Below are 57,671 nucleotides of genomic sequence, written 5' to 3' on the forward strand. Positions count from 1 at the left end.
CACAGCTCAAATGATCCGTACATTAGAAAAATTCGCAAGCATGCTTAAATAATTAATTTAAGTGTGAAAATCGAAAGATTTTTATAGAGGCGGGTGGAGGTATAGCCTCTATCCGCCTTTATTTTATAGTGAAATTGGCTTCAAAAACCGATTTAACTACCAAATTTATATTTATGGAGGTTAGGCACTATGACTAAACTTATGGTATCTGATTTAAAAGATGACCTTAAAGGTAAAAAAGTTTTAGTTCGTGTTGACTTTAATGTTCCGATTAAAGACGGCGTTATTGGTGACGACAACCGGATGACAGCTGCTTTACCAACAATCAACTACATTATCGACAACGGTGGAAAGGCAATCTTGTTCTCACACCTTGGTCGTGTAAAGACTGAAGAAGACAAGAAGGCTTTGACATTGAAGCCAGTTGCTAAGCACTTAGCAGAACTATTGAACAAGCCAGTTACATTTGTTCCTGTAACTCGCGGTGCTCAATTAGAAGATGCAATCAACAACATGAAAGACGGCGACGTTTTACTTGTTGAAAATACACGTTTCGAAGACTTAGATGGTAAGAAAGAATCAGGCAACGATCCTGAATTAGGCAAGTACTGGGCATCACTTGGCGATGTTTACGTAAACGACGCCTTTGGTACAGCTCACCGTAAACACGCTTCAAACGTTGGGATTGCTTCAAACATGAAGGCTGCCGGCAAGAAAGCTGCTGCTGGTTTCTTACTTGAAAAGGAAATCAAGTTCTTAGGTAATGCTGTTGACAATCCAAAACACCCATTTGTTGCTATCTTAGGTGGTGCAAAGGTTTCAGATAAGATCGGTGTTATCAACCACTTGATCGACAAGGCTGACAAGATCATCGTTGGCGGTGGAATGGCATACACATTCTACGCAGCTAAGGGTATCAAGATCGGTAACTCATTAGTTGAAAAAGACAAGATCGAATTAGCTAAGGAAATCATGGAAAAAGCTGGCGACAAGTTAGTTCTTCCAATCGACAACGTATGTGCTGAAAAATTTGATAACGATGCTCCAAGCAAGGTTATCGAAGGCGATATTCCTGATGGTTACATGGCATTAGATATCGGACCAAAATCAGTTGAAGAATTCGAAAACGTTTTGAAAGACGCTAAGACAGTTGTATGGAATGGCCCAATGGGTGTATTCGAAATGCCTAACTTCGCAAAGGGTACACTTGAAATTGGTAAGTTCTTAGGTACATTGAAAGATGCTACAACAATTGTCGGTGGTGGTGACTCAACAGCTGCTGTTAAGAAGTTAGGTGTAGCTGACAAGTTAACTCACATCTCAACTGGTGGTGGCGCATCACTTGAATATCTTGAAGGTAAGACATTACCAGGTATTGCCGCTGTATCAGACAAATAATTAATTTGATTCAGATAGGGAGGGCAAACCTCCCTATTTTTATTGAAAGAAAGGATGAAGATTATGCGTACTCCAATTATTGCAGGTAACTGGAAATTAAACAAAAACCCACAAGAAACAACTGAATTTGTAAATGCTGTTAAGAATGAATTACCAAAGAACACGGATGTTGAAACATTGATCTGTGCTCCAGCAGTTGATTTACCAGCATTGATCGAAGCAGCTAAGGGTTCAGAATTACATGTTGGTGCTGAAAACTGCTACTTTGAAGACGAAGGTGCTTACACAGGTGAAACATCACCAAAAGTATTAAACGAAATGGGCATCGACTATGTCATCATCGGCCACTCAGAACGGCGCGGCTACTTCCACGAAACAGATAAAGACATCAACAAGAAGGCAAAGGCAATCTTTGCAAACAACATGAAGCCAATTCTTTGCTGCGGTGAATCACTTGAAACTCGTGAAGCTGGCAAAGCAGAAGAATTCGTTGAAGGCCAAATCAAGGCTGACTTAGAAGGTTTATCAGCAGACCAAGTTTCAAACATGGTAATTGCTTATGAACCAATCTGGGCAATCGGTACAGGTAAGACAGCTACAGCTGACCAAGCTGAAGAAATGTGCGCTGCAATCCGCAAGACAGTTGCTGACTTATACGATGAAACGGTTGCTGACAAAGTTCGCATCCAATACGGTGGTTCAGTAAAGCCTGCCAACGTTAAGGAAATCATGTCAAAGGAAAACATTGACGGTGGTTTAATCGGCGGTGCTGCTTTACAACCAGACTCATTCTTACAATTAGCTCACTACAAAGACTAATTTTTGAATGGATTTACGTTGAAAGTTTAAAGTAAAACCAGTAAAATAGTACATGAAGACAATTTCTAAGATTGTTTATCAAAGTTAAAGGAGATTATAACATATGTCTGCAATTACAGAAATTTATGCTCGCGAAGTCTTAGACTCACGTGGTAACCCAACAGTTGAAGCTGAAGTTTACACAGAAGCAGGTGCTTTTGGTCGTGGAATCGTTCCTTCAGGTGCTTCAACAGGTGAACACGAAGCTGTTGAATTACGTGATGGTGACAAGTCACGTTACATGGGCAAGGGTGTTTCAAAAGCCGTTGCTAACGTAAACGACGTTATCGCAAAAGAAATCGTTGGTTACGAAGTTACAGATCAAGTTGCTATCGATAAAGCAATGATCGCTTTAGACGGTACACCAAACAAAGGTAAGTTAGGTGCTAACGCAATCTTAGCTGTATCAATCGCTGTTGCACATGCTGCTGCAGATGAATTAGAAGTTCCTTTGTACAACTACATCGGCGGATTCAACGCTCACGTTATGCCAACACCAATGATGAACGTTATCAACGGTGGTGCTCACTCAACAAACAAGGTTGACTTCCAAGAATTCATGATCATGCCTGTAGGTGCTCCTTCAATGAAGGAAGCTGTTCGCATGGGTTCAGAAACATTCCACCACTTACAAGCAATCTTAAAGGATGCTGGCAAGGCAACTGCTGTTGGTGATGAAGGTGGCTTCGCTCCTGACTTTGCTAACAACGAAGAACCATTACAATACCTTGTACGTGCCATTGAAGATGCCGGCTATAAGCCAGGCAAGGACGTTGCAATTGCAATGGACGTTGCTGCATCAGAATTATGGGATGACGAAAAGAAAGTTTACAAGTTACGTTGGTCAACAGGTGAAGAATTCACAACACCAGAATTCATCAAGTACATCGAAAACTTAGTAGACAAGTACCCAATCGTATCTGTTGAAGACCCAATCGACGAAAACAACTGGGATGACTGGGCAACAATCACAAGCGAACTTGGTAAGAAAGTTCAATTGGTTGGTGACGACTTCTTCGTTACAAACACAGAATACTTACGTAAGGGTATCAAGATGGGTTGCGCAAACTCAATCTTAATCAAGGTTAACCAAATCGGTACATTGACAGAAACAATGGAAGCTATCGAAATGGCTAAGGAAGCTGGTTACACAGCTATCGTTTCACACCGTTCAGGTGAAACAGAAGATACAACAATCGCTGACTTGGTTGTTGCTACAAACGCAGGTCAAATCAAGACTGGTTCAATGAGCCGGACAGATCGGATCGCTAAGTACAACCAATTAATGCGGATCGAAGATCAATTAACAAGCAACGTTGCAGAATACAAGGGTATCCACTCATTCTACAACTTGAGCGAACAAGCTCGTCAAGACATTATGAACAAATAATGCTTGATTTCAAGCTTGAAGAGGAAGACCGAATTTCGGTTTTCCTCTTTTTTTTAGTTGCGGATAATGTTATATTTTTCTAAGTAACACTTTTACGTGAAGAGGGATTATCGTGTCAAAAAATAAAGATCAACGGATTGATTTAACCCGCTTCAAGTTTATTGTTAAAGGCCTTGGCGTGGGATTGATCGTTGGGTTTGTCGTAAGCTTGTTTCGGTTTTTCATTGAGATTGGATTGCATTATGCTTTAATTGCTTATCATTATATGCGAAGTCACCCAATATACATTATTCCGTGGGCTTTATTGATGCTTGTGATCGCATTGATCAACGCACGGTTGATTAAAAAGGATCCGGATATTATGGGATCTGGGATTCCACAAGTTGAAGGACAGTTAGCCGGTGAAATGGAAATGAACTGGTGGAGCGTTCTTTGGCGGAAATGGGTCGGCGGCGTTCTCGCAATCGCTTCTGGGTTATTTCTTGGACGGGAAGGTCCTTCAATTCAACTCGGCGCTGCGGTTGGTCAAGGTTTTGCTGAAAAGACGAACCACAAAGGCGTTGGCCGGCGCGTTTTGATTGCTGGTGGCGCGGCTGCTGGTCTTTCAGCAGCCTTCAACGCCCCGATTGCTTCGTCGTTGTTTGTTCTGGAAGAAGTTTACCATAACTTTTCGCCGTTGATTTGGACGACGGCATTGAGTTCAGCGATTGCATCCGATTTTATTTCAATGAATTTCTTTGGCTTGACGCCGGTTTTGCATTTGCACTACTTTGAATCATTCCCAATCAAATACTATTTCTTGTTGATTTTCTTAGGAATTTTCTTGGGCTTTTTGGGAAAGCTTTATTCATACATGACATTGAATATTGATAAGGTGTATGCCAAAATCAAATGGCTGCCGCGGAATTGGGATTCTGTTGTCCCGCTGTTGATGGTTATTCCGCTGGGGTTAATTTGGCCGCAGGTTCTTGGAGGCGGGAATTCGGTTGTTTTAGGGATCAGTCATTTTTGGTCAAGCATTGCGATTTTAATTGCACTGTTTGCGGTTCGGTTGATTTTCTCAACGATTTCATACGGTTCCGGCCTTCCTGGTGGAATTTTCCTGCCGATTTTAACCCTTGGGGCCATTGTGGGGGCGCTTTTTGGAAAAGTATGCGTCGCAATGGGCTTAATGCCGGAAAAATTAGTGATCAACTGTGTGATCTATTCAATGGCAGGCTACTTTGCCTGCATCGGGAAAGCGCCGTTTACGGCGATTCTGTTGATTACTGAAATGGTTGGCTCATTAAGCCACTTAATGCCGTTAGCGGTTGTTTCATTGATTGCTTACACCGTTACAGATATTATGCGGGAACGGCCAATTTACGAAGCAATGCTGGATGCTTTGCTTCCAGAAAAGGAAGAAGAAGCCGAAACGTCAACTTTCCAAGACCGAATCGAAATTCCAGTATTTGCCGGTTCGTTCTTGCAGGATAAATCAGTGCGTGATTTCCAATGGCCGAAGGAATGCTTATTGATGGCAATTCGGCGGGGCGAACGCGAATTGATCCCGCATGGTGATACGGTCATTCGAAGCGGCGATACGTTGATCATTTTGACCTCGCATGAAAACCGGGCATGGATCCGCCATCGAATCGATCAGCTTGCCCAGGCGGTCCATGAAAAGAAACAGTTGGCAAAATAATTCAATAAATGATAAAATATAAATTGGTTTTATAACGGAAGAGTGAGGAGGATAAGTGAATTGTATAATACGCTCTTAACGTTACTTGTAATTATCGCGGTCTTAATTATTATTTCAGTAATGATGCAACCCGCAAAGACTGATAATGCTTCAACTGCTTTATCAGGTGGTGCAGCTGATCTTTTCAGTAAGCAAAAGCCAAGAGGATTTGAAGCCTTTATGCAGAAGGTAACTGTTGTTTTAGGTATTTTATTCTTTGCGATTGCTTTAGGCTTAGTATATATTTCTTCACATTAGTCAAAAAGAAGGTGGGCTGTGACGTTTGTCGCGGCCCTTTTTTACATAAAAAAGCAAATAGTTAATCTTTAATAAACGAGGAAACGAATGGAAAAACAAGAAATCATTAATGCATTGTATAAAAAGTTTAATGAAGAATCCGACCGGCACTTCACGGTGCAGGAATTGGCAGATTATCTTGACATGAACCATGGAGCCCAATTTAAATTCGTTGTTCAAGCATTGACGCAAATGGAACATGACGATCAACTTGGGTTCGACGATGATAACCGGTTCTATTTGAAAAAGCCAATGCCGCATTATGAAGGGGTCTTTCACGCTAACGACCGTGGTTTTGGGTTTGTAACGATCGATCCGGACGAACCGGATTTCTTCATTAACCCGTTAAACACTTTGTCAGCCTTGAACGGTGATGAAGTTGAAATTGAAATGGTTACGCCGGGCGATCCCGAACATGAAGTCCGCCCGGAAGGAAAAGTCGTTGCAGTCAAAGACCATGCTTTAACGCAGGTTGTTGGCGAATTCCGCAGCGATGAAGACCAAAACTTACCGCAAGGAATTTTAGGAACAATTCATTTAACCGATAAGAAAATGACGAACCTGCAAGTCTTTGTTGAAGATAAAGGCTTGCATCCGGTCCCAGGCCAAGTTGTGCTGGCTGATATTACGGCTTACCCAAGTACGGCCCTTCCAGGAATGTTAAAGGTTGTTCCAATTAAGGTAATTGGGAACGTTAACGATCCCGGGGTCGACATTTTACAGGTTGTTTATAAGCATGACATTCCAACTGAATTCCCAGATGATGTGCTTGAAGAAATCAGCCATATTCCAGATTATGTTACGGAAGAAGAAAAAGAAGGCCGCGTTGATTTAACTGATCAAAAGCTGGTCACGATCGATAGTATCGAATCAAAGGACCTTGATGATGCGGTCAATGCGTGGAAGCTTCCAAACGGCAACTTCCACTTAGGGGTTCACATTGCCGACGTTTCGCACTACGTTACTCCCGGCAGTCCGCTTGATAAGGAAGCATATGAACGCGGAACGTCAGTTTACTTGACTGACCGGGTAATTCCAATGCTGCCGCACAAGCTGTCAAACGGAATTTGTTCGCTTAATCCGCACGTTGAACGGTTGGCGATGACGTGTGAAATGGAAATTAATCCGGAAGGGAAAGTCGTTAACCACAAGATTTTCCCAAGTGTGATCAAGTCAACGGAACGGATGACGTACGTTGCGGTCAACAAGATTCTGGAAGCCCACGATGAACAAACCATGGAACGTTACAAGGAATTAGTTCCAATGTTTGAAGACATGGCTGAATTGCATAAGATTTTGCTGAAGATGCGGAAACGGCGCGGCGCAATTGAATTTGAAGATGATGAAGCTAAGATCATTTTGGATGATGACGGTCACCCAATCGACATTCAATTGCGGAACCGGGGAACCAGTGAACGGATGGTTGAATCGTTTATGTTAGCTGCTAACGAAACGGTGGCAGCGCACTATAACAATCTTAACGTTCCGTTTGTGTACCGGATCCATGAAAAGCCGAAGGAAGAAAAAATCACGGCATTCTTTGAATTCTTATCAGCTTTAGGCGTTGAAGTGACGGGAACGAAAAAGGACATTCAACCGAAGATGCTGCAGGGAATCTTGAAGAAGGTTGCCGGTAAGCCTGAAGAAGCGATGGTTTCAACCATGCTTTTGCGGTCAATGCAACAGGCGAAGTATGATGATCATCCAATCGGCCACTTTGGCTTAGCCGCAAGCGACTACACGCACTTTACTTCACCAATTCGGCGGTACCCAGACTTGACCGTGCACCGCTTGATTCGCTACTATGCGGAAAACGGAACAAGTGAAGCTGCCCAAGCCAAATATAAGGATAAACTGCCTGAATTAACGAAGCACAGTTCAGAAATGGAACGGCGGGCAATTGATGCTGAACGGGAAACGGATGATTTGAAGAAGGCTGAATACATGGCTGATCACATCGGTGAAGAATTCGATGCGGTTGTCAGCTCAGTAACGAAGTTTGGAATGTTTATTGCCTTACCGAATACCGTTGAAGGATTGATTCACATCAGCGAAATGAAGGACGACTACTATGTTTACGTTGAAAAACAAATGGCATTGGTTGGTCGGCGCTACAAGCGGACATATCGGATCGGACAACCGTTACGCGTGAAGTTGATGGACGTTAACGTCGAATTGCACGAAGTCAACTTTAAGCTGCTTAACCCGAAGGATGCACCGAAGACGGATTTATTGGACGGGGTTGATTTGCCTGAACTGAAAAAGCCGTTCAGCCGCAACCGACGGGATGGTAAAGGTAAGAATGACCACCGTAATAACGGCAACCGAAATGACCGCCACAAGGATAACCGCAAGAACGGCTATCGCGGCAACCGGAACAATCATCGGCGCCGGAATAATCAGCACAAACGCAATCAGGACAATCGATACCGCCATTAATTTATTGATGTGAAAGGGTGGTTAGCGATGAAAAAACCAAAAACAAAGGATGCACCGTTAGCTCAAAATAAAAAAGCGCGGCATGACTACCAGATTCTGGAAACGATTGAAGCCGGACTGGTGTTGACCGGAACGGAAATCAAATCAGTGCGGGAGCGGCGCATTAACCTGAAAGACGGTTTTGCCCAAATTCATAACGGCGAAGCATGGTTAATGAACGTTCATATTTCTGAGTATACGCAAGGGAACCGGTTCAATCACGATCCGTTGCGGGCCCGGAAATTGCTTTTGCACAAAAAAGAAATCCAAAAGTTAACGGGGCAAACAAGTGAAAAGGGAATCACGATCGTTCCGTTGAAGGTTTATTTGAAGCATGGTTTTGCAAAGGTTCTTTTAGGAATTGCCAAAGGGAAGCATGATTATGATAAACGCGAAACGATCAAGAAGCGTGATCAGGAACGTGAAATTCGCCGAACACTGAAAAATTATCGATAAGAAAAACGCTGTGACGAAAAGGTCACAGCGTTTTTTTATGCTAATTCATTTTGATGATTTTGCCGAAACAACTTTGTTAGATCTGGATTCAACAGTTGTTCATCAAGCAAGGCCCAATAATTTAACAGGGCGATGATTCCGCAAACGATCGGTTCGTCTGCTTGGCGGTTAACCTTGATTTCAAGCAGTTTCGGAACCGTTGGTGTAATTTGCGTTTTCATTACCGGACGATGAAGTTCAAATGCACGGTATTTTAATTGCCGTTGATTTCCCCAGATCAGCCAGTGAAGTTTTTTAAGATACAGTGGATGATCATAATTATTGAGAACGCGCCTGAAAGTGCTGATTTGATGATGATCGCAAGTGATCTCAAAACGTTGGATCTTGCCGGCTGTCAGTTGATTGATTGCAAGCAGTTCATCGCCGTAAAGGGAATTGACAGTGATTTTGTCTAACTGGTTTCCCCACCGGCCATTGACGAGATATTTAACCTGATGATTACAGTTGCGAACGATCAGCGCAGAATCATTGCGCCGAAGAGTTTCGTAATTAATATAAAGTGATCGCATTTTCACCACCAAACTTCTAAAGCATCTTTATTTCCGATTTAATTCTGTCAGGATGGCTTTACCGACCCCATCGTTGACGTTTGATTCAGCCAAATGGTTGGCGATGGCTTTGACTTCGTCAGTCCCGTTGGCCATGGCATAACTGACACCGGCAACTTTCAGCATTGAAACGTCGTTGTTGTTATCCCCGATCGCCATCACGTTATCCATCGGAATGTTTAAGGAATCTGCATATCGTTGAAGGGCAATTCCTTTCTGCGCATTCACGTGGTTGATCTCAATGTTGCGTTCGCCGGATGAAGTAACAACTAATTCTGGGTTAGCGTCAAATTCGGCGCGTAATGGGTCAAGAACTTTGGGACCGTCTTGACTGAATGCCACGATTTTATAAATCGGATTATGGGGATCTTCCAAAATGTCATTATAGTCTTTTACGTATTGGATATTAACTAATTCCATTCGGGCCGAAGCTAAGCTGACCGCCAGTTTAAACGGGGTATCCGGTTGGATGGATGCAAGCAGTTCAGCAAAGTTTTCGATCCGTTTGGACTTGTCGTCTGAGCATACTCCGTTTTTCGTAACGACTTCAAAGTAAAGACCGGCACGTTTTAACCGGGCCATGATCTGTCGGGCAATTGACGGCGGAACCGGCGTTGAAACAACGGTCTTTCCGTTTTCGTCAAGCACTAAACCGCCGTTGATCGAGATCATCGGACACTTGATGCCGAACTTATCAAGCAAAGGCTTGACTTCGTACCAGCAACGCCCTGATGAAACGATAAAGTGAACGCCCTTTTTCTGGGCTTCCTTGATCGCGTCAGCGTTAAATTTTGAGATTGTCATTTCGCCGTTCAGTAATGTCCCGTCCATGTCGGATGCAATGATTTGAATCATAAAATATACCTTCCTTTGTTTGATTACCAATATTTTAACATATTGCAAATGGCAAAATGAATATTTTATTTTTAGCATGATTTTAAATATGGTAAAATGGCGGAAGAGGTGACGATGATGAAAACGTTGATTCATAATGACTGGCAGCAGGTTTTAGAACCGGAATTTGAAAAGCCGTATTACCAGCAATTACATAACTTTTTGAAAAGCGAATATCAACACTATCAGATCCATCCAGATATGTACCACATTTTTCAGGCATTTGAATGGACGCCCTTTTCAAAGGTCAAAGTTGTAATTTTGGGACAGGATCCGTATCACGAACCGCATCAGGCTCATGGGTTAAGCTTTTCGGTTTTGCCGGGAGTTCCCGTTCCGCCATCACTGCAAAATATCTATAAGGAACTTCAAAGTGATCTTGGCATTAAGCCGGTCAATCACGGGTACTTAAAGAAGTGGGCGCAGCAAGGAGTCCTGTTGTTGAACTCCGTGTTAACGGTGCGGAATGGTCAGGCGTTTTCACATCGCGGCAAAGGCTGGGAACAGTTGACTGACGTTGCGATTCAAAAGTTATCGGAACGTCCGCAACCAGTTGTCTTTATTTTATGGGGCAAAGCAGCCCAATCAAAAGAGAAATTTATCGATCAATCACGCAACATCATCATCAAGTCAGCGCATCCAAGTCCGCTTTCAGCTAACCGCGGCTTTTTCGGCTCGCGGCCGTTTTCAAAAGCCAATGCGGCGCTGGAAGCAATGGGCGAGCAGCCGATTGATTGGCAGCTTCCCGAACACGTTGATGAATCTGAGATGTAGTATAGGAGGAAAGTTGAATGGATTTAATTGAAAACTTAAAGCAAAAGATCAAGGGCAAAGGCATCAAAGTTGTTTTTCCGGAAGGCAGCGACGAACGAATCGTGAAGGCGGCTTGCCGGTTAGCTCAAGACGGCTTGGCCGACCCAATCATTTTAGGAACGGAAGCGGAAGTTAATGCCGTGCTGAATGCTAGCCAAATTACGTTGCCATCCAATGCTGAAGTCATTGATCCCAAGACGTATCCGGATGACCAATTTGATGAAATGTTAAATGCCTTCGTTGAACGGCGGAAAGGTAAGAATACGCCTGACGAAGGCCGTGAATGGTTGCGCAACGTTAATAACTACTTCGGAATCATGTTAGTTTACATGCACAAAGCGGACTGCATGGTTTCAGGGGCAATCAGCCCAACCGGCGATACGGTGCGGCCAGCGCTTCAAATCATTAAAACGAAGCCGGGCGTTTCCCGGACAAGCGGTTCATTTATTATGACCCGCAACGACGGCAAGGAAACGTACGTCTTTGCCGACTGTGCGATCAACATTAACCCGTCAGCGGAAGAATTAGCTGAAATTGCCGTTGAAAGTATTAAGACGGCCCGGTTATTTGACATTGATCCGAAGGTTGCCATGTTGAGCTTCTCAACGAAGGGTTCCGCCCACTCAATGGAAGTTGCGAAGGTAATGGAAGCAACGCAAATTGCCCAAAAGAAAGCTCCGAATGAAATGATCGACGGCGAATTGCAATTTGATGCCGCCTTGATTCCAAGTGTTGGCGCAAGCAAAGCACCGGGTTCAGAAGTTGCAGGGCAAGCCAATGTCTTTGTTTTCCCTGACTTGCAATCTGGAAATATCGGCTACAAGATTGCCCAACGGTTAGGCAACTTCACGGCGATCGGCCCGATCTTGCAAGGCTTGAATCAACCTGTTTCAGACTTATCTCGGGGCGCTTCGGAAGATGACGCATACCAAGTGGGAATTATTACCGCAGCTCAAACTTTAATGGAGTAAGAAAATGTTAAAAATCAAAGTTGAATCAGCAGAACAAACGCAAGCAATTGCGAAGAAAATGGGACCATTGTTGCAGGCCCGCGATATTCTTTTGCTTGACGGTGATTTGGGAGCCGGCAAGACGACCTTCACCAAAGGCCTTGCAGAAGGACTCGGAATTCACCGCAACATTAAGAGCCCAACATTTACGATCATTCGCGAGTATCAACAAGGACGCTTGCCGTTGTATCACATGGACGTTTACCGGCTTGAAGAAACTGGCGGCGATGACCTTGGCCTTGAAGAATATTTTGAAGGCGATGGGGTTTCGGTTGTTGAATGGTCACAATTTGTCGGCGATGAAATTCCGGCTGACAAATTGATCGTTCATTTGAAAAAAGATGATGACAATGACGATGTTCGCTACCTTGAATTTGAACCGCACGGAAAGCGGTATGAAGAATTGGTGAACGAGTTAGAAAAGCAATTATAGAAAAAAGAGCTGTGACGAAAGTCACAGCCTTTTTTCTATACACTTTGCACATACGGTTTCAGTGCCGGCGTACCAAAATGATTGATCTGTTCAAGTAAAATATTGGCACAGGCTTCGCAGTCATCAAGCGCATTGTGGTGATGCTCAAGGTTGATGTCGAGCGCATCGCAAACGGTATTCAACCGGTAATTCGGTAATCCCTTGTAGAATGCCCGGCTGGTTGCCAGCGTATCAAGGGAAAGGTAATGCGGTTCCGGTAATTGATAGTGTTCCAATGTTTTCTTGAGAACGCTGTTGTCAAACCGCGCATTGTGGGCGACCACGATTTGATCCGGACCGAAAAATTGCTGAATGTGCGGCCAAAGTTCATTGAATTTCGGCGAGTCAGCAACCATTTCCGGTTTGATACCGTGAATTTGAATGTTGCGCCAGAAAAAGTCTGATTCCGGTTTGATCAGTGAATATAATTCATCAACGATTTGATTATTTTGAACAACGGTCAGCGCTAACGAGCAGGCACTGTCCCGCTTGCCGTTGGCCGTTTCAAAGTCGATTGCCACAAAGTCCATTGGTTTGCTCCTTCAAAGATTTATTGCCATTATTGTATCATTTTATTGCGGAATATTTATAATAAAAATGTTAAAATGAAAAAGCAAGCAAATTCGAGCAGAATTGTGAAGATTTGATTTGAATCAAATTGAGGTTTGAGGGTTTTAATATGGATTTTGAAAAGTTAACAGTTAAAAAAGAATTACAGGGAATCGAAGTTCAGTTTGATGAACCGCTCGCAAATTACACCAATACTTGTACGGGAGGTCCAGCTGATATTTTAGCGTTGCCGGCTTCAATTCAGGAAGTCAAGCGCGTAATTGACTGGACGAATCAAAAAAACGTGCCGTTGACAGTCATCGGGAATGCCAGCAACCTGATCGTTAAAAACGGCGGGATTCGTGGCATGGTTATGATTTTGACAAAGTTAGACCGGATCAAGTTGTTAGCGAACCAAGTTATTGCGCAGTCGGGTGCATTGCTGATCGATGTTGCGCAAAAGGCAAGCGAAGCCAGTTTAAGCGGCATGGAACCTTTATCAGGAATTCCAGGCAGTGTTGGTGGGGCGGTCTTCATGAACGCTGGCGCATACGGTGGCGAAATTTCACAGGTTGTTAAGTCGGTGGAAGTGATTACCCGTCAAGGTGAATTAAAAACTTATCGCGGCAATGAATTGCGTTTTGGTTACCGCCACAGCCGGTTGCAGGATGAAGACGAAATTGTTTTGCAAGCAACCTTTTCACTAAAAGCCGGTAATCAGGAAGAAATCATCAACGCCATGCGCGAATACAGTTTCTTGCGGGCTTCCAAGCAACCCCTTGAATATCCGTCATGTGGCAGTGTTTTCAAACGCCCAGTAGGACACTATACTGGAAAATTGATTCACGATGCGGGGCTTCAAGGGTTCCAAATCGGCGGTGCGCAGGTTTCAAAGAAACACGCCGGCTTTATTGTTAACGTTGATCATGCAACCGCAACGGATTACATGGATGTGATCCATCACATTCAACGGACAATCAAAGAAAAATTTGACGTTGCCCTTGAAACCGAAGTGCGGATCATCGGTGAAGATTAAAAATTAAATATTGCTTTCATGGGACTGTGGCAGTTGTCGCGGTCTCTTTTTTCGCACCGAAAAAAGAAAAGTGTAAAAATGATAAAATTTAGAGTCAAGCAATGCCTAATTATGACCAGAATCACGGTATCGAACCGCGGTTGTTCAAGATAAGACTAATCATTCAGCGGGGTTTATGTTAAAATATCACTATTGTGGGCTCTTTTGTTTTAACAATTTATAAGAAACAAGGGATGCCAAAATGATATAATAGTTATATTAGTTACTAATATGAAATGAGGAAAATACGATGAAATTGAAGTATTTCGGAACAGATGGCGTTCGGGGCATTGCGAATGAATCTTTGAGCCCTGAATTAGCATTTAAATTGGGCCGTTGCGGCGGTTATGTATTAACGCAACATGCTACAAATAAGGAACGGGCACCACGCGTTTTAGTGGCACGTGATACCCGGATTTCAGGCCAAATGCTTGAACACGCATTGATTGCCGGATTACTTTCAGTTGGAATTGAAGTGTTCGACTTAGGCGTAATCACAACTCCTGGGGTGGCATACTTGGTTCGTTTGCAAGATGCTGACGCCGGGGTCATGATTTCAGCTTCGCACAATCCGGTTCAAGATAACGGAATCAAGTTCTTCGGTGGCGACGGCTACAAGTTGTCTGACGAAAAGGAAGCCGAAATTGAAGCTTTGCTTGATAAGGATGAAGACACATTGCCACGTCCATCAGCAGAAGGCTTGGGAACAATGAGTGACTTTAAGGAAGGTGCTTTGAAGTATACTCAATTCCTTGAACAAACAATTCCGGATGATTTATCAGGAATGCACATCTGCGTTGACGGGGCAAACGGGTCAACAAGTACGTTGGTTTCACGCTTGTTCGCAGATTTAGGCGCAGATTTCACAACGATGGCCACGAATCCCGATGGCTTGAACATCAACAATGGCGTTGGCTCAACTCATCCAGAAGCCTTAGCCAAATTCGTTGTTGAACAGGGTGCGCAAGCCGGCGTTGCCTTTGACGGGGACGGCGACCGCTGCATTGCTGTTGATGAATTAGGTAACATTGTTGACGGCGACAAGATCATGTACATTTGCGGGAAGTATATGAACGAACGCGGCCGGTTGAAGAAGAGCACGATCGTAACGACCGTGATGAGTAACCTTGGAATGTACAAGGCAATGGAAAAGGCTGAAATGAATTCAGTTAAGACGCAGGTCGGCGACCGGTACGTTGTTGAAGAAATGTTGAAGGACGGCTACAACCTCGGCGGCGAACAATCAGGCCATGTTGTCTTCTTAGACTTCAATACAACGGGGGACGGCATGTTGACGGCCCTTCAATTATTGAATGTCATGAAGCAAACCGGCAAGAAGCTGTCTGAATTAGCAGCCGAAGTTGAAAAGTATCCGCAAGAACTTGTAAATGTTCGCGTAACGGATAAGAAGGCGGCATTGAACAATTCCGCAATTCAAAAGGTCATCAAAGAAGTTGAAGCCAAGATGGACGGCGAAGGCCGCGTCTTGGTTCGTCCTTCAGGGACCGAAGACTTATTACGGGTAATGTGCGAAGCCAAAACTCCTGAATTGGTTCATGATTACGTTATGGAAATCGTGAACGTTGTTAAACAACAAATGGGTGTTGAATAAGCGAAATGAATGAAACACTGGCTGTGAAAACGGCTGGTGTTTTTCTTCTCTTGTCCCACTTTTTTAACTGCCTTAAAATTAAGGTGAGGAGGAAAAAGAAATGAAAAAATTTATCTTAGATGAATCATTGTTTGAAAAGTTCCCGGAAGCCGAAATCAAGTATTTTACGGTCGACGGAATCAACAACCACGTTGATGAAAAGGACGACCCGTACTTTGAGAAACTGCTTGCGGATGCGAAGGAAGAATCCAAGAAGTACATTCAAGCCGAAACGTTCCGCAACAATCCGGTCGTTGCTAGTTGGCGCAAAGTGTATCAACAATTCAAAAAGAAAAAGGGCGCCCGGTCATCAATTGAAGCAATGCTGAAACGCGTCAGTCAGGACCGCGACTTTAAGCCGATCATTCCGTTAGTTGATTTATATAACAGCGTTTCATTGCGGTATGGTGTTCCGTGCGGCGGTGAAGACCTTGATCAAATGAATGGCGATATGCACTTGGGCGTAACTGCCGGCGGCGATGAATTCTGGCCGTTGGGAGCCGATGACAGCGAACCGACACTTCCGGGCGAAGTCTGCTACTACGATCAAGGTGGAGCAATTTGCCGCTGCTGGAACTGGCGCGAAGCTAAACGAACCATGTTGACGGAAGATACGACGCATGCCGTTTTAGTAACTGAAGCCGCAACTAAAGAACAGGCAGCAAACATGGAACCCGCAATGGAAGATTTACGGAAATTAGTGGGCGCTTTCTTCAAGGTCGAACCAGGTGAGCTCATCACGTTAAATCATGATAATCCAAGCGGCGAAATGAAATAAAAATCAATCTGACACCAACTGTGAAAGCAGTTGGTGTTTTTTAATGTCAAAGTTTAAGAAAAGATTAATTTTTTAAAATGAATCGTAATCGTAATTTAAATATTGCTATCATTTTAAGAGACGTGAGTGAATTACGGAATGAATTTAATAAAAAGATTCTAGGAGTAAGCGATGAAATTATTGATTTCAATTGTGCTTGTTGCGTTGATCGTGTATGCGGTATATATTGCAAAATATCTATCATCGCGGGCAAAAAAGATTTGTACTGTGATTGCAATCGTAATCGCGATTGTAACTGGAGTGGTTTCCGGCGTCCTTCCAATTGTTGGAGAGCTAATTGGATTTAAATGTGATTTAACGGTGGCTTCAAAAGCGACTGAATGGTTCCCAATGTTATGGATGCTTGGAGGAGCTGCTGGAATTGCGATTGGAGTTGCATTGGGGATAATTGTAGCTTTGATTCTGGGAATTATAGTTATTGTTTGGGGAACTATATGTAAGTATCGAAGGCGCTCGCAGAATAATTAATAAATTACAATAAAAGAATTTGAGGAGTAAGAAATGGTATTTGGATTGGTTTTAGTATTAATTGTTGCAGTAATATTCATGCTCTGCATGGCCCATTCTCGTTCTTTGCATTTCGGGCTTACGGGTAAAATCATCGCGATCATTGCGCTCCCGTTTGTGGGGGCAATCATTGGTCTTTTAGGTGATTTGGCAGTCGCTTCCCAATCGGTTGAATGGTTTCCGGTGTTATGGATGTATGGCGGCTTCATTGGGATGATTGCCAGTCTCGTCGTGGTGATTATTACTGCTACGAAAGCAAGTCATGAAAACGGAGGTGAGCCCGTGGTCGTATTTAACCCGGACGGAACTGTAGGAAAGTTAAAGGTTACCTTTATTCAAGGGTGGAAATCTTTTTTCCGCAATGCATTTAACTTTAACGGCCGGGCTAACTTGCAAATGTTTGGCTGGGGCCTGTTATCATATGTGATTATTAATTTTATATGGTGCTTGATAGTGAAAGTAATCAGCGGATGTTTGCAAAATGGTTCGTGGCTGTTGATGGCACTTTCCGGGCTGGTTTTACTCGGACTAATGATTCCGCTGTTAGCCCTGAATGTCCGCCGGCTTCGTGATACGGGAATGAAGAACGGGCTGAACTACACGTTAAATATAATTGGTTTTATTTCGCCGATGTTTCCGATTATCGGAATGATTTATAAAATCGTTTTGCTTGTTTTGCTGTGCATGTCGACAGGAAAGTTTCAGAAAGAATAGCTGTGTAAGGATGAATAAAAATGAACGGAATAAGGAAGAAAAATCAAAAAACGATTTTAGATGCCACTTTTGAAGAGAGCCGCAAGTTAGTCGATGAATCGTATGTTGAAGAAGCATTGAAAGTATCGAGTAACAAACAGGACCGGAATCGCTTTTGGGGCGAAGTGGTAATGATTTTATTTGGGACTATTTCTATAATAATATTTACGCATTTACCAGTTACAAATTCTAACTTTGATAAAAAACTAATGTGGACGCAATTTATTTTTAACTTTTTGGTAGTATGTAATTTGATTTTGACTTCTATTTTTATTCTATATGCATTAATTAGCAAGATAAAAATTCGAAAAAATAAATTTTTAAGAGACTATGATTTCAATCAAAAAATGATTGTTGGATTTGGAATATCATGTATTTTTATAGCAATAATAATGTTACCAATAACTGCATCATGTTTACATTCAGTAATATTTGAACCTTTGTATATAATTATCGATGTTGTCATTAGTTATAAGATAATTATAAAACTCTATGGTGAAGAAATGGCAGTTTTGTATGGCAGTGCTTATCAAAATCATCGGGCAAAGAAAGCCAGTAAAATAGCGGACTGGATTTCTAAAAACATTATTGTATTAGGAGCAATTCTTTTTGTAATCAAAGATTTATTTTCAGGATTAAAAGATATTCAAGAAGTGTTGTTGACTATATTTGCACCATTACTTTTTATGGCTCTATGGTGGATATTACTATGGTTTTATTTTGAAAAAACACTTAAAGGTTATTATTTAAAAAAATATAGTGAACAGTACCGACAACTTTACGGTTATTCTAGAGATGAATGGTATGGCGATAAAGTTGATGATTGGAACCGAATGAAGACGATTGAAAAACACTTAAAGTTGAAGGAAGAAGAACGCAAGGTTAAACAAAAGATTAATCGGGATGTAAAAGGGAAGAGTGAAGATGAAGAGTAAACGATTATATGGGGCTTCATTTGAAGAAAGTCAAAATTTAGTTGATAAAGAATTTGTAATAAAGTCTTTAAAGGAATCAAGTAACAAACAGGATAACGGAAGATTAGAAGGAAAAATTTTTACGTTTCTTTTGGGGCCTTTGGTAATAAAATTTTTCTACTTTTTTAAAAATTATGGAGGGCCGGCAGCATTTCCAGACAAACTTCTTTGGAGTAATAATGTGTTTAACATTTTATTTTATATTACTCTAATTTTTTCAATAATTTTTATTTTAGAAAGTGTCTTTTGCAAAATAAGGTATAGTAAACGAAAGGCTAATCGGGAATATAGCTATACTACCCGAATTGTAGCGGCTTTAAGTTGGTTTTGTGTTTGTGGAGCAGTAGCTTTTCTTTCTGCAACGGGATCAGCCTTGAATTCGGTATTCATGGAATACTTTTATGTGATTCTAATCATCTTTCTGTTTTGGTTTATTAACCATAAATTAAATCAGAACATACTCAGCATTCTTTATCATCAAGGAGAAAAAAAGGATGTCTTATCGAAAGCGGAAAAAATAACGAATTCGATTTCAAAATATGTTTTGATTTTGGCTGCAATTTGGATTTTGATCAAGACAGTTATTACTGGATATCAGGATTTAATTGGCGCTTTAATGTGTGATACTTTTCCGCTTTTTATGGCCTGCTTCATGTATGCGGGAATATACATTTACAAACAAGACATCGTTCAAGGTTATTACTTGAAGAAGTATAGTGAACAATATCGCCAGCTCTACGGTTTTTCTAGAGAAGAATGGTATGGAGTTGGAATCGAAGATGATGAACGAATGAAATTAATTGAAAAGCATTTAAAGGAAATAGTGGATTAAAAATAATCCTGATAAGTAAAGAAGTTGCGTAACTTACGCAACTTCTTTTTTACTTAATTATCCGTTTAATATCCCACAAACTCATCCCGAAATTATCCTTCAAGATCTTGACGATCCGCGACGTTCCTAACGAATTTATGATGTTGGCGACTTCTTGATTAGTAAGTGTCGTTTCATAATGTGGCGGCAGTTTAACCGTGAACCGCTGCGGGAAGATGGCTTGAGCCACGCCGTAACACTGGTACGCGGTATTTTTATTGGTTTGAAAAACTTTGCGGTCGACCTCCAGCCGGATTTCAATGTCGTATTCCGGGACATCGACCGTGAAGCGGTACGGGCTTTCCTTGCGAATCGGATATTTGTTTAAGAAGACCCAGCAACCTGGATGGCGTGTCATTCCAGCTGCGGGGAAAATCAGGCATTCTTTGCCCATGATCGGCAGCTGCCGCGTTCCGGGGTGCGAAGTTTGATAAAGATGGTTGACGATCCCGTCGATCAGAACTGCCCCAAGATCACCGTGCGGCGCAAGCAGCTTTTTGATCAGTACTTTCGGAGTTTGCGAGGTCTTAATGATCGTGCCATCGTTGCGAAAAATCATGGTGCGCAGATTTTGTTCATGGATTTTACAAAACATGATGGTCGTTGCTGGATCGAGGGTGGCATCATGATCGATCACGATCCGGGATGAATGGCGAAGCTGGTTCGTATTAACATGATATGTAATCAGCATGGGCATAACTCCTGACTGGATTATTAATTTTTATTAAAAATGATAATATTTTGTTATATTTATAAATTTTACTTAACGGTTAGCACTCCTGTCAACGCTTTCTTTAATCATTCTGAATTTTAGAATTCGATTCAATTCTAAGCCTTTGAAATTGATTGCTATCTATTAAGAATTAACCGAATTTTTTATGCTTGAAGTATCAATTTGGCCAGGTTGAAATTCAAACAAAGGAAACGTCATGACCGGATTTGAATGTGGAAAATCAAGATGGATTTAAGGAATTATTAGCCGATGACACCGTGATTTATGCGGTGTTGAAGAAGCTGCATATTACGAAAGCCCATAATGAGTATGATGATTTGGTTTCGGAAGGGCGCCTGCTGTATTTAAAGGCGTATGCGACGAATCAGTATACCGGAAAACGCCGGTTTAATTATTTCTTCACCAAGATCTACTGGGGCTTGCTGGATTATTTAAGCAAGCAGCAGCGCAATCATGAAGTTGAAGCGCCAATCATTTCAACTGCTGATGAAGACTGGGATATTGTGGATGACCGGGTCGATGTGCATGCTGGAATTGAAGAGGCGGAGTTATTGGCAGCCGTTCGCGCAATCTGTACTGCGAAGGAATGGCTGTACGTTGAACAACGGCTTCAAGGCAAAAAAGTGGCGGAAATTGCCGCGCAAATCGGGGTTCATCCGAATGCGATTTATCGGCGTAAAGCCCGGTTGCGAAAGAAAGTTGAATCTTTTTTTGAAAAAAATCAATTTTGAGGGTGGGAAAAATCGCGGGTCAATTCGTTAATAAAGATGTAAGGGGCGCGCGACTTACACCACCACGATGAACTTGAAAATCGGTTTTGATCCGATGACAGGTCGTGATCGAACTTGATTTTCAGCCATTTAGAAATTGGAGGAATTTAAAATGACAGTTAAAGCAGAATGGAAGAAGACCGGAATTTACCTTGAACATGATTTAGGCGAAGGCAAGACCCGCCGGCGGACATTTAACGGCGTGAATGCCAGCGCAACTGACGACAAGATCGCGGAATTTGCTGAAATCATCGGCAAGTTGACCGGCGAAAATGTTGTTAACATCAAGGTTACCCGGACCGAAGAGCTTTCAGCTTCACCAGCAGTTAGTGAATAATCGGTCAGCGAATTAATTACGAAAGAGGGAATTTAAATGAAGAAATTAAACTTAGGTTTTCGCTCAGCAACGAAGAACACAATGCACCACTTGCAGCTTAACTACGTAAAAACGGAACTTGAAGCTGAACCGTTGAAGAAGTACATGGCGCAGATTGCAGCGTTAGGAATCTTCAGCGATAAGAACGGTGAAATGGTGTTCGCAACGCCGGCTTCCGCAAGCTACATTGATACGGAAGAAAAAGTGGTGTTTGCGGAAAAATAGGTTGATATAAGGTTTAGAGATCCTGCTGAAAAGCAGGATCTTTTTATATCTAAAAAAAACCTTTTGAATAGCAATCATCATAGTTGGGGTTTATACCAAGGGGATACTTTCGGACATTTAAGGTGTTGAGTTCCAATTAAATTTTAAGTAGGAAGCGAATTGAAATGGAAATGATTCAAATTAATTTGACATTTGATTCTTAAAGCACTAATATGACATATTGTCATATGACAGTGTGTCATATAATTAGAAAGGAATGAAAAAATGCCGAAGCAAACATTTCTGAATCTTCCGCAGGAGAAGCAGCGGCGGCTATTGAAGGCGGGTTTTGAAGAGTTTTCTCGGGTGCCGGCGATTGACGCTTCCATCAGCAATATTATTAAACTTGCTGAGATTCCGCGCGGAAGTTTTTACCAGTATTTTGAAGATAAATATGATCTGCAGGCCTACTTAGTGATGCAGTTTTCGCAAGAGTGGTATCAAACATGGCGCCAGCTTTTGCAGGAACATCAGGGTGATTTCTTTGCAGCAGTGCCGCTTTTGTTCAAGGATATTCTTGATATGATGCGGGATGAAAAGAATCATGCCTTTTGGAAGAATACCTTTTTCCAGTTCCGTAATTCAAAGGAAATGCGCAAGGCGCTTCATCAGCAACGGCGGTCAAAACACGGGGATGACCGTGAGTTGATTAATCAGCAGAAATTACGAATCGAATTGACCGCGCATAACTATGTTTTGCTTAACCGGCAGATCACAACGATGATGATCCAGTCGATCAGCATGTATTTTATGGCGGACCGCTTCAACGTTGATGATCCGTATCAGGAAGCGATTCAAAATTTTAATACCTTATTGAATTGGTTACAATTCGGAATTCAAGATCAAGGAGGAAATGCGGATGATTAATCTATTGAAGAAACGATTGCCGAAGTCGAAGGTTATCGGAGCAACGATTTTCATGGCGATTCAAGTCATAACGACGCTGTACTTGCCGACGCTGACTTCGAACATCGTCAATAATGGGGTTGCGAAGGGCAATGTTCATTACATTTGGATGGTCGGTATTCAGATGATGATTTTCTCGCTGATCAGTGTTGCAGCCGCAGCGTTTAACGTTTATTTTTCAGCAAAAGGTTCGCAAAAGTTAGGGCAGCGGTTGCGCAGTGACGTCTATCGCAAAGTGATCAATTATTCGCATGATGAAATGAACCAGATCGGGACGTCATCATTGGTTACGCGGACAACCAACGACATTATGCAGATTCAAAACGTAACGTTGATGTTTTTGCGAATGATGTTGATGGCGCCATTGATGTTGATTGGCGCAAGTATTTTAGCTTACCGGCGGAGTGCAACGTTGACGACGATCTTTATTGTCATTTTGCCGTTGATCGCGGTCATTATGGCATTGGTGATCCGCTTTGCCGGTCCGTTATTCTTTGCGATGCAAAAGAAAACCGACCGCGTTAACCAGGTTTTTCGTGAAGGCTTAACGGGAGTCCGGGTCATTCGGGCCTTTCGGCAAGATGAACTGGAACAGCAACGCTTCGATGAAGTCAACAAGGATTACACGCACAATGCGATCAAAGTTTACAACATTACCGGGTTAATGATGCCATTGATGACGCTGATCATGAGTGCAATGAATATTGTAATTACTTATTGGGGCAGTCACTTGATTGCCTTTCAAGCCACGGAAGTCGGGAACATGATCGCTTTTATCACGTATGCAGCTCAAATTTTGATGAGTTTTGCGATGCTTTCAATGGTGTTCGTAATGGTTCCGCGGGCGCAGGCGTCAGCGAAACGGTTGAATCAGGTCTTGAACATGACGACGCCGATCACGGACGCTAAGGATCCGCAATCATTGGATAAACCATCGGCGCTTGAATTTGACAACGTGGCGTTCAAGTATGCGGATGCCCAAAAGGATGCGCTTGAAGGGGTCAACTTTAAGCTGCATGCCGGCCAGACGCTGGCGATCATTGGTGGAACTGGGTCAGGGAAATCGACTTTGATCAACCTGATTCCGCGGTTTTATGACGCGACTCAGGGTGAAGTTAAGGTCAATGGGGTCGATGTTCGGAACACGACGTTGCAGGCCATTCACCAGGCCGTTTCATTTGTCCCGCAAAAGGCGAACCTGTTTGAAGGCACGCTGCGCGAAAACATGCAGTTCGGGGATGCCAAAGCAACCGATGAACAGATTTGGCACGCCCTTGAGATTGCGCAAGCCAGTGATTTTGTGAAGGAACTGGACGGGCAGCTTGACGCGCACGTTGAACAGGGCGGCGCTAACTTTTCTGGTGGGCAGCGGCAACGGTTAGCAATTGCCCGTGCCTTGGTCAAACAAGCTTCCGTTTACGTTTTCGATGATTCATTTTCAGCATTGGACTTTAAGACGGACGCGAAGTTGCGGGCAGCCTTGAAAGCCGATGAAGAAATTCAAAAACACGTTGTGGTCATTGTTGGTCAACGGGTTTCAACGATTGCTGATGCCGATTTGATTTTGGTATTGGATAAAGGTCAAGTCGTCGGCCAAGGAACTCACCAGGAATTACTCGCAACGAACAAGGTTTACCAGTCAATTGTGAACTCCCAAATTCGGGAATCAAAGGAGGGTGAACAAAATGCCTAAACGAAATCGCGGTCCAATTGAAAAACCGCAGCACTTTTGGAAGACAACATGGCGGTTATTAAAGTACATGAAGAATCAGATTGCGGCCATTTTAGTTACGATGGCGTTGGCAATCACCGCGCAAGTATTGCAGATTCGCACGCCGAAAATTTTGGGTCAGACAACGACGACGATTTTTGAAGGCGTGATGAAAGGAACGGCAATGCAAAAAGCCGGCATTGCGATGCATCACTGGCCAATTGATTTTCACAAAATCGGCCACATTTTAATGATCGTCATGGCAATGTACGTCGGTTCAGCCGTATTAACGTTTATCCAACGGGTCATCATGAACTACATGTCGCAACATACCGTTTACAGCATGCGGAAACAGTTGAAGCATAAAATGATGACGGTGCCGGTCAACTTTTACGACACGCACTCGAACGGGGATATTATCAGTACGGCCATTAATGATATGGATAACATTTCATCAACTTTGCAGCAAAGCTTGATGCAGTTGGTTACATCCGTTGTTCAACTTGTCGGAACGTTATGGCTGATGTTGACGATCAGCTGGAAACTTACGTTGATCATCGTTTGCTCAGTGCCGTTAAGTATGATTTGTATCGGCATTATTGCGCCGCAATCGCAGAAAAATTTCGGTGCGCAACAAAAGCACCTCGGAATTTTGAACGGGGCAATCGAAGAAAACTATGCGGGTCAAAACGTGATCAAGAGTTTTAACCGGGAACAAAAGACGATCGATGATTTTGAAAAGGAAAACGAAGCCTTATACCAAGCATCATGGCGGGCCCAAATGGCTTCCGGAATTATGATGCCGATCATGTCATTTATCAGTAACTTGACTTACGTTTGCGTTGCGATTGTCGGTGGAATTCAAGTTACCAGTGGGCAGATTTCATTAGGGAACGTGCAGGCGATGTTGCAATACACGACCAACTTCTCGCAACCAATTTCCCAGTTAGCCAACCTGGCAAACACGATTCAATTAACGATTGCATCTGCTGAACGGGTCTTCGGCGTTTTGGATGAACCAGATATGCAGGAAACGAAATCCGGGTTACCGGTTGAAAAGGATCCGGCCGGGTTAATTGAATTTGAACACGTGAAGTTTGGTTATGACAACGCCCCGATTTTGATGGAAGATTATAATTTGACGGTCAAGCAAGGGCATATGACCGCAATCGTCGGGCCGACCGGTGCCGGCAAGACGACAATCATCAACCTGCTTGAACGGTTCTATGATATTAAAGGCGGTTCGATTCGGTTAAACGGGGTCGATACGCGGGATATGAGCCGCGAAGAATTACGGTCCCACTTTGCGATGGTCTTGCAGGATACATGGTTATTCTCAGGCACGATTTGGGATAACTTGAAGTACGGGCGCGAGGATGCAACGGATGAAGAGGTCCTTGCGGCTGCAAAGGCGGCGCATGTGGATGATTTTGTGGAACAATTACCCAACGGTTACCAAACCGTTTTGGATGAATCCGCTTCGAACATTTCACAAGGACAGCGGCAGTTGTTGACAATTGCGCGGGCGTTTGTAGCTGATCCCGAAATTTTGATTTTGGATGAAGCCACCTCAAGCGTTGACACGCGAACTGAATTACAGATTCAACATGCCATGAACAAGCTGCTTGAAGGGCGGACGAGTTTTGTAGTTGCGCACCGGTTATCAACAATTCAGGATGCGGATAACATTATTGTGATGAATCATGGTTCAATTGTGGAAACCGGAATGCATAATCAGTTATTGGCGAAGAATGGTTTCTACGCTGATTTGTATAATTCACAATTTGAAGGCAATATTCAGATGGATTAGGAGGAATGAACATGCACAAAAAATTAGGAATAATTTTAACCGCGGGGCTTTCATTGCTTCTAACCGGCTGTAGCAAGGTCAGTTTATCGACCACGGCGAAAACTTATTCACCGGATGAAATGGTTGCCGTCGTTAAGGGTCATACCGCTAACCAAAATACGGTTACCTATCAAATTGACAATGGAACAAAGCACAGCGTTAAGGTTCACGACAAAACCTTTGTGATTCAGGTCCCAGCAAGTGATCAGCAACAAAAAGTGAAGATCACAGCTGCGCATGGCGGTCAGCAACAGCAGCAAACCGTAATGGTGAACGCGGCGAAAAAACTGGGCAACTACCAGCAAATTGTGCAAAAGTACAATCAAATGGTCGTCATGAGCAAGTTATCCCCGCAAGAGGTTCAGACGTTAAAGACAGCATCGGCCTTGAAGAAGGCGTCAAGCTCACCAAATCTGCAACTGATGCAGCAAATGGGGCAGGTGCAACAGGTTGAACAAAAGGTTCAGCAGTTGCAATCCACAACCAAAAGTGAACAACTCCCAGCGCAGTTAAGCGGGATTCACAATGTCGTGGATAACTCAGCATATACGTTGCGGTTGAATGTGCAAAACGGGAATTTGATGGGGGCTACAATGATGATCCCGGTCAAAAGTTTTAAGGACAAGGCTCAGGCGCAGCAATTCGGCACGGCGTTTGCACTTTTCAGTCAAGCCCTTGGCGCCAATGGCAAGCAGCTCATGCATGAATTTGAAAGCAAGACGAAGAATCAGGATAAAACCCAGACAACGTCGAAGACGATTATCAATCATAGAATCAAGTACTCGATCGGGTTTTCAACAACTGAATTATATGTGTATATTACAAAGGCATAAAAAAACGGTTGCGCAATCAAGCGCAACCGTTCTTTTTTAATATGTTGGTTTAATTTCCAATGCTTCTTGTTGACTAAAGTCAGCATCGGGATATTTCTTTTTCAGTGCCAGTAATAAGAAACGTTTTGCAAGGTTTCCGTTCCGGGCGAGAACTGGGCCGTGGAAATATGTGCCAAAGACATTTTTGTAAATTGCACCTTCAGAACCATCTTGACCGTTATTTCCATGACCTTCGATCACTTTTCCAAGCGGACGTTCGCCTTCGCCAAGGAACGTTACCCCGTTGTGATTTTCAAATCCGTGATATTCTTCGCCGGTTTCTTCGTTTTTGATTCGAATATTGCCGATGAACCGGTTATTGATTTGAGTTTCAGTCCGGTGCGGCAGGGCGCCGACTCCCGGAATTTTTTTGCCATCCGCGCCGATGTAATATTGCCCAAGCAGTTGATAACCACCGCAAACCGCAAGCATTGGTTTGTCATCGTTAATGAATTTTTTAATGGCTGCTGCTTTATTTGGCAGATTCTTTGAAACGATCGTTTGTTCATAATCTTGACCACCGCCGAAAAGGGCGAAGTCGAATTTATCTGGATCAAAGTCATCATCTAAAGAAATGATTTGAACATCAATATCGGTATCCATTTGTTTGGCATAGTATTTCAAAACCAAAATATTGCCAATGTCACTATAAGTATTAAGCAAATCACCATAGAGGTGGGCTAAATTCAAATGATATTGCATTATTCCATTCCTCCTTTGATGTAACCTTCGTCAGCAAGCATCTTGCGTAATTGCAACATTGCAGTGTAGGTTGCCAAAACGTAAACGTGCTTTGTCGGCATTTGTTTGATGTAGTTGACGGCTTCTTTCAAGTCGGGCCGTTGGGCAAAATGTTCTTCCGGAACTCCGGCAACCCGCATCCGGAAAGTAATGTCCTTATACCGTTCACCACCGGTCAACACAGATGGAATGTGGTCAAATGGCAATTCTTCAAAACTGCCGTCCCAGATCCAACTGGTGTCGATTCCGTCAGCATAGTTCGCATTTAAAAGGAATGCCAACGAGAACGGGTTCTTGTCCGTCTTGATCATTTGCAATACCTGGTCAAGACCAACCGGGTTTTTAACAAGGATGATCGTTACGTCTTTATCCCCAACGTGAACAACTTCTTGCCGGCCGAAGATGTTTTTATCATCAGCGCCAAGGGCTTTTGTGATTTCATGCGGCAACAGGTTGAATTCAGCTCCCACAGAATATGCAGCCAGGGCGTTGTAAATGTTATACGTTCCGCCGATGTGAAGCGTAAATTCATGGTCATCGATCTTAACGGTTGATGATTGCGGTGTTTGATCCACGATCGCATTCATCCGGTAAGTCAATTCTGGCCGTTCAAATCCGCAGTGCGGGCAGAAGTACTTTCCCAAATTGCCGTAACTGCGACTGTAATAATGCAAAATGTGATTGCATTTTGGACACAAAACTCCATCCGTATTGGCCGGAGCTTTTTGATCCTGATCCGGTTGGTTGTCAAAGCCAAAGTAAACAACTTGGTTTGGCAGATCCTGCAAATTGTGGAATAACGGTTCGTCTCCGTTTGCAATGATCTTAGCTTGCGGGTGCATCTTGATTCCTTGAAGGATCTTATTATATGTGGTGTAGATTTCGCCGAACCGGTCGAGCTGATCCCGGAAAATGTTGGTTAAAACGAAAGCGGTTGGGACAACGTACTGTGAAATAATCGGGACGTTGGCTTCATCCGTTTCCAAAACAGCGATTTTTTTACCGTTCTTGACTTTTTTAGCAGATAAAAATGTGCTGACGATTCCCTGCTTCATGTTTGAACCGCTCGGATTAGTCAAAATTTCCGGGTATTTTTGTTTAAGAACTTTAACTGTAAGGGCCGTTGTCAGGGTCTTCCCGTTGGTTCCGGTAACGATCACGATTTCATAATCCTTTGCGAGTTCCTTTAAAACGTCTGGATCAATTGCAAGGGTGATCTTGCCTGGAAGCGATGTTCCGCCATGCATTACATTATGCAAAAACCAGTAAGAAGATTTTCCGGCAGCAATTGCCAATTTACTTTTAAGTGCCATTGATCTATCTCCTAAAATTAAAATACTATTCGCATTTTATCATAATAGAATCTGAAATTCACTTTTCCGTCCTTTAATTAATAGAAGCTTCAATCGGGATAAATTTTTGCTGGTCAAAGTCGTAAAGGCCGCGTGCCGTTAATTTTAAGGTTGGGATGACCGGCAACGCTAAGAACGATAAGGTAATAAATGGGTTAAAGGCGATCGGCCGGCTGATCGATTGGTAAGCTGCGGTGATCGCGTTTAATTTTTGAGCAGTCTCTTTATATGAAAGATTTGACATCAACCCGCCGATTTGAAGCGGCAGGGTTGCCAGTTCATGGTGATTTGCAAAGATAGTGATTCCGCCGCCAACTTTTTGAAGATGCTGAATGGCAGCAAATAAATCCGCGTCATTTGTTCCAACGGCAATAATATTGTGGGAATCGTGGGCAATTGAGGATGCAACGGCTCCATGAGTTAGATTGAAGCCCTTTACGATCGCTTTGCCGATTTTGCCAGTATGATGGTGGCGTTCAACGATGACCATTTTAAGTTGATCGTTGGAAGGATCAGGACAGAAGTTTCCGTTATGAATTGAAACGGGTTCGACTAAGTGTTCAGTTTCGATGTGGTTCAGAATTACCTGAATGATGTTTGCGGTAGCTGAATTCAGCCGAAGTTGGAGATCAGCTGGCGAAAGCGCAAAGTTCATTGTGTTTTTCGCAAACGATAATGGGTGGGTATTAAAATCATGATTTGAAATTAAGTGGCCTTTTTTGATAACTTGGTGGATCTTAACATCATACGGGTCGTCTAAGACAACGATGTCCGCTTGGTAATTCGGATTGAGGGCACCGATGAAAGGGGTTTGGTGAGCTTGCGCAGCGTTAAAACTCGCCATTGTGTATGCTGTTTCGGGCCGCAGACCATGGTGGATTGCTTTGCGAATGCAGTCGTTGATCCCGCCTTCATTTAAAAGGGAGTCAACTAATTTATCGTCAGTACAAAATGCGAACCGACTGGCATTGGATTCATTGACTGCGCCGACGGTATTTTCAAGGTCGCGTTCAACGGTTCCTTCGCGCAGGAAAACGTAAAAACCTTCATTAATCCGTTCTTGAATTTGCTGGATCGTAGTTGCTTCATGGTCAGTCGAAATTTGGTGTTGCCGGTAAACATCGAGCTGGTGTCGTGAAAGGCCGGATCCGTGGCCATCGATTTGCCGGCCGGCTTGAAGACAATCGTTCAGTTTAGCAATCATATCAGGTTGATTCGACGAAACTGCTGGATAATCCATCACTTCAGCTAAGCCGCGGACAGTTGGATTCTGGTAAAATGGTTTCAGTTCTTTGACGGTCAAAGTTGCGCCGCTGTCTTCAAACGGAGTGCATGGAACACTGGAAGGCAGCATCGTGTAAACGTCCAGCAGCGATTGCCGTGCGTCATCGATCATGGATTGAATGCCGTTTGCCCCAGCAACATTAGCAATTTCATGCGGATCGGTGAAGATGCTGGTCGTTCCCTGCGGCAGAATTACCTTGGCCAATTCACTTGGCGTTAAAAGGGAACTTTCAATGTGAACGTGAGCGTCGATAAATCCGGGAACGATGTATTGGTCAGCATAATCAAGAGTCCGCCGGGCATGGAAGGTCGATGATTCGCCGGTGGCAATGATTTGCCCGTCATTGATCCAGAGGACATTCGGTTCGAATAACCGGGAGAAGACATTTAAAACGTGGTTGCTTTTAATACATAAATCGATGGTCGTCATTACTGATCCTCCAATAATTATTTGTGTTTTGATGATATTGTTAATCTATTTTAACCTTAAAGGACTAAAGGACAATGAAATTTGTTAATTATTTTGAGCGAACTCGAAATAAATGTCCGAATTAATAATTAAAGCACCGAAAATTTTAAGTGAGGGAATGAATTTTGCCTTTAAATCGTATATACTTATTTAGAAAGACTTTTTTTATGGAGATGGGTTTATGGCACAGCTTTTTTTCCGTTATGGCGCAATGAACAGCGGTAAAACGATTGAAATCCTTAAAGTTGCTCACAACTATGAGGAACAGCACAAGCACGTTGTGATTTTAACAAGCGGGCTGGATAACCGGGATGAAGTCGGATATGTTTCAAGCCGGATCGGGTTACGGCGGCCGGCAATTCCGATTTTTGATGAAACGGATGTGTATGAAATTGTGGCTTCAAAACAGAACATCGACTGTGTGTTAGTTGATGAAGCCCAATTTTTGAAAAAACATCACGTGATTGAATTGACGCGAATCGTTGATGAATTAGGAATTCCAGTAATGACGTTCGGTTTAAAGAACGACTTTCGGAATCAGTTGTTTGAAGGTTCCGAATATCTTTTGCTATATGCTGACAAAATCGAAGAAATGAAGACCATTTGCTGGTTCTGTGCCAAAAAAGCAACCATGAACCTTCGAATCCATGATGGCAAGCCGGTTTATGACGGCGAGCAGATCATGATCGGCGGCAACGAGGCATATTTCCCAGTTTGCCGGAAACACTACGTTAACCCGCCGCTGGAAGAGATCCGCAAAGATATTGAAGAATAATATTTAATGGAGGACAAGATGGATAAGTTATTTGATCGTTTACAAATGCTTGAAGACCGTTACGAAGAGCTGGGCGAATTGCTTTCTGATCCGGATGTAATTGCTGATACGCAACGGTTCACTAAGCTTTCAAAGGAAATGGCCGATTTGCGCGAAACCGTTGAAAAGTACAACCAGTATAAGAAGGTTACGCAGCAGATCAAAGATGATGAGGAAATGTTGAATGCCGGTTTAGATGATGAAGAAATGGCATCAATGGTCAAGGATGAACTGGCAGATTCAAAGGCTGAAAAGGAAAAACTTGAAGAAGAAATTAAGATTCTTTTGATTCCCAAAGACCCGAATGATGAAAAGAACATCATCATGGAAATCCGGGGAGCTGCCGGCGGGGACGAAGCAAGTTTGTTTGCAGCAGATTTATACAACATGTACACCCGCTATGCCGAAAAACAAGGTTGGTCAGTGCAAATCGTTGATAAAACTCCAACCGAAGTCGGCGGATTCAAACAAGTCGTATTGCTGATCAACGGGAAAAATGTTTATTCGAAATTAAAATATGAAAGCGGCGCTCACCGGGTTCAACGGGTTCCCGTTACTGAATCAGCTGGCCGGGTCCACACTTCAACCGCAACGGTCGGGGTAATGCCGGAAGAAGAGGACGTTGAAATCGAAATTGATCCTAAGGATATTCGGGTCGATGTTTTCCGGTCATCAGGTGCCGGTGGTCAGCATATTAACAAGACTTCATCAGCTGTTCGAATGACGCACTTGCCGACTGGAATCGTAGTCTCAATGCAAGACCAACGTTCACAGCAACAAAACCGGGAAAAGGCAATGCAGATTTTGAAAGCCCGGGTTTACGATTACTACAAGACCCAAGAACAAAGTGAATACGACGAAAACCGGAAGTCAGCCATTGGAACTGGAGACCGGTCAGAACGAATTCGGACATATAATTACCCGCAAAACCGGGTTACGGATCACCGGATCGGATTGACATTGAATAAGTTGGATAAGATCATGAACGGTGATTTAGATGACATTATTGATGCGTTAGTATTGTATGATCAAACTAAGGCATTGGAGAAATTGCAAAATGAATAATGCAGTAAATTATTTTAAGGCCCGTCAATGGGCTTTTTCTTTTATTGAAGCGCACGGATTGGAAGCGGATGCCGCTGATTTACTGTTGTGCGATCAGATGGGATGGAATGAAGCCCAACTGTTGATGCATTTTCGCGATCCAATGCCGGATGAGGAATGGCAGCAGTATCAGACAAACGTTCAAAAGTTTGTTGACGGTTGGCCAGCCCAATACCTTACGGGCAAGGCATTTTTTTATGGTCTGCAGCTTAAAGTAACTGAAGCAACCTTGATTCCGCGCCCGGAAACGGAGGAACTGGTTGATTGGATCTTAGCGGATTATGATGAGCAGCCGATCAACTTGCTGGATGTTGGTACCGGAACGGGCGCAATCGGCTTGGCGCTTAAAGCTCAACGCCCAACCTGGGACGTAACGTTAAGCGATATTTCGACTGATGCGTTGGCCGTTGCCAAACAGAATGCGACGGTGCTAAATGAATCTGTCAAATTTGTCCAAAGTGATCTTTTAAATGACGTGGATGGAAAATACGATTTGATCGTTTCGAATCCCCCGTATATTGCTGAAGACGAACGGAAGTACATGGACCGCAGTGTTTTAGAACACGAACCGGAACTTGCGTTATTTGCACCGCATCACGGTTTGGCAATTTATCAGCGAATTGCTGCGGAATGTTCCTCGTATTTAAAACCGCATACCCGAATGTATTTTGAAATCGGGTTTCATCAGGGACAAGCGGTCAAACAAATTTTTGAAAAGCAGTTTCCGCAAGCAAGCGTTGAAGTGCGCCAAGATATCAATCATCATGACCGGATGGTGCGGGTCAAATTTTAAGAAAGGAAATCAAACGAATGGAAATTACTAAAATTTATAAACCAGATGAAGTTGCGCAAGCAGCAAAAGAAATTCAACTTGGAGAATTAATTGCGTTTCCAACTGAAACCGTCTATGGATTAGGGGCAGATGCAACCAATGAAAAGGCTGTTCGACGGGTTTTCCAAGCTAAGGGCCGGCCAGCCGATAACCCGTTAAACGTTACGGTGTGTTCAACGGCAATGGTTGAACGGTTTGTTGGGGAGATCAATGAATGGGGGCAAAAGCTGATCAAGCAATTTTGGCCAGGACCGTTGACGCTGATCTTTAAAACCTTGCCGCATGCGTTAGCTCCAGTTGTTACGGGCGGATTACCAACCGCTGCCTTTCGGATGCCGGATAATCAAGTAACGCTGAAAATGATCGAACTAGCAGGAACCCCAATCGTTGGACCGTCTGCTAATTCATCGGGCAAGCCAAGCCCGACGACCGCTGAGCATGTTTTTCATGATATGGAAGGCAAGATTGCGGGCATCGTTGATGACGGACCAACCGCAGTCGGCGTAGAATCAACGATCATTGATTTAAGCGGGGACACGCCGGTTATTATTCGTCCAGGAGCAATCAGCACGAAAGAAATTGAAGATGTTCTTGGAACCAGGGTTTTACTGAAGGACAGCAAGGATGCCGCTCCCGCAGCCAAATACAAGCATTATAATCCGGATGCTCAAGTTTTGATGGTCAATGATCAAGATTGGGATCAAGTTGACCAATGGCTTAAAGATCAGGATCAAAAGGTAGCGGTAATGGCAACGGATAAGGTGTTAGCTTCGCTTTCAAATGCTGAACTTCAATTCAGTTTAGGGCAAGATGTGCAATCGGCAAGCAAAGAATTCTTTGCAGGGATCCGGCATTTAGACAATGATGAACATGCCAAAATGATCCTCGTTCAAAAGTTTCCAACAACCGGTTTAGGGGAAGCCTACATGAACCGCTTGGAAAAAGCCAGCGGAAATCAAACTTGGGGTTTAGAGTAGCAAAATTATTTAATATCCGATAAAATAGGACTGAATAAAAATCAAAGGAGATGTTTGAAATGGGAAAGTTTGAAGTTTTAGATCACCCATTAATTCAACACAAATTAACGATTATTCGAAACAAGGATTGCGGAACACGGGAATTTCGGGAAGTTGTCAACGAAATTGCCGAATTGATGGTTTACGAAGTTTGCCGTGATATGCCGCTTGAAGATATTGAGGTTGAAACCCCAGTTGCAACGGCCGTTGAAAAACGGTTGGCTGGGAAAAAGGTCGTTGTCGTTCCAATTTTGCGGGCAGGACTCGGAATGGTCGATGGCGTCCTTGAATTATTGCCAGCCGCAAAGGTCGGTCACATCGGAATGTACCGGGATGAAGAAACCCTTCAACCGCACGAATACTTTGTCAAGATGCCAGATCACCTTGATAAACGGGAAATGATCATCGTTGACCCAATGTTGGCAACTGGTGGTTCAGCCATTGCAGCCGTTGATGCATTGAAGAAGCGGGGCGCCAAATCGATTCGGTTTGTTTGCTTAGTCGCTGCTCCAGAAGGAGTCAAGGCTTTGCGGGAAGCTCACCCGGACATCGATGTTTACGCTGCTGCATTGGATGATCACTTAAACGAAAATGGTTACATTGTTCCCGGATTAGGCGATGCCGGTGACCGGCTCTTTGGAACAAAATAATAGCCGAATATTATAGTTGTTAATTAATCTATAAATTCTATTAATAAAGTTTAAGAAAATCAAAATGTGATTATACCGCGATTTTTTTATGACCATTTATATTTATAAAACGTTTACATTAAATTTTTAAAATACGTTTAATTGGTGGTGTTACGCCGTTAAATTGGTTTTGTATTTAATAAAAATGGTGGTATGATGAAAAATGTATTCAGAGATTGTCCATCTTTGGATCGAAATCATTTTATGGTTCGACCGTAATGTTTTCAACCTTATTACAATTGGAAAGAGGTGAGACTTGGTGTTTGATGACGGAAGTAAAATTGTCAAGCTATTCGGGCTCTCATTTAACGTCGGGAACTGTGTCGCCGGACTTGTTACAGCAATTATTGTATGTGCTGTTTTAATTTGGCTTTCACGCAACCTGCAGATGAAGCCGACCGGCAAGCAGAATATTCTCGAATGGATCGTTGATTTTACAAACGGAATTGTAAAGTCAGCGATTCCGAGTGCTCAGGGAAGTAACTATGGATTACTTGCGTTTTTACTCTTTGTATTTATTTTTGTTGCTAACCAATTAGGATTGATCATCCAGTTTGTAATTGGGGATGTTACATATATAAAGAGTCCAACTGCTTCGCCAATGACGACATTAACGTTGGCATTTATGGTTCTTGTTATTTCACATATTGCTGGGGTTAACCGCTTTGGGTTTAAAGGGTATGTCAAAAATACATTTTTAAGTCCAATGCCGGTACTGTTTCCAATTAAGATTTTAGAGCAATTTACAAACTTCATTACCCTTGCTCTTCGTCTTTATGGTAACATCTACGCTGGTGAAGTATTACTTAAGTTAGTTTTCCAAATGGCTCAATCTCATGGGATTTTAACATTTATCCCAGCAATGCCATTAGAAATGATTTGGCAAGGATTCTCCGTCTTTATTGGAGCAATTCAAGCCTATGTCTTTGTAACATTGGCAATGGTTTACATTTCACAAAAGGTCGAAAAAGAGGCCTGATATTTTAAGGAGGAATTATATTATGACAGGTTTAGCATTATTAGGTGCAGGGATTGCTGCGGGACTTGCTGCGATTGGTACTGGTGTTGGTAACGGAATGGTTATTTCAAAAATGTTGGAATCAATGGCTCGTCAGCCAGAATTAAGTGGTCAATTACGGACAAACATGTTCATTGGTGTTGGTTTGATCGAAGCTGTCCCGATCATTGCAATCGTTATTGCGTTCATGTTGTTAGTTAAATAACGATCTTTCATGAAATCCATAACGGATAGGAGGTGTCAATAGATGTATTCGACATTTTTACTTGGTGATGCAGGGGTACAATGGGGGGATTTCCTCTTCTACCTTATTATGTTCATTATCATGTTGCTGATCGTTAAGCACTTTGCATGGGGTCCTGTCACAAAGATGATGGATAAACGTGCAACGAAGATTTCAAACGACATTGATTCTGCTGAAAAGGCCCGGAAAGAAGCTGAAGGCCTTGCTGCAAAACGGCAAACGGCTTTGGAAAACTCACGGACAGAAGCCGCTGGAATCATTGACCGCGCAAAACAAAACGGTGAACAACAAAAAGCTTCAATTGTAAATGCTGCAAATGAAGAAGTTAAAACAATGAAGGCTAATGCCAAGAAAGATATTCAACAAGAAAAGCAAGATGCTTTATCAAGTGTAAAGAACGATGTCGCTGAATTATCTATTGAAATTGCTTCGAAGATTATTCAAAAAGAACTAACACCTGAAAGTCAAAAGGAATTAGTTGATTCATATATTGAAGGGTTGGGAAAGCAAAATGGCAATAGATAATGCAACAATTGCACGTCGTTATGGCAATGCCCTTTTTGAAGTTGCTCAAGATCAAAATTCACTTGCTGAAACAGCAGCTGAATTAAATGAATTAAAAGCAGCTTTAAATCAAGAACCTGGATTTGTTAACTTTATGACAAGTCCGCAAATCGATGAGAAAGCAAAGAAAGATACTCTTTCTGCGTTAACTACAAATGCTTCAGCATTGGTTTCTAATCTGCTCAATATGTTATTTGACTACCGGCGGATCAGTAACTTAGAAGCAATCATCGATGAATTTAACAGATTTTATGATCAAGACCGCAAAGTCGTTCGGGCCGTTGTACGGACAGCCGTTGAATTAGATGATCAACAAAAGGATACTCTTGCAAAGAAGTTTGCTGAGGTTGAAGGTGCAAACCAAGTCATCTTGGATGCAAAGGTTGATCCATCGATCATTGGCGGGGTTGTCATGCAATCTGAAAGTCATATTTATGACGGTTCGATTAAGATGAAGCTTGAAAAGATCAAGCGTCTGTTACTAAAACGTTAAAGAGGTGAGACTTTTATGAGCATTAAGGCTGAGGAAATCAGTGCTCTTATTAAGAAACAATTAGCAGATTATAAAGATGAACTATCTGTTGATGAAGTTGGTACTGTTACTTATGTTGGTGATGGTATTGCTCGTGCTAACGGTCTCGATAATGCCTTGTCTGGTGAATTGGTAGAGTTCCAAAATGGAGTATTCGGTATGGCTCAAAACTTGGAATCAACAGATGTTGGGATCGTTGTTTTGGGTGACTACAAGGGAATCCGCGAAGGTGATACTGTTAAGCGGACTGGCCGAATCATGGAAGTTCCTGTTGGGGACGCATTGATCGGCCGGGTCGTAAACCCATTAGGACAACCAATTGATGGATTAGGCGAAATTAAAACCGATAAGACACGTCCAGTAGAACGAAAAGCTCCGGGTGTTATGGAACGGCAATCTGTTTCAGAACCACTTCAAACTGGGATTAAAGCGATCGATGCTTTAGTTCCGATTGGTCGGGGCCAGCGTGAATTGATTATCGGTGACCGGAAGACTGGGAAGACATCATTGGCAATCGATACGATCTTAAACCAAAAAGATCAAGATATGATTTGTATCTACGTTGCGATTGGACAGAAGGAATCAACTGTTCGCGAACAAGTTGAAACATTACGCAAGTTTGGCGCAATGGACTACACAATCGTTGTTTCAGCTGGTCCTTCAGAACCTGCTCCAATGCTTTACATCGCTCCATATGCTGGAGCCGCAATGGGTGAAGAATTCATGTTCAACGGTAAACACGTTTTGATCGTTTATGATGATTTAACAAAGCAGGCTGATGCTTATCGTGAACTTTCATTGATCTTGAGAAGACCTCCTGGCCGTGAAGCTTACCCAGGTGACGTTTTCTATCTGCACTCACGTTTGCTCGAACGGGCTGCTAAGTTAAGTGATGAACTTGGTGGCGGATCAATGACTGCTTTGCCATTCATCGAAACAAAAGCCGGGGACGTTTCAGCATACATTCCAACTAACGTTATTTCGATCACTGATGGACAGATTTTCTTGGACAGTGATAAGTTCTATGCTGGGGTTCGTCCTGCGATCGATGCCGGAACTTCGGTTTCACGTGTTGGTGGTGACGCTCAGATCAAAGCCATGAAGAAAGTTGCCGGAACACTACGTTTGGACTTAGCTTCATATGCTGAATTGGAATCATTTACTCAATTCGGTTCTGACTTGGACGAAGCTACGCAAGCTAAGTTGAATCGTGGTCGTCGGACAATTGAAGTTTTGAAGCAACCGTTACATAAACCACTTCCTGTTGAAAAACAAGTTGTAATCCTTTATGCATTGACTCACGGCTTCTTAGACTCAGTTGTGATCGATGATATTACGAAGTTCCAAGATGGATTGTTTGACTACTTCGACAATAATCACAAAGACTTGCTTGACGAAATTAAGAAGACTGGTCAATTACCAGATACAGCAAAACTTGATGCTGCAATCAAGGATTATGCTGATACTTTCCAAGCAAGCAACAAATAGAAAGGGTGGTGAAGGCTGATGGCTGGTTCATTACAAAGTGTTAAGCGTCGGATCAATTCGACCAAGAAAACACAACAAATCACAAATGCCATGCAAATGGTATCAACTGTAAAATTGAATCAAATTCAAAGACATACAGCAAGTTATCAAGTCTATGCCGCCAAGATTCGGAGTGTAATCACTCATCTTGCTAAATCACACTTATTAGATAGTATCTCAGTAAGCAGCTCATCAAAGAAGAGCGATGATCCGATGAGTTCATTGGGAATGTTGCAACAACGTCCGGTCAAGAAGGTCGGAATTGTTGTGATCACATCAGATCGGGGCTTAGTTGGAAGCTACAACAGTACGGTATTAAAACAAACAATGACGTTGATTGATAACGTAAGCAAAGCTGACAACAAGAAAGATGACATTGTGATCTTAGCAATCGGTTCAACTGGTGCAGATTTCTTTAAACAACGCGGATTTAACATCGGATACGAATATCAAGGTGTTAATGATGTGCCGAAATTTAAAGAAGTTCGGCCAATTGTTCAAGCAATCGTTACGATGTTTACAAGCGGAGCATTCGACAAATTATACGTTTGTTACAACCACTTTGTAAACACCTTAACGTCAGAATTTCGTGCTGAACAGATGCTTCCAATTACTGCTGAAAATGTTGGTGATTTGGAAAATGACGGACTTGAAGAAGCTAAAGAAGGCCAAATAGCTCCAGCATACGATGCTGAACCTTCTCAAAATGCAATCTTGGAAGTTGTTTTGCCGCAATATGCTGAAAGCTTAGTATACGGTGCAATTTTGGATGCCAAGACATCCGAACATGCTTCAAGTTCAACAGCCATGAAATCTGCTTCAGATAACGCAGATGACATTATTTCAACCTTGCAATTGCAATACAACCGGGCACGGCAGAGTGCAATTACAACTGAAATTACTGAAATTACAGGTGCTCAAGCTGCCTTAGAATAAAATTAGGAGGAATTACGAATGAGTTCTGGTAAAGTAGTACAAGTTATCGGACCTGTTGTTGACGTTGAATTTCCTCTAAATGAATCTTTACCTGAAATTGACAACGCGCTTCACGTAAAACGTGAAGATGGTTCAGACTTGGTTCTTGAAGTTGCCCTTGAATTGGGGGACGGAGTTATGCGGACTGTTGCCATGGATTCAACTGATGGGTTGAAGCGTGGTGCAGAAGTTATTGACTCAGGTTCATCAATTTCTGTTCCAGTTGGTAAAGATACTTTAGGACGGGTATTTAACGTTTTAGGTGACACGATCGATAACGGTCCTAAATTTAGTGAAGATCATCGTCGTGATCCAATTCACCGCAATGCTCCAGCATACGATCAATTGAATCCAGGGACTGAAGTTTTGGAAACGGGGATCAAGGTTATTGATTTGCTTGCTCCATACATCAGAGGTGGAAAGATTGGTTTGTTCGGTGGTGCCGGTGTTGGGAAGACTGTTTTAATTCAAGAGTTAATTCACAACATTGCTGAAGAACACAGCGGAATCTCAGTATTTACCGGTGTTGGTGAACGGACACGTGAAGGAAACGACCTTTACTTTGAAATGAAGGAATCAGGCGTTTTAGATAAAACAGCCATGGTATTCGGTCAAATGAACGAACCACCTGGTGCCCGGATGCGGGTTGCTTTGACTGGTTTAACAATTGCTGAATACTTCCGTGACGTTGAAGGACAAGACGTTTTGCTCTTCATCGATAACATTTTTCGGTTCACTCAGGCTGGTTCAGAAGTTTCAGCCTTGCTTGGACGGATTCCTTCAGCCGTAGGTTACCAACCAACCTTAGCTACTGAAATGGGTCAATTACAGGAACGGATCACTTCAACTAAGAAGGGCTCAATCACTTCAATTCAAGCGGTTTATGTTCCTGCCGATGACTATACTGACCCTGCTCCAGCAACCACTTTCGCTCACTTGGATGCCACAACTAACTTGGAACGTTCATTGACGCAACAGGGGATTTACCCAGCCGTAGACCCGCTTGCTTCAACCTCAAGTGCGTTGGCTCCTGAAATTGTTGGTGAAGAACATTACCAAGTAGCAACCGAAGTTCAACACGTATTGCAACGTTATCGTGAATTGCAAGATATCATTTCAATTCTTGGAATGGATGAATTATCTGATGAAGAAAAATTAACTGTTGCACGTGCACGGCGGATCCAATTGTTCTTATCACAAAACTTCCACGTTGCTGCTAAGTTCAATGGATTCCCGGGATCATACGTAACAGTTGAACAAACCGTTCAAGGATTCAAGGAAATTCTTGAAGGGAAGTATGATGATCTTCCAGAAGAAGCATTTCGGAGTGTCGGAACAATTGAAGATGTTGTAAAGAAAGCTAAGAAATTGGCAGCTAATGCTTAAGGAGGGAACGTCAAATGAGTGACAAACCTGAATTAACAGTGTCTGTTGTAACTCCAGATGGTGAAGTTTATGAAAACAAGACTACTTTGGCAATCTGTAAGACTGCTGAAGGTGAACTTGGAATTATGCCGAACCATACTCCTGTGTTAGCTTCATTGGCAATCGATGAAGTGCGGGTCAAGACTGGAGAAGATCAATATGATGAAATTGCCATTGGCGGTGGATTCTTAGAATTTTCAAATAACGTTCTTTCAATCGTTGCTTCAGCAGCTGAAAGAAAAGAAAATATCGATACATCACGGGCAGAACGTGCACGCGATCGGGCTAAAGAACGGATCGAAAAGGCACAAAATGAACATGATGTAAAAGAATTAAAGCGGGCTGAAATTTCATTGAAGCGGGCTTTAAACCGGATCAAGATTTCAGGCCATTAATGAAACTAAGCTTTTAACTAAACGTAGAGGTTATGACGAAAGTCATAGCCTCTTTTTCTATAATTTAATCATTTAATTACGAATATTAAGTTAATTTAAAAATTAATGTTATTTGATATAAAAGGGTGTATATTAGTTAGGTATGCAAGATATACTTATCATTAATATTGTTATCTAAAGGACAACTATGATATTATAATTGCAAACTGAGAGGTGAGGGGTTAATGAGACAAATTGGATTAAATGCGTTACTGACGATCATCAGTAACTTTACTTTTATCCTGATTACGTTTAAGATCTTGCGCGATTTGCGCCTGGATTACTATGTCAATAAGGAACGGCAACGGACGTTTCGGCTGTTTCTTATTTTGGTTTCAACGGCCCTGGGCTTTTTAGTAAGTCAGTTTTTCCTAAACTTCATCGATAGTGTACGAAATTTAGGATATCTATTGTAATGGAGGATTAGACTTGGAAAAAATTATTGTTCGCGGCGGAAACAAGTTAAATGGAACGGTTGAAATTGAAGGAGCAAAAAATGCGGTTTTGCCAATTTTAGCTGCATCGATTCTTCCAACTGAAGGCCGCACGGTTTTACATAACGTCCCGATTTTATCAGATGTATTTACAATGAATAATGTGATCCGCTTTTTAAATGTTAAAGTTGGATTTGATGAAGATCAAAAAGAAATTACGGTTGACTCAACCGATGAACTATCATACGAAGCACCATTCAAATATGTTTCAAAGATGCGGGCCTCAATCGTTGTTTTAGGACCGCTTTTGGCACGGGTTAAACATGCGAAGGTTGCAATGCCTGGGGGTTGTGCAATTGGTTCCCGGCCGATTGATCTGCACTTGAAGGGGTTAGAGGCAATGGGTGCCAAAATCATTCGCAACGATGGTTATATCGAAGCCACAACGGATGGTTTAAAGGGTACTAACATCTATCTTGACTTCCCAAGTGTTGGAGCAACCCAAAACATTATGATGGCCGCAACCTTAGCCAAGGGAACAACGATCATTGAAAACGTTGCCCGGGAACCTGAAATCGTTGATCTTGCCAACTTCTTAAATAAGATGGGGGCACACGTAACAGGTGCTGGAACAGAAACGATCAAGGTTGTTGGTGTTGATCACCTTCATGGGGTTGAACACACGGTCGTTCAAGATCGGATCGAAGCCGGAACATTTATGGTTGCCGCTGCAATCACCAATGGGAATGTTTTGATTAAAGATGCCGTTGAAGAACACAATAAACCATTAATTTCTAAACTTGAAGAAATGGGTGCGCAAATAATTCGGGAAGATGACGGTATTCGCGTAATCGGACCGGAAAAACTTAAACCAGCAGACGTGAAGACAATGCCGCATCCCGGTTTCCCAACTGATATGCAACCGCAAATCAGTGTTGCGCAATTAGCAGCTGATGGGACAAGCACATTAACGGAAACGGTCTTTGAAAACCGGTTCATGCACCTGGAAGAATTACGGCGAATGAATGCCGACTTTAAGGTTGAAGGCAATGCCGCTGTCTTGAACGGTCCAACAAACTTTAGCGGGTCTGAAGTTGCTGCAACTGACTTGCGGGCCGCTGCTGCGTTGATCCTTGCTGGGTTAATCGCAAAGGGCATCACGCAAGTAACCCATTTGGAATATCTTGATCGGGGATACTGGCACTTTAATCAAAAGCTTGCTTCATTGGGTGCAGAAATCAAGCGGGTCAATGATATTACCGGAAACGAAATGAAAATCAACAGCGAAGTTAAAAATTAATCAAATTATTAAGTAATAAGGGGCTGGATTTTGGAACAGTCCCTTTTTTGGTACTAACAATTATCTTGATTTTACGTGAATTCAAAAATGATTCTATGGTATAATAATCGAGATATATCCTTAATTTTGAGTAATGATTATTAAAGGAGAATTGCTATGGCAAAAGACATTGGGATTGACTTGGGTACAGCCAATGTGCTGATCAATATCCAAGGTGAAGGAATTGTATTAAACGAACCTTCAGTAGTAGCTGTCAATTCAAAATCAAATAAGGTTCTGGCTGTTGGATCAGAAGCTTATCAAATGGTTGGCCGAACACCGGGAAGTATCCGGGCAATCCGCCCGTTAAAAGACGGAGTGATCGCAGATTTTGATATTACGGAACAAATGCTTTCATACTTCATTAAGAAGCTGAATGTTAAGGGGTTCATGTCAAAACCAAATATTATGATCTGCTGCCCAACGAATACAACGGACGTTGAACATAAGGCAATTCGCCAAGTTGCTGAAAAAATTGGCGGCGGACAGGTTTATTTGGAACTTGAACCAAAAGTTTCGGCTGTTGGAGCTGGCTTAGATATCTTCAAACCGTTTGGAAACATGGTCATCGATATTGGTGGGGGAACAAGTGATATTGCGTTCCTTTCATTAGGTGATATTGTTGCCAGCCGATCATTGAAGATTGCCGGTGACCGGTTGAACATGGATATTTTAAACTTTGTAAAGAAGAAGTATAATTTACAAATTGGTGAACGGACTGCTGAAAAGGTAAAAATCGAAATTGGGACGGTTGTTCCAGGACACCGGAATGAAGAAATCGATGTTCGTGGCCGGGATACAGTTTCAGGACTGCCCCGGACAATTACCTTGAAGTCTGACGATGTTGAACCAACGTTGAATGAAACCATGATGAACGTTGTTGAAGCAGCAAAGGATGTCTTAGGAGTAATTCCGCCTGAACTTGCAGCCGATATCATCGATCATGGAATCATGATGACGGGTGGCGGTGCATTGCTTGACGGCATGGACCAATTACTGATGGATAATTTAAACATTCCGGTTAATATTTCAGATACACCGTTAGATGATGTTGCTGTCGGAACGGGAATTTTGCTTGAAAAAATTCTTGGCAGCGAAAATCAAAAGAGATAATCGAAATGTTTAAACGTATTTTTACGTGGATCATCCATCAGTATCAACGGTTTATTTCACCGTTGTTTCCGCCAAGTTGTCGGTATTACCCGACATGTTCGAACTATGCTTTGCAGGCAATTCAAAAGTTTGGAGCATTGAAAGGCGGCTTGATGGCTGCAGCGCGCATTTTACGGTGTAATCCGTTTGTAAAGGGTGGATATGATCCCGTTCCAGATCATTTCAGCTTGCAGCGAAATGAAAGCTGGAAAGATGATCCCAATGAAAATTTCTTTTACAATGAAGAACATTTAAATAAATAACTTTAAGGAGGTAAGCGTGTGTCAAAAAAAACTAAAACGATTGAATTAGTTGAAGATGAAAAGGTAATCAATGGGGTAACGGTTGCTGAATTAAAATTAGGTGAAAAGTCTTTGGGAACGGTCAAACCTGAAGATGATAAGTTTACTGCCAGTCTTCCAGATGGCGAAAAGTTCAGTGTGAAAAGCCATTCAGAAGCAGTTAATATTTTGATCAGTCATTACCATTTACACTCATAGGATGATTACGCAAAGGAGCTTTAAAATTGGGTAATACGAAAAATAACCGGCGGGTAAAAAGTAATGATGACCGGATCGACTGGGGAATCATTTTCTCAGTTCTTGTTTTAGCCGTAATCGGGATGCTTTCGATTTACGTTGCCGTTAAGCACGATACAAGTAATGCGAGTGTAACTAAAACGTTAGTCTCACAGGCAATGTGGTATGTGTTCGGAATCATCGCGGTCGTGATCATCATGCAGTTTGACGCCGAGCAGTTATGGAAAGTGGCCCCGGTTGCTTACGGCATCGGAATCACGCTGATGTTCCTGTTGCTTTTCCTGTATAGTCGTTCGTATGCGGCTCAAACAGGGGCGAAAAGCTGGTTTGCAATCGGATCATTGACTTTCCAGCCGTCTGAAGTGATGAAACCCGCGTATATTCTGATGCTGGCGCGGGTGATTGCCGAGCATAATTCCTTGTATCCTGAGCATACGATTGAAACGGATTGGAAGTTGCTTGGTAAAATGTTTCTCTGGACATTGCCGATCGTTATTTTGTTAAAACTTCAAAATGACTTTGGGACAACGTTGGTTTTCTTAGCAATTTTCGGCGGAATGGTTTTAATTTCCGGAATTTCATGGCGCATTATTGTTCCAATCTTCGGGGCATTCTTCGTTATTGGGGCAATCGCAATTTACTTTGCGGTCTTTAACCGGGAAGTGCTGCTGCACTTAGGATTCCAGAACTATCAATTCCAACGGATCGATGCTTGGTTGCACCCTGAAAATAACACGACCGGTTCAAGTTACCAGTTATGGCGGAGTATTGAAGCCATTGGTTCGGGTCAGTTATTTGGAAAAGGGTTCAACGTTTCAAACGTTTACGTTCCTGTTCGGGAATCTGATATGATTTTCTCGGTTATCGGGGAAAACTTTGGCTTTATTGGTGGATGTGTCTTGATTTTCATCTATCTGTTATTGATTTTCCAAATGGTTCAAGTAACATTTGAAACCCGGAATGAATTTTACGCATACATTTCAACCGGGGTTATTATGATGATTTTATTCCACGTATTTGAAAACATTGGAATGAGTATCGGATTACTTCCGTTAACGGGGATTCCATTACCATTTATTAGTCAAGGGGGATCTTCGTTGATCGGGAACATGATTGGGATCGGCCTGATCATGTCGATGAGGTATCACCATAAGAGTTACATGTTTAGTAATAATTCAGATTTTAATTAAGGTGTGACAAAACGTTCAAAACGAGCGTGGTGGAAGTAGAAAAGCGAACGAATCACGTCAGCGTCGATTCGGAGGTTTTCGAACTTCCAAGTAGCTCGTTTGTTTTGGAACCCGATTATAAAGAAGGTTGCGGCGCAGGTCGCAGCCTTTTTTAATGCGTTTAATTTCTAAAATATTTCGATAACCTTTATACTTAGAATAGTAATTTATGGAATAAGAGGAATTAAAATGGATAGCGATCAACTTACAGAATTAATTTTAGCTTTGCAAATGATCAAGGGCGTTGGTCCGAAGACGGTGTTGAAGTTTTTTGATACCGTTAAGCCGCGGCTGATTTTGGAAAACTTCCGGAACATGCACCGTAATTCAACGATTAACCGGCGCATTAACGAAGGCGCTCTGGATTATCAAAAATGGAAAAACATGCTTGCGGATGCCCGGAAATTAATGGAAAAGACTCGCAGTTATGGAATTCAAATCTTGAATTATCAAGATGCAGATTACCCGGATAACTTGCGGAGTTTGAATCATTATCCGTTGATTATTTACGTCAAAGGAAACGTTAAGGCTCTTCAAGGACCGTCAGTAGGTTTTATCGGAACCCGGCGGCCAACGGAACTTGGTTACAAAATGGCGGAACGGATGGCATATCAGTTTGCCAAGGATGGGCTGACCGTGGTTAGTGGATTATCCGTTGGAACGAATACGGCGGCCCACACCGGCGCATTGAAGGCTGGCGGCACAACGGTTGCCATTTTAGGCCATAGTTTGGAACAGCCAATCTATCCGAAAGAGAATAAGGATTTTGCTCAAGAAATCATTGATAACGGCGGTGCATTAATGTCAACCTACAGCCTGGGGGCGATTGTCCGGCGTCAATTCTTAGCAGCCCGTGATGAATGGGAAAGCGGTCTTGCTGATGGTTTAGTGGTTGTTGAAACCGATCAAAACGGGAAGACAGAGTCCGCTTTACAACACGCCTTCAAACAGGGGCGGCCGGTCGGAATGCTTGACCACAGTCAATGTCCGAAAATCGACGATGTCATGAAAATCGAACAGGCAATCGGAAATCAGGAATTTATCCGGAAAAAGCGCGCAATGCCGTTATGGGATATTGATAGCCTTCACCGGTTTGAAGCTACCATGGCAAAATCCCGCGAAGAATTTTTAAAGAAGAGCAAGCGGCACAAACGCCTGGCTGAAATTCGTCTTTTTTAAGGGCAATTGGGTGCAGATGATAATAAATTATGCTATACTTGGGTTTCAAGTTATGTACGAACAAAATTTTAAACAAAAGGTGATTAAGTAAATGGATAGCAAAAAGAAATTACATATTGCATTATTCTTTGGCGGAAACTCATCTGAACATGACGTTTCAAAGCGTTCGGCTCACAACATTTATGACGCTTTAGACAAAGACAAATACGAAGTTTCAGTCTTCATGTTTACGAAGCAAGGTTTCTTACTTGGTAACAAAGACTCTCTTCGGATTTTCAATGGCGAACCAGAGGATGAAGTGGTTGCAGAAGCAACGAAGGACGTTGACTTTTCAAATCCGTTAGCAAACATCCAAAACTTATCTGAAGTAAAGGATGTTGATGTCTTCTATCCGGTAATTCACGGAAACATGGGGGAAGACGGAACGATCCAAGGTCTTTTCCGCTTATTGAATAAGCCATGGATCGGAAGTGGAATTGCTTCATCAGCTAATTCATTTGATAAGGATTTAACGAAGCAATTATTAACGTTGCACGGAGTTCGGAACACAAAGTACTTTGTCGTTACACCTGAAACGGTTGATGAACATCCATACAGCAAGGCTAAGGAAGAATTAGGCGACGTAATGTTTGTTAAACCTGCTCGTCAAGGTTCTTCAGTCGGAATCAACAAGGTCAAGACTGAACAAGAATACAACGATGCGATTCAAGAAGCCTTCCGTTACGACTACAAGGTAATGGTCGAAGAAGCCATCAAGAATCCGCGGGAAGTTGAATGTTCAGTCCTTGGAAACCGCGATCCGAAGTACTCAAAGCTTGGTGCGGTTGACGTCAACGGGGATGAATTCTACGACTACAACAACAAGTTCGTTGATGCTTCAGGCGTTGTCTTCAAGATTCCAGTTGATTTACCAGAAAAATTAACAAAGGAAATCCAAGAAATGTCAGTTAAGGCATTTAAAGCCTTGGATAACCGTGGTTTAGCCCGGATGGACTTCTTAGTTGATGAAAATGGTGTTCCATACTTAGGTGAAGTAAATACTTTGCCAGGCTTTACTAACATTTCACTTTACCCTCAATTATGGGAAGTTTCAGGAATCAGTTATTCAGATTTAATTGATAAGTTGATTCAACTCGCAATCGACGAATTCAACGACAATGCTAAACTTCACTATGACTTTACTGAATTAGGTTCAGAAAAATTAGGTAAAGGATTATTAGACAAGAACGGAAAGCACCGTGATTAAAAAATAAGCTGTGATTTTACATCACAGCTTATTTTTTATTCTTCAAATTTATTAAACGTTGAGCGGTAAATATTCATCACTAACCAGATCAATGCTTGGAAGACGGCAATCAAGATGACAAAAACCAGCATGCGGATATTCCACATTTGGATCAAGTCGTTGATCACGCCGTGCGGATCCATGAACAGGTAAACGGTGTGAAGCCGTAAGAACCGGCCAATGTAAACCCCAATCGAAGAAGCAAGGATCAAAATCCCAACGATCGAAATTTCAAAAAACGGACTGTTCTTTTTGAACCGCTTGGCGATTACCTTGCTGACACATGAGAGACTCCAAACGCCAAAAAGACTGGACATCAAAGCACTGAATACTAAGTTGCCATAGTGCCACCAAATGCGAAGCTTAAAGACCATCAATCCGGTAACGGCATTGTAAGGATTGATTTTTGCTAAGTGGAAGAGGTCAGTTAAAACGTATGGGGCATTTGGATAAAATAACAGCCACAAAATAAAGAGGATGACGAACAACCAGCGGGGCTGTTTTTCATTGATGTGCATTCCAATCTCAATCGGAATGTATGCCAGAAAAGTATTCAGCAGCAAGAAACTGTATAATGCTTTGCCAGACGCAATTACGCCGCCAATGTACAGCATGTAGAAGATAAACAGCAGCCGTACGATCCATTGAACTTTTTTATTCATTGAAAACACCTCGGTTCGAAGAAAGTCCAAAAAGTATTATTACCATTGTACCAATTTTGGAATGGCTTTGCAGGCAAAAAAATCAATTTAATGAATAGTTAATAAGAATTAACGGTTTATTGCGGTTTCTTAAAATTGTTTTCATGATACAATTATAATATATACGCTGAACGAGGAGGACAAAATGGGATTCTTAAGCAGTATTTTTACCTGGCAACACTTTATCAACTTGTTGGATATTGGAGTTGTTTGGTATGCAATTTACAAATTGATGATGCTTTTACGCGGAACAAAGGCGGTTCAGCTTTTTAAAGGTGTCTTAGTGATCATCGTTATTAAATTGATCAGTTGGTATTTAGGACTTCGGACGGTTTCGTGGATCACAGACCAGATTATTAACTGGGGAATCATAGCGATCATCGTAATTTTTCAACCGGAAATTCGGCGCGGTCTCGAGCATCTAGGACGCGGGTCGCTGTTCTTTAATAATAAAAAGAAGCAGAATGAAGCCCAAGAAAAGATGATCCAAGCCCTTGATAAGGCGATTCAATACATGTCAAAACGACGGATCGGGGCTTTAATGACGATTGAAATGAATACCGGGCTTGAAGATTACATTGAAACGGGGATTCCGTTGGATGCCGATGTCAGTGGTGAATTGCTGATCAACATCTTCATTCCGAACACGCCGTTGCATGATGGTGCGGTAATTATTAAGAATAACCGGATTGCGGTTGCGGCCGCATATTTGCCGCTATCAGAAAGTAATTTGATTCCGAAAGAATTAGGAACGCGGCACCGGGCAGCCGTCGGAATCAGTGAAGTGACGGATGCGTTGACGATCGTTATTTCAGAAGAAACCGGGGCAGTTACGATCACGAAGAACAACGAATTGATTCGGAACTTGACCCGGCAAGATTATTTAAAGTTGTTACACAATGAATTAGTTCCGGCAGAAGAGAAGAAGCAAAAGAATGTCTTTGTCCGGTTCTTCAGTAAGATGAAAGCCCGCAAGGCAAACCGGAACAGTCACGCAGCAGGCCATACAGCTCATAAGAGGGGGCGGAAACATTGAAATTCAGTAAATTGTCAAACACGAAATTTGTATATTCCATTATTTCCTTGATTTTTGCATGCTTCCTCTTTGGGTATGTAACAACTGATACCGGGGCAAACACGAATGGGGCAGCGAATAAAGCCACCTTGTCGACCCAAAAGTCAGCAACGGTCACGGTGCCATTGAAGGTGAATGTCAGTTCCAAGTATTTTGTTGAAGGTTATCCGGAAAACGTTAAGGTTAAGATCAACGGTCCGGCAGCCCTTGTTCAAACGGCAGAAAATACTAAAAACTTTCAAGCGTATGCTGACTTGGAAGGCTTAAAGCCTGGAAAACACACTGTTAAGTTAAAAGTTTCAGGTGTTAGTCACGAATTGAGCGCGAACGTTCAACCTGAAAAAGTGACGGTTACGATCAGTAAGAAGGCAACGGCAACCTTCCCAATTCAAGTCCGGTTTGATTCAACCTTGATCGGTAACGGCTACGCTGCCGGAATTGCATCCAGCAACTATTCACGGGCAAAGGTGATCGGTTCGCGCAGTTCGATCAACGCGGTAACAAACGTGGTCGCCAATGTTAGTTTGCCGGAGGGCGTTCAACATTCAGTTACGCAAAACGTAACGCTTGAAGCCCTTGATGAAAATGGCAAACCGTTAAACGTTGTAATTGAACCGACAACGGTCAAGGCAACGGTTCCGATTTATGCGGCCACAACCACTAAGAAGGTTAATATCCACTTAGTTGCGAGTGGCGGCGGCGATAATACGAAAAATTACAGTTTATCGACGGATACGAAGACCGTTACGGTAACGGGAACGAAACAGGCGTTAAGCCGGCTGCAAAGTTTGAACGTGGCTGTTCCCGTTAGCGGGGTAACATCGAATACAACGAAGACGGTTCCGATTGACACCATTCAAAATGGAATCATTGCGGTTAGCCCAAGTTCAATCAATGTTCAAATCACGGTTTCAGGTCAAGAAAATCAAAATTCAACGCAAAGTCAGAATGGAAATAACCAGCAATCAGGGCAGAATAACCAAGATGCGACATCCAAGACTGCGAATAATCAAAGTCAACCAGCCCAAAAACAGGGTCAAACAGGGCAATAATGTGATCAAAGTTTGAAGATTAAGGAAATTTGATGAAAATCAAATTTCCTTTTTTGTTTAAAGTTTAAAAATTGTTTAAAAAGCCTGAATATAAAGGCTTTTGATTCGACTTGTCCCGAATAACTGGTATAATCTTCTATGTAAAACTAATGAGTAGTTATAAGGGTTAAATTAACGTAGATAGAAGATATATATAAATTTAATGGGGAGAATAAAATGAAGAGTAAGAGTTATATTGGAAATCGTTATAATCGTGTAAAGTTATATAAAAAAGGCAAGTTCTGGGTGGCATCTTCAATTACCTTTTTATCATTAGGGATTGGGGCAGGTGTCAGCACAGTTCGGGCCGCAAACATTTCATCAAGCAGCCGCAATGAAGAAGTCGAAGAAGTATCTTCTTCAAGTGCGTCAAAAATCAATGCACGGTCATTTTCTTCAATTCACATGCAACCGCAATCAGTTGCAAGTTCAGTGATTGAAGCGAGTGCTAGTCAAAAATCAAGTTCAATTAGTTCAAGCCGCGAATCACAATCTCAAACTGATTCATCAGTTTCAAGTTCGGTTCAAAGCAGCTCATCAATCAGTTCAGCTTCATCAACAAGCAAACAATCATCAGCTGTGAAATCATCAAGCAGCAAGCAAGCATCTTCATCAAGTGAAGAAGCTTCTTCAGTGCACTCTTCAAGCGTTCAAGGTTCATCAAGTTCAGTTGGCGCTTCAAAGAAGAGCGCAGAGCATTCTTCAAGTGCTTCAACTGCAAGTTCAATGGGCAAGATTGCTGGCGTAACGGCTGATAAAGCATTGGCAAGTGATCTCACAAACAAGGAAGATTCTGTTTTAGGTGCCAATGCCGGAACAAAGCTTGTTCAAAGTACGCCAGTGATCGCTAACCGGAAGAATGATGAAGAAGACCAAGCAAATGATACTGAAGCGACCCTGAAAAATGCAGTTAAAGCGGAAGATGTTGCGCGGGTTCGTTCACACAATTCAGTTTTAGATGCAAATGAGAGTTCTTATGGCGATTGGACGATTTATTTTGTTACCACATCTGGGGAAACAGTGCATACACCGAAAGGGTACACTAACATGTACGGTTACCAGGTGGAAGCTAATTTGGAAACAATAGTTACTACAATTGAAAACGAAGGTTACCAGTATATTGCTGATTTACCGATTACAATAACTGGGCCTTATAATGAAATTTCGGCATATTATACTTTGATTTTTCAACCGGTACGAAAACAGGGTGGAGCGGTAACGGTCAAGTATGTAACTCAGAGCGGAAAAATATTAGGAACTGGAACAGCAGAATATACGGCTCCGACAGGTGATTCTGATTCCACCCCATATGTTGGCGATACGTATTCAACAAGTGCAGAAAGTTTTAAGGGATACCATTTGGTTAAAACGCCTGCCAATTCATCGGGACTGGTTTCATCAGAATCACAAACGGTAACGTATACGTATGCTCCAAATGTGCAAACAGTCACGGTAAATTATATTGATTCGGCAGAAGGGACAATTGTTGATACAGATAATGTTAAGGTAGCATACGGTTCAAGTGTTGATTACAACGCTCAACAATTTGTCAATCAAAATCTTTCAGGGTATCAGATTTCAAAATCAAATTTACCGGCAAATGGAGTTCTTTCATATGGATCATCGACGTCATATAACGTTTATTTAACTCATAAAATTGACACAACAACCCAAACATCAACTTATACTCAAACAATTAAATATCAATATGCCAACGGTAATCAAGCAGAGCCGACGAAGACTACAACCGTAACCTTTACCCGGACAGTAAAAACTGACGAAGTTACGGGTGAACAAACAGTTGGCAACTGGACAACCAGCGACTCAACGAGTTTACCAGCTGTAACATCACCGACGATTGCGGGTTATACCCCAAGCCAAGTTACGGTTCCAGCCGTAACGGCAACGCCGGGTGGCAGTGATAACCAAACAGTTACGTATAATCCGAACCAAGAATCAATGACAATTACGTATTACGATGCCGATGAAGGCAAAGTGTTGTCAACGAAGGTTCTTCAAGGTGGTTACGGCACTAAACCAGACTATGATTATCAAAGCGTAATTGCTCAGTACGAAAAAGAAGGCTATAAGGTTGAACGGAGTACGATTCCGTCAACGGGGTTAGTGTTCACTAATTCAGATAGCCAAAGCTACGAAGTTGATTTGACACATACATCGACTGTTCTTCCGCCAGATTCGCCAAATCTGACAAAAACAATTAAGAACACGATTAAATATATTTATGCTGATGGATCACAAGCAGCTCAAAGTGTTGTCCAAACAATTACGTATACGCGGATAGCGACAAAGGATAACGTTACAGGGGCAATTTCATATTCAAATTGGAAGACAACCACTAACCCAGCTGAATTTCCGTCAGTGAAATCACCGACGATTGCGGGATACACGCCAAGCAAGGCAGAAAGCGGAGTAGTTCCAATTTCATCTGATAGTGCGGATTTAACGGAAACAATTATTTACACGAAGAATGGCGGAACTCAAACACCGCAATCAGATACGAAGACAACGGTTACGGAAACCGTTTACTTTGTTGACGAAAATGGAAATCAATTAAAGGCTCCGTATACGGCAACAATTACGTTTACCCGGACAAAGAATAGCAACGGGACGTATACTGCATGGCAACCGGTTGGCGGCAAGGTTGATTTTCCAGCCGTTGACGCACCGGAAATTGCGGGTTACACCCCAAATGAATCGCAAGTGCCGATGATCACAAACGTTTCAGCAACGACCGCTAATATTTCAAAGACGATCGTTTACACCCCGATTCAAGGGACAGTTGTCTTTAATTATTACGATGAAACTGATGGCGGCAAGTTAGTTTATACAACAACCCAAAGCGGGGACCACGGAACAACGATTCCAAACGATGTGCAAAAGTACATTGCGGGATTTGAAGATAACGGGTACGTCCTTGATAAAGCGAAGAGTGATGTTCCAAGCGGAGCAACGATTGAATTTAACGAAAGTACGCAAACATTCAACATTTACTTTACTCACGGAACGACTACAACGACGCAAACGTCAACGGTTACCCAAACGATCAATTATCAATATTCTAACGGGAAACAAGCAGCAACGCCGCACACCGCAACGATCACGTTTAGCCGGACAGCAACGCGTGATAATGTAACGAACCAATATACTTATGGTCAATGGACTTCATCAACGAATGAATTTCCAGCCGTAACATCGCCAACGATTACAGGTTACACGGCATCGGTCAGCGTTGTTCCTGCGGTAACGGACGTTGAAGAAGGCGACACGATCGCACCAACAACGGTCATTTATACCCCGATTCAAGAATCAGTTACGGTTAAATACGTTGACGATACAACTGGTCAATTAATTACATCAGTTACATTAAAAGGAAATTATGGTTCGACATCTGATTACTCAACGAAGAGTGCAATCAGTCAATTAGAATCAAAAGGTTATGTCTTGGTTAAGGATGGATTCCCATCAACTGGCATTACCTTTGGTAAGAGTGCATCAACATACACGGTCGACTTTACAGAAGGGGTTACGGATTCAACGCAAACCGAAACGGTAAAGCAAACAATCAACTATGTTGACCAAAACGGCAATCAAATTGCTGATCCGCATGAAACAACGATCACATTCACGCGGCCAACTGAAAAGAATAATGTTACTGGAGTCGTCACAAATGGTGCATGGACCCCGGCTAGTTCAGTATTCCCTCAAGTTGCTTCACCGAAGATCACGGGTTACACTCCAAGTGCAACTGAAAGTACGGCAGTTACGGTCAATCCAGATAATCCGGAAAACAATACGCAAACCATCACGTATACACCGAATAAGGAAACCGCAATTGTCCAATACTACGATGAAACAACGGGCAAGGTATTGTCATCAGTAACCTTAACGGGGAATTATGGAACTCAAAGCAGTTATAACCCGGCTCCAACATTGATGAAGTATATCCAACAAGGATACCAACTTGTCAGTGATAACCTTCCCGTTGGAGGAATCGACTTTAACTATGATGGCACAACGCCAACATATAAGATCGTTTTGAAGCATGCGACCCGGACGGATTCGGTTTCAAGCAATCCAGATAATTTGCCAACTGATGATCTGCAAAAGACGGTCAGTGAAACGATCAACTATGTTTACGGCAAGGATGCTGGCTCATTAGCCGAGACAAAGGCTGCTGACTCAGTAACCAAGACAGTTACATTTACGCGGACCGCAACGGTTGACCAAGTAACGCACCAGGTAATTTCATACGGGGCATGGACGCCAACAACGGGTCAATACCCAGCCGTAACATCCCCAACGATCACGGGGTATACGCCTGATCAAGCAACGGTGGCTGCTCAAAGCAACATTACCCCAAGTTCAACCAACTCAACGGTTACCGTAACGTACAATCCAAATCAGGAGAAGTTTACGGTTAAGTTTGTTGATCAAACAGAAAACAATAAAGTTTTAGATACAGTTACAGAAACGGGAGCCTATGATACCAAGTCATCGTATTCTCCTGAAAGTGAAATTGAATCATATGAAAAGCAAGGATATCTTTTAGTTTCAAACGGATACCCGACGGATGGTTATACCTTCAATCAGGATGGGGCTGACCCAACCTTTACGATTGTTTTGAAGCACAATATTACACAAGATACAACAACCAATAACCCAGATAACGTTGCTGGATTATCAAGCACAGTTAACCAAACGATCAACTATGTTTACGGTTCAAATACAGGAAAAGCAGGGCAAACAGCTGCTCCGACGAAGACAACGACGGTTACATTTACCCGGAGTGCTTCATATGACCACGTAACAAAGCAAGTTACTTACGGCGCTTGGACCCCGGCAAGCGGGAGTTTCCCGGCCGTAACATCACCAACGATTGCAGGTTACACGCCAAGTGCAGCCTCATCAACAGCGGTTACGGTCGCTCCAGGTGCAAGCAATAACACGCAAACAATTACGTATAACGCCAATGACGAATCAGCAAAGATCGAATACATTGATCAAACGGACAATAATTCGATCATTAAGACTGACACCGTTAATGGTGTATTTGGTCAAACCGTCAGTTATGATCCAACAAGTGAAATCAAAGCGCTTGAAGCTAAGGGCTATCAGTTAGTTTCAAACGGTGTTAAGAATAATCAAATTACATTTACGAATGGCTCAAATCAGGTTTACCAAATTGTTTTGAAACACGGGACAATAACTGAAACCCCATCAAGCAATCCTGATAACCTTGATTTGACAAAGACGGTTAGCCGGACGATTAATTACCAATATCAAAACGGTTCACAAGCAGCTAACCCAGTAACGAATTCCGTAACGTTTACCCGGACGGCAACGAAGGATAACGTCACGGGCAAGGTTACCTATACTGCATGGACAAGTACGGGCAACGCTGAATACCCGGCCGTAACGTCCCCAACAATTACGGGCTACACTGCAAGCCAAACCCAAGTGGCAGCATCACCAGTAGCAGCAACGGACTCAAATTCAACGGTCACGGTTAC

Annotated in this window: 56 protein-coding genes (1 of these 56 running past the window's edge); 48 read left to right on the forward strand and 8 right to left on the reverse strand. The window is 42.5% G+C overall.

Translation table 11 applies throughout. The features are described 5' to 3' along the window. The first annotated feature begins 189 nt into the window (after positions 1–189). The 7 genes from FC33_RS01285 (at position 190) to smpB (ending at position 8,600) form a co-directional block, all read left to right on the forward strand. On the forward strand, positions 190–1,398 hold the full coding sequence (locus FC33_RS01285) for a phosphoglycerate kinase (RefSeq protein ID WP_057826817.1): 1,209 nt from the start codon (positions 190–192) through the stop codon (positions 1,396–1,398). Positions 1,399–1,461: 63 nt separating this feature from the next. Next, positions 1,462–2,217 carry a triose-phosphate isomerase gene (gene tpiA / locus FC33_RS01290; RefSeq protein WP_057826910.1) on the forward strand — a complete coding sequence of 252 codons (756 nt, stop codon included), beginning with the start codon at positions 1,462–1,464 and terminating at the stop codon, positions 2,215–2,217. Positions 2,218–2,320: 103 nt separating this feature from the next. Beyond that, positions 2,321–3,646: a phosphopyruvate hydratase gene (eno, locus tag FC33_RS01295; RefSeq protein ID WP_057826818.1), complete on the forward strand. Its 1,326-nt coding sequence runs from the start codon at positions 2,321–2,323 to the stop codon at positions 3,644–3,646. Positions 3,647–3,758: 112 nt separating this feature from the next. Further along, a complete protein-coding gene (locus FC33_RS01300) occupies positions 3,759–5,330 on the forward strand; it encodes a ClC family H(+)/Cl(-) exchange transporter (RefSeq protein ID WP_057826819.1) in 1,572 nt (523 codons plus the stop codon). Positions 5,331–5,390: 60 nt separating this feature from the next. After that, positions 5,391–5,627: a preprotein translocase subunit SecG gene (gene secG / locus FC33_RS01305; RefSeq protein WP_057826820.1), complete on the forward strand. Its 237-nt coding sequence runs from the start codon at positions 5,391–5,393 to the stop codon at positions 5,625–5,627. Positions 5,628–5,714: 87 nt separating this feature from the next. Continuing rightward, the gene (gene rnr / locus FC33_RS01310) at positions 5,715–8,105 is read left to right on the forward strand and encodes a ribonuclease R (protein ID WP_057826821.1); all 2,391 of its coding nucleotides are present in this window, start codon (positions 5,715–5,717) and stop codon (positions 8,103–8,105) included. A 27-nt stretch (positions 8,106–8,132) separates the two neighbouring features. Continuing rightward, positions 8,133–8,600 carry an SsrA-binding protein SmpB gene (gene smpB, locus FC33_RS01315; RefSeq protein ID WP_057826822.1) on the forward strand — a complete coding sequence of 156 codons (468 nt, stop codon included), beginning with the start codon at positions 8,133–8,135 and terminating at the stop codon, positions 8,598–8,600. Positions 8,601–8,635: 35 nt separating this feature from the next. Here the strand turns inward: smpB and FC33_RS01320 are convergent, their stop codons facing one another. Together FC33_RS01320 and FC33_RS01325 are read right to left on the reverse strand one after the other, a co-directional pair. Next, on the reverse strand, positions 8,636–9,169 hold the full coding sequence (locus FC33_RS01320) for an LURP-one-related/scramblase family protein (RefSeq protein ID WP_057826823.1): 534 nt from the start codon (positions 9,167–9,169) through the stop codon (positions 8,636–8,638). A gap of 27 nt (positions 9,170–9,196) precedes the next feature. Further along, entirely contained in the window at positions 9,197–10,063 is an 867-nt protein-coding gene (locus FC33_RS01325; protein ID WP_057826824.1) for a Cof-type HAD-IIB family hydrolase, read from the reverse strand. Positions 10,064–10,180: 117 nt separating this feature from the next. On the opposite strand from FC33_RS01325, the gene FC33_RS01330 reads away from it, so the two are divergent. The 3 genes from FC33_RS01330 to tsaE are packed head-to-tail and all read left to right on the forward strand — an operon-like array spanning position 10,181 to position 12,358. Further along, positions 10,181–10,876 (forward strand): uracil-DNA glycosylase, encoded by a 696-nt coding sequence (locus FC33_RS01330; protein WP_057826825.1) that lies wholly within the window; start codon positions 10,181–10,183, stop codon positions 10,874–10,876. Positions 10,877–10,893: 17 nt separating this feature from the next. Continuing rightward, a complete protein-coding gene (gene pta, locus FC33_RS01335) occupies positions 10,894–11,886 on the forward strand; it encodes a phosphate acetyltransferase (RefSeq protein WP_057826826.1) in 993 nt (330 codons plus the stop codon). A gap of 4 nt (positions 11,887–11,890) precedes the next feature. Then, positions 11,891–12,358 (forward strand): tRNA (adenosine(37)-N6)-threonylcarbamoyltransferase complex ATPase subunit type 1 TsaE, encoded by a 468-nt coding sequence (tsaE, locus tag FC33_RS01340; protein ID WP_057826827.1) that lies wholly within the window; start codon positions 11,891–11,893, stop codon positions 12,356–12,358. Between the two features lie 35 nt (positions 12,359–12,393). Here tsaE and FC33_RS01345 read toward each other — a convergent pair whose 3' ends face one another. Then, on the reverse strand, positions 12,394–12,927 hold the full coding sequence (locus FC33_RS01345) for a 3'-5' exonuclease (RefSeq protein WP_057826828.1): 534 nt from the start codon (positions 12,925–12,927) through the stop codon (positions 12,394–12,396). 149 nt (positions 12,928–13,076) lie between these two features. On the opposite strand from FC33_RS01345, the gene murB reads away from it, so the two are divergent. From murB to FC33_RS01380, 7 genes are all read left to right on the forward strand, one after another. After that, positions 13,077–13,982, forward strand: a complete 906-nt coding sequence (murB, locus tag FC33_RS01350; protein WP_057826829.1) for a UDP-N-acetylmuramate dehydrogenase — start codon at positions 13,077–13,079, stop codon at positions 13,980–13,982. 295 nt (positions 13,983–14,277) lie between these two features. Beyond that, the gene (gene glmM, locus FC33_RS01355) at positions 14,278–15,633 is read left to right on the forward strand and encodes a phosphoglucosamine mutase (RefSeq protein ID WP_057826911.1); all 1,356 of its coding nucleotides are present in this window, start codon (positions 14,278–14,280) and stop codon (positions 15,631–15,633) included. 100 nt (positions 15,634–15,733) lie between these two features. Continuing rightward, on the forward strand, positions 15,734–16,450 hold the full coding sequence (locus FC33_RS01360) for a B3/B4 domain-containing protein (protein ID WP_057826830.1): 717 nt from the start codon (positions 15,734–15,736) through the stop codon (positions 16,448–16,450). Between the two features lie 171 nt (positions 16,451–16,621). After that, a complete protein-coding gene (locus FC33_RS01365) occupies positions 16,622–16,978 on the forward strand; it encodes a hypothetical protein (RefSeq protein ID WP_057826831.1) in 357 nt (118 codons plus the stop codon). Between the two features lie 156 nt (positions 16,979–17,134). Further along, positions 17,135–17,731: a DUF805 domain-containing protein gene (locus tag FC33_RS01370; RefSeq protein ID WP_235803875.1), complete on the forward strand. Its 597-nt coding sequence runs from the start codon at positions 17,135–17,137 to the stop codon at positions 17,729–17,731. A 20-nt stretch (positions 17,732–17,751) separates the two neighbouring features. Next, positions 17,752–18,705, forward strand: a complete 954-nt coding sequence (locus FC33_RS01375) for a hypothetical protein (protein WP_057826833.1) — start codon at positions 17,752–17,754, stop codon at positions 18,703–18,705. After that, positions 18,695–19,576: a hypothetical protein gene (locus FC33_RS01380; RefSeq protein ID WP_057826834.1), complete on the forward strand. Its 882-nt coding sequence runs from the start codon at positions 18,695–18,697 to the stop codon at positions 19,574–19,576. The genes FC33_RS01375 and FC33_RS01380 overlap by 11 nt, the downstream gene beginning before the upstream one ends. 49 nt (positions 19,577–19,625) lie before the next feature. Here FC33_RS01380 and FC33_RS01385 read toward each other — a convergent pair whose 3' ends face one another. Then, a complete protein-coding gene (locus tag FC33_RS01385; RefSeq protein WP_057826835.1) occupies positions 19,626–20,306 on the reverse strand; it encodes a hypothetical protein in 681 nt (226 codons plus the stop codon). A 254-nt stretch (positions 20,307–20,560) separates the two neighbouring features. On the opposite strand from FC33_RS01385, the gene FC33_RS01390 reads away from it, so the two are divergent. From FC33_RS01390 to FC33_RS01420, 7 genes are all read left to right on the forward strand, one after another. After that, positions 20,561–21,079: a sigma-70 family RNA polymerase sigma factor gene (locus FC33_RS01390; RefSeq protein ID WP_057826836.1), complete on the forward strand. Its 519-nt coding sequence runs from the start codon at positions 20,561–20,563 to the stop codon at positions 21,077–21,079. A 151-nt stretch (positions 21,080–21,230) separates the two neighbouring features. After that, the gene (locus FC33_RS01395) at positions 21,231–21,455 is read left to right on the forward strand and encodes a DUF1659 domain-containing protein (protein ID WP_057826837.1); all 225 of its coding nucleotides are present in this window, start codon (positions 21,231–21,233) and stop codon (positions 21,453–21,455) included. A 36-nt stretch (positions 21,456–21,491) separates the two neighbouring features. Continuing rightward, positions 21,492–21,719 (forward strand): DUF2922 family protein, encoded by a 228-nt coding sequence (locus FC33_RS01400; protein ID WP_057826838.1) that lies wholly within the window; start codon positions 21,492–21,494, stop codon positions 21,717–21,719. Between the two features lie 264 nt (positions 21,720–21,983). Continuing rightward, complete coding sequence (locus FC33_RS01405) at positions 21,984–22,625, forward strand: TetR/AcrR family transcriptional regulator (protein WP_057826839.1); 642 nt, start codon at positions 21,984–21,986, stop codon at positions 22,623–22,625. Continuing rightward, on the forward strand, positions 22,618–24,357 hold the full coding sequence (locus FC33_RS01410) for an ABC transporter ATP-binding protein (protein WP_057826840.1): 1,740 nt from the start codon (positions 22,618–22,620) through the stop codon (positions 24,355–24,357). Before FC33_RS01405 ends, FC33_RS01410 begins: the two co-directional genes overlap by 8 nt. Further along, positions 24,350–26,185, forward strand: a complete 1,836-nt coding sequence (locus FC33_RS01415; RefSeq protein WP_057826841.1) for an ABC transporter ATP-binding protein — start codon at positions 24,350–24,352, stop codon at positions 26,183–26,185. Before FC33_RS01410 ends, FC33_RS01415 begins: the two co-directional genes overlap by 8 nt. A gap of 11 nt (positions 26,186–26,196) precedes the next feature. After that, positions 26,197–27,057, forward strand: coding sequence for a hypothetical protein (locus tag FC33_RS01420; protein ID WP_057826842.1), 861 nt, complete (start codon positions 26,197–26,199; stop codon positions 27,055–27,057). A gap of 36 nt (positions 27,058–27,093) precedes the next feature. Here the strand turns inward: FC33_RS01420 and FC33_RS01425 are convergent, their stop codons facing one another. The 3 genes from FC33_RS01425 to ade form a co-directional block, all read right to left on the reverse strand. Continuing rightward, entirely contained in the window at positions 27,094–27,798 is a 705-nt protein-coding gene (locus FC33_RS01425) for a type 1 glutamine amidotransferase (protein WP_057826843.1), read from the reverse strand. After that, positions 27,798–29,150, reverse strand: coding sequence for a Mur ligase family protein (locus tag FC33_RS01430; RefSeq protein WP_057826844.1), 1,353 nt, complete (start codon positions 29,148–29,150; stop codon positions 27,798–27,800). The genes FC33_RS01425 and FC33_RS01430 overlap by 1 nt, the downstream gene beginning before the upstream one ends. 73 nt (positions 29,151–29,223) lie before the next feature. Beyond that, positions 29,224–30,903: an adenine deaminase gene (ade, locus tag FC33_RS01435; protein ID WP_057826845.1), complete on the reverse strand. Its 1,680-nt coding sequence runs from the start codon at positions 30,901–30,903 to the stop codon at positions 29,224–29,226. Between the two features lie 220 nt (positions 30,904–31,123). Here ade and FC33_RS01440 point away from each other — a divergent pair, with 220 nt between their 5' ends. From FC33_RS01440 to FC33_RS01540, 21 genes are all read left to right on the forward strand, one after another. After that, a complete protein-coding gene (locus FC33_RS01440; RefSeq protein ID WP_057826846.1) occupies positions 31,124–31,717 on the forward strand; it encodes a thymidine kinase in 594 nt (197 codons plus the stop codon). Positions 31,718–31,735: 18 nt separating this feature from the next. Continuing rightward, a complete protein-coding gene (gene prfA / locus FC33_RS01445) occupies positions 31,736–32,821 on the forward strand; it encodes a peptide chain release factor 1 (RefSeq protein WP_057826847.1) in 1,086 nt (361 codons plus the stop codon). Beyond that, on the forward strand, positions 32,814–33,653 hold the full coding sequence (prmC, locus tag FC33_RS01450) for a peptide chain release factor N(5)-glutamine methyltransferase (RefSeq protein ID WP_057826848.1): 840 nt from the start codon (positions 32,814–32,816) through the stop codon (positions 33,651–33,653). Before prfA ends, prmC begins: the two co-directional genes overlap by 8 nt. Before the next feature lie 17 nt (positions 33,654–33,670). Next, positions 33,671–34,669 (forward strand): L-threonylcarbamoyladenylate synthase, encoded by a 999-nt coding sequence (locus FC33_RS01455; RefSeq protein ID WP_057826849.1) that lies wholly within the window; start codon positions 33,671–33,673, stop codon positions 34,667–34,669. A gap of 59 nt (positions 34,670–34,728) precedes the next feature. Next, complete coding sequence (upp, locus tag FC33_RS01460) at positions 34,729–35,358, forward strand: uracil phosphoribosyltransferase (protein WP_057826850.1); 630 nt, start codon at positions 34,729–34,731, stop codon at positions 35,356–35,358. 298 nt (positions 35,359–35,656) lie between these two features. Next, positions 35,657–36,376, forward strand: a complete 720-nt coding sequence (gene atpB, locus FC33_RS01465; RefSeq protein ID WP_057826851.1) for a F0F1 ATP synthase subunit A — start codon at positions 35,657–35,659, stop codon at positions 36,374–36,376. A 22-nt stretch (positions 36,377–36,398) separates the two neighbouring features. Further along, on the forward strand, positions 36,399–36,620 hold the full coding sequence (gene atpE / locus FC33_RS01470) for a F0F1 ATP synthase subunit C (protein WP_057826852.1): 222 nt from the start codon (positions 36,399–36,401) through the stop codon (positions 36,618–36,620). A gap of 42 nt (positions 36,621–36,662) precedes the next feature. After that, positions 36,663–37,184 carry a F0F1 ATP synthase subunit B gene (gene atpF, locus FC33_RS01475; RefSeq protein ID WP_057826853.1) on the forward strand — a complete coding sequence of 174 codons (522 nt, stop codon included), beginning with the start codon at positions 36,663–36,665 and terminating at the stop codon, positions 37,182–37,184. Beyond that, entirely contained in the window at positions 37,171–37,716 is a 546-nt protein-coding gene (gene atpH, locus FC33_RS01480) for an ATP synthase F1 subunit delta (protein WP_057826854.1), read from the forward strand. Before atpF ends, atpH begins: the two co-directional genes overlap by 14 nt. A 15-nt stretch (positions 37,717–37,731) precedes the next feature. Beyond that, on the forward strand, positions 37,732–39,243 hold the full coding sequence (atpA, locus tag FC33_RS01485; RefSeq protein WP_057826855.1) for a F0F1 ATP synthase subunit alpha: 1,512 nt from the start codon (positions 37,732–37,734) through the stop codon (positions 39,241–39,243). Between the two features lie 18 nt (positions 39,244–39,261). After that, the gene (locus FC33_RS01490) at positions 39,262–40,218 is read left to right on the forward strand and encodes a F0F1 ATP synthase subunit gamma (RefSeq protein WP_057826856.1); all 957 of its coding nucleotides are present in this window, start codon (positions 39,262–39,264) and stop codon (positions 40,216–40,218) included. Between the two features lie 18 nt (positions 40,219–40,236). After that, the gene (atpD, locus tag FC33_RS01495) at positions 40,237–41,643 is read left to right on the forward strand and encodes a F0F1 ATP synthase subunit beta (RefSeq protein ID WP_057826857.1); all 1,407 of its coding nucleotides are present in this window, start codon (positions 40,237–40,239) and stop codon (positions 41,641–41,643) included. 14 nt (positions 41,644–41,657) lie between these two features. After that, positions 41,658–42,077, forward strand: a complete 420-nt coding sequence (locus tag FC33_RS01500; protein ID WP_057826858.1) for a F0F1 ATP synthase subunit epsilon — start codon at positions 41,658–41,660, stop codon at positions 42,075–42,077. 224 nt (positions 42,078–42,301) lie between these two features. Next, complete coding sequence (locus FC33_RS01505) at positions 42,302–42,532, forward strand: DUF1146 family protein (RefSeq protein WP_057826859.1); 231 nt, start codon at positions 42,302–42,304, stop codon at positions 42,530–42,532. 13 nt (positions 42,533–42,545) lie between these two features. Beyond that, on the forward strand, positions 42,546–43,850 hold the full coding sequence (murA, locus tag FC33_RS01510) for a UDP-N-acetylglucosamine 1-carboxyvinyltransferase (protein WP_057826860.1): 1,305 nt from the start codon (positions 42,546–42,548) through the stop codon (positions 43,848–43,850). A 156-nt stretch (positions 43,851–44,006) separates the two neighbouring features. Then, positions 44,007–45,002, forward strand: a complete 996-nt coding sequence (gene mreB / locus FC33_RS01515) for a rod shape-determining protein (RefSeq protein WP_057826861.1) — start codon at positions 44,007–44,009, stop codon at positions 45,000–45,002. A gap of 5 nt (positions 45,003–45,007) precedes the next feature. Beyond that, positions 45,008–45,304, forward strand: coding sequence for a membrane protein insertion efficiency factor YidD (gene yidD / locus FC33_RS01520; protein ID WP_057826862.1), 297 nt, complete (start codon positions 45,008–45,010; stop codon positions 45,302–45,304). Between the two features lie 18 nt (positions 45,305–45,322). Then, entirely contained in the window at positions 45,323–45,541 is a 219-nt protein-coding gene (locus tag FC33_RS01525) for a DUF2969 domain-containing protein (RefSeq protein WP_057826863.1), read from the forward strand. A 26-nt stretch (positions 45,542–45,567) separates the two neighbouring features. Next, positions 45,568–46,770, forward strand: coding sequence for an FtsW/RodA/SpoVE family cell cycle protein (locus FC33_RS01530; RefSeq protein WP_057826864.1), 1,203 nt, complete (start codon positions 45,568–45,570; stop codon positions 46,768–46,770). 228 nt (positions 46,771–46,998) lie between these two features. Further along, positions 46,999–47,988 (forward strand): DNA-processing protein DprA, encoded by a 990-nt coding sequence (locus FC33_RS01535; protein ID WP_057826865.1) that lies wholly within the window; start codon positions 46,999–47,001, stop codon positions 47,986–47,988. Positions 47,989–48,079: 91 nt separating this feature from the next. Further along, a complete protein-coding gene (locus FC33_RS01540; RefSeq protein ID WP_057826866.1) occupies positions 48,080–49,234 on the forward strand; it encodes a D-alanine--D-alanine ligase family protein in 1,155 nt (384 codons plus the stop codon). A gap of 35 nt (positions 49,235–49,269) precedes the next feature. Here the strand turns inward: FC33_RS01540 and FC33_RS01545 are convergent, their stop codons facing one another. Then, a complete protein-coding gene (locus FC33_RS01545) occupies positions 49,270–49,935 on the reverse strand; it encodes a DUF1361 domain-containing protein (RefSeq protein ID WP_057826867.1) in 666 nt (221 codons plus the stop codon). Between the two features lie 184 nt (positions 49,936–50,119). Between FC33_RS01545 and cdaA the strand changes: the two genes are divergently transcribed. The 3 genes from cdaA to FC33_RS01560 all read left to right on the forward strand — a co-directional run. Continuing rightward, on the forward strand, positions 50,120–51,010 hold the full coding sequence (gene cdaA, locus FC33_RS01550; RefSeq protein WP_057826868.1) for a diadenylate cyclase CdaA: 891 nt from the start codon (positions 50,120–50,122) through the stop codon (positions 51,008–51,010). Next, positions 51,007–52,101, forward strand: coding sequence for a CdaR family protein (locus FC33_RS01555; RefSeq protein WP_057826869.1), 1,095 nt, complete (start codon positions 51,007–51,009; stop codon positions 52,099–52,101). Before cdaA ends, FC33_RS01555 begins: the two co-directional genes overlap by 4 nt. Positions 52,102–52,317: 216 nt before the next feature. Continuing rightward, the coding region annotated (locus FC33_RS01560) for a mucin-binding protein (protein WP_202813762.1) crosses the window boundary (this coding region is incomplete at its 3' end): on the forward strand, positions 52,318–57,671 show 5,354 of its 12,002 nt. Its footprint extends 6,648 nt past the window's final position.

It is taken from the genome of Ligilactobacillus aviarius subsp. aviarius DSM 20655 (assembly GCF_001436315.1).
Taxonomy (GTDB): Bacteria; Bacillota; Bacilli; order Lactobacillales; family Lactobacillaceae; genus Ligilactobacillus; species Ligilactobacillus aviarius.

What these genes read in the sequence shown, in the direction of transcription:
- FC33_RS01285 (WP_057826817.1), top strand. Translation starts at nt 190, where the DNA reads ATGACTAAACTTATGGTATCTGATTTAAAAGATGACCTTAAAGGTAAA.
- tpiA (WP_057826910.1), top strand. Translation starts at nt 1,462, where the DNA reads ATGCGTACTCCAATTATTGCAGGTAACTGGAAATTAAACAAAAACCCA.
- eno (WP_057826818.1), top strand. Translation starts at nt 2,321, where the DNA reads ATGTCTGCAATTACAGAAATTTATGCTCGCGAAGTCTTAGACTCACGT.
- rnr (WP_057826821.1), top strand. Translation starts at nt 5,715, where the DNA reads ATGGAAAAACAAGAAATCATTAATGCATTGTATAAAAAGTTTAATGAA.
- smpB (WP_057826822.1), top strand. Translation starts at nt 8,133, where the DNA reads ATGAAAAAACCAAAAACAAAGGATGCACCGTTAGCTCAAAATAAAAAA.
- FC33_RS01320 (WP_057826823.1), bottom strand. Translation starts at nt 9,169, where the DNA reads ATGCGATCACTTTATATTAATTACGAAACTCTTCGGCGCAATGATTCT.
- FC33_RS01325 (WP_057826824.1), bottom strand. Translation starts at nt 10,063, where the DNA reads ATGATTCAAATCATTGCATCCGACATGGACGGGACATTACTGAACGGC.
- FC33_RS01330 (WP_057826825.1), top strand. Translation starts at nt 10,181, where the DNA reads ATGAAAACGTTGATTCATAATGACTGGCAGCAGGTTTTAGAACCGGAA.
- pta (WP_057826826.1), top strand. Translation starts at nt 10,894, where the DNA reads ATGGATTTAATTGAAAACTTAAAGCAAAAGATCAAGGGCAAAGGCATC.
- tsaE (WP_057826827.1), top strand. Translation starts at nt 11,891, where the DNA reads ATGTTAAAAATCAAAGTTGAATCAGCAGAACAAACGCAAGCAATTGCG.
- FC33_RS01345 (WP_057826828.1), bottom strand. Translation starts at nt 12,927, where the DNA reads ATGGACTTTGTGGCAATCGACTTTGAAACGGCCAACGGCAAGCGGGAC.
- murB (WP_057826829.1), top strand. Translation starts at nt 13,077, where the DNA reads ATGGATTTTGAAAAGTTAACAGTTAAAAAAGAATTACAGGGAATCGAA.
- FC33_RS01360 (WP_057826830.1), top strand. Translation starts at nt 15,734, where the DNA reads ATGAAAAAATTTATCTTAGATGAATCATTGTTTGAAAAGTTCCCGGAA.
- FC33_RS01365 (WP_057826831.1), top strand. Translation starts at nt 16,622, where the DNA reads ATGAAATTATTGATTTCAATTGTGCTTGTTGCGTTGATCGTGTATGCG.
- FC33_RS01375 (WP_057826833.1), top strand. Translation starts at nt 17,752, where the DNA reads ATGAACGGAATAAGGAAGAAAAATCAAAAAACGATTTTAGATGCCACT.
- FC33_RS01380 (WP_057826834.1), top strand. Translation starts at nt 18,695, where the DNA reads ATGAAGAGTAAACGATTATATGGGGCTTCATTTGAAGAAAGTCAAAAT.
- FC33_RS01385 (WP_057826835.1), bottom strand. Translation starts at nt 20,306, where the DNA reads ATGCTGATTACATATCATGTTAATACGAACCAGCTTCGCCATTCATCC.
- FC33_RS01395 (WP_057826837.1), top strand. Translation starts at nt 21,231, where the DNA reads ATGACAGTTAAAGCAGAATGGAAGAAGACCGGAATTTACCTTGAACAT.
- FC33_RS01400 (WP_057826838.1), top strand. Translation starts at nt 21,492, where the DNA reads ATGAAGAAATTAAACTTAGGTTTTCGCTCAGCAACGAAGAACACAATG.
- FC33_RS01405 (WP_057826839.1), top strand. Translation starts at nt 21,984, where the DNA reads ATGCCGAAGCAAACATTTCTGAATCTTCCGCAGGAGAAGCAGCGGCGG.
- FC33_RS01410 (WP_057826840.1), top strand. Translation starts at nt 22,618, where the DNA reads ATGATTAATCTATTGAAGAAACGATTGCCGAAGTCGAAGGTTATCGGA.
- FC33_RS01415 (WP_057826841.1), top strand. Translation starts at nt 24,350, where the DNA reads ATGCCTAAACGAAATCGCGGTCCAATTGAAAAACCGCAGCACTTTTGG.
- FC33_RS01420 (WP_057826842.1), top strand. Translation starts at nt 26,197, where the DNA reads ATGCACAAAAAATTAGGAATAATTTTAACCGCGGGGCTTTCATTGCTT.
- FC33_RS01425 (WP_057826843.1), bottom strand. Translation starts at nt 27,798, where the DNA reads ATGCAATATCATTTGAATTTAGCCCACCTCTATGGTGATTTGCTTAAT.
- FC33_RS01430 (WP_057826844.1), bottom strand. Translation starts at nt 29,150, where the DNA reads ATGGCACTTAAAAGTAAATTGGCAATTGCTGCCGGAAAATCTTCTTAC.
- ade (WP_057826845.1), bottom strand. Translation starts at nt 30,903, where the DNA reads ATGACGACCATCGATTTATGTATTAAAAGCAACCACGTTTTAAATGTC.
- FC33_RS01440 (WP_057826846.1), top strand. Translation starts at nt 31,124, where the DNA reads ATGGCACAGCTTTTTTTCCGTTATGGCGCAATGAACAGCGGTAAAACG.
- prfA (WP_057826847.1), top strand. Translation starts at nt 31,736, where the DNA reads ATGGATAAGTTATTTGATCGTTTACAAATGCTTGAAGACCGTTACGAA.
- prmC (WP_057826848.1), top strand. Translation starts at nt 32,814, where the DNA reads ATGAATAATGCAGTAAATTATTTTAAGGCCCGTCAATGGGCTTTTTCT.
- FC33_RS01455 (WP_057826849.1), top strand. Translation starts at nt 33,671, where the DNA reads ATGGAAATTACTAAAATTTATAAACCAGATGAAGTTGCGCAAGCAGCA.
- upp (WP_057826850.1), top strand. Translation starts at nt 34,729, where the DNA reads ATGGGAAAGTTTGAAGTTTTAGATCACCCATTAATTCAACACAAATTA.
- atpE (WP_057826852.1), top strand. Translation starts at nt 36,399, where the DNA reads ATGACAGGTTTAGCATTATTAGGTGCAGGGATTGCTGCGGGACTTGCT.
- atpF (WP_057826853.1), top strand. Translation starts at nt 36,663, where the DNA reads ATGTATTCGACATTTTTACTTGGTGATGCAGGGGTACAATGGGGGGAT.
- atpH (WP_057826854.1), top strand. Translation starts at nt 37,171, where the DNA reads ATGGCAATAGATAATGCAACAATTGCACGTCGTTATGGCAATGCCCTT.
- atpA (WP_057826855.1), top strand. Translation starts at nt 37,732, where the DNA reads ATGAGCATTAAGGCTGAGGAAATCAGTGCTCTTATTAAGAAACAATTA.
- FC33_RS01490 (WP_057826856.1), top strand. Translation starts at nt 39,262, where the DNA reads ATGGCTGGTTCATTACAAAGTGTTAAGCGTCGGATCAATTCGACCAAG.
- atpD (WP_057826857.1), top strand. Translation starts at nt 40,237, where the DNA reads ATGAGTTCTGGTAAAGTAGTACAAGTTATCGGACCTGTTGTTGACGTT.
- FC33_RS01500 (WP_057826858.1), top strand. Translation starts at nt 41,658, where the DNA reads ATGAGTGACAAACCTGAATTAACAGTGTCTGTTGTAACTCCAGATGGT.
- FC33_RS01505 (WP_057826859.1), top strand. Translation starts at nt 42,302, where the DNA reads ATGAGACAAATTGGATTAAATGCGTTACTGACGATCATCAGTAACTTT.
- mreB (WP_057826861.1), top strand. Translation starts at nt 44,007, where the DNA reads ATGGCAAAAGACATTGGGATTGACTTGGGTACAGCCAATGTGCTGATC.
- yidD (WP_057826862.1), top strand. Translation starts at nt 45,008, where the DNA reads ATGTTTAAACGTATTTTTACGTGGATCATCCATCAGTATCAACGGTTT.
- FC33_RS01535 (WP_057826865.1), top strand. Translation starts at nt 46,999, where the DNA reads ATGGATAGCGATCAACTTACAGAATTAATTTTAGCTTTGCAAATGATC.
- FC33_RS01540 (WP_057826866.1), top strand. Translation starts at nt 48,080, where the DNA reads ATGGATAGCAAAAAGAAATTACATATTGCATTATTCTTTGGCGGAAAC.
- FC33_RS01545 (WP_057826867.1), bottom strand. Translation starts at nt 49,935, where the DNA reads ATGAATAAAAAAGTTCAATGGATCGTACGGCTGCTGTTTATCTTCTAC.
- cdaA (WP_057826868.1), top strand. Translation starts at nt 50,120, where the DNA reads ATGGGATTCTTAAGCAGTATTTTTACCTGGCAACACTTTATCAACTTG.